At 44.0% G+C, this 57,671-nt stretch carries 56 protein-coding genes and 1 riboswitch (1 of these 57 only partly in view); of the genes, 27 read left to right on the forward strand and 29 right to left on the reverse strand.

Features of this window, described 5'->3' with window-relative positions:
• Positions 1 to 93 precede the first annotated feature (93 nt).
• From R7Q09_RS06095 to R7Q09_RS06155, 13 genes are all read right to left on the reverse strand, one after another.
• Positions 94 to 537 (reverse strand): DUF3429 domain-containing protein, encoded by a 444-nt coding sequence (locus tag R7Q09_RS06095; protein ID WP_017819861.1) that lies wholly within the window; start codon positions 535 to 537, stop codon positions 94 to 96.
• Between the two features lie 10 nt (positions 538 to 547).
• Entirely contained in the window at positions 548 to 1,093 is a 546-nt protein-coding gene (locus R7Q09_RS06100; RefSeq protein WP_318070610.1) for a glutathione peroxidase, read from the reverse strand.
• A gap of 104 nt (positions 1,094 to 1,197) precedes the next feature.
• Positions 1,198 to 1,854, reverse strand: a complete 657-nt coding sequence (gene ribB / locus R7Q09_RS06105; RefSeq protein ID WP_005373655.1) for a 3,4-dihydroxy-2-butanone-4-phosphate synthase — start codon at positions 1,852 to 1,854, stop codon at positions 1,198 to 1,200.
• Between the two features lie 113 nt (positions 1,855 to 1,967).
• A riboswitch (FMN riboswitch) is annotated at positions 1,968 to 2,108 on the reverse strand.
• A 104-nt stretch (positions 2,109 to 2,212) separates the two neighbouring features.
• On the reverse strand, positions 2,213 to 2,830 hold the full coding sequence (locus R7Q09_RS06110) for a hypothetical protein (protein WP_005373653.1): 618 nt from the start codon (positions 2,828 to 2,830) through the stop codon (positions 2,213 to 2,215).
• A 117-nt stretch (positions 2,831 to 2,947) separates the two neighbouring features.
• Complete coding sequence (locus tag R7Q09_RS06115) at positions 2,948 to 4,801, reverse strand: MFS transporter (RefSeq protein ID WP_222712050.1); 1,854 nt, start codon at positions 4,799 to 4,801, stop codon at positions 2,948 to 2,950.
• A gap of 146 nt (positions 4,802 to 4,947) precedes the next feature.
• Positions 4,948 to 5,706, reverse strand: a complete 759-nt coding sequence (locus R7Q09_RS06120) for a helix-turn-helix domain-containing protein (protein WP_262601920.1) — start codon at positions 5,704 to 5,706, stop codon at positions 4,948 to 4,950.
• Entirely contained in the window at positions 5,707 to 6,345 is a 639-nt protein-coding gene (locus R7Q09_RS06125) for an HD domain-containing protein (protein ID WP_017819864.1), read from the reverse strand. It abuts the gene before it with no gap.
• Between the two features lie 248 nt (positions 6,346 to 6,593).
• Positions 6,594 to 7,871, reverse strand: coding sequence for a cytosine deaminase (locus tag R7Q09_RS06130; RefSeq protein ID WP_025767946.1), 1,278 nt, complete (start codon positions 7,869 to 7,871; stop codon positions 6,594 to 6,596).
• A 9-nt stretch (positions 7,872 to 7,880) separates the two neighbouring features.
• A complete protein-coding gene (gene codB, locus R7Q09_RS06135; RefSeq protein ID WP_213911869.1) occupies positions 7,881 to 9,119 on the reverse strand; it encodes a cytosine permease in 1,239 nt (412 codons plus the stop codon).
• Between the two features lie 805 nt (positions 9,120 to 9,924).
• Entirely contained in the window at positions 9,925 to 11,271 is a 1,347-nt protein-coding gene (locus R7Q09_RS06140) for a magnesium transporter (RefSeq protein ID WP_005373641.1), read from the reverse strand.
• 112 nt (positions 11,272 to 11,383) lie between these two features.
• Positions 11,384 to 12,706, reverse strand: a complete 1,323-nt coding sequence (locus tag R7Q09_RS06145) for an ABC1 kinase family protein (protein WP_005373639.1) — start codon at positions 12,704 to 12,706, stop codon at positions 11,384 to 11,386.
• Between the two features lie 101 nt (positions 12,707 to 12,807).
• Entirely contained in the window at positions 12,808 to 14,031 is a 1,224-nt protein-coding gene (locus R7Q09_RS06150) for an HlyD family secretion protein (protein ID WP_005373637.1), read from the reverse strand.
• A complete protein-coding gene (locus R7Q09_RS06155) occupies positions 14,031 to 14,357 on the reverse strand; it encodes an MFS transporter (protein WP_017635162.1) in 327 nt (108 codons plus the stop codon). Before R7Q09_RS06155 ends, R7Q09_RS06150 begins: the two co-directional genes overlap by 1 nt.
• 107 nt (positions 14,358 to 14,464) lie before the next feature.
• Here R7Q09_RS06155 and R7Q09_RS06160 point away from each other — a divergent pair, with 107 nt between their 5' ends.
• A complete protein-coding gene (locus tag R7Q09_RS06160; protein WP_085569155.1) occupies positions 14,465 to 15,466 on the forward strand; it encodes an AraC family transcriptional regulator in 1,002 nt (333 codons plus the stop codon).
• Positions 15,467 to 15,557: 91 nt separating this feature from the next.
• On the opposite strand, the gene R7Q09_RS06165 is transcribed toward R7Q09_RS06160, so the two are convergent.
• Complete coding sequence (locus R7Q09_RS06165) at positions 15,558 to 16,247, reverse strand: hypothetical protein (protein ID WP_080276951.1); 690 nt, start codon at positions 16,245 to 16,247, stop codon at positions 15,558 to 15,560.
• Positions 16,248 to 16,259: 12 nt separating this feature from the next.
• On the reverse strand, positions 16,260 to 17,801 hold the full coding sequence (locus R7Q09_RS06170) for a hypothetical protein (RefSeq protein ID WP_318070611.1): 1,542 nt from the start codon (positions 17,799 to 17,801) through the stop codon (positions 16,260 to 16,262).
• 366 nt (positions 17,802 to 18,167) lie between these two features.
• Between R7Q09_RS06170 and R7Q09_RS06175 the strand changes: the two genes are divergently transcribed.
• Together R7Q09_RS06175 and R7Q09_RS06180 are read left to right on the forward strand one after the other, a co-directional pair.
• The gene (locus R7Q09_RS06175; RefSeq protein ID WP_005373624.1) at positions 18,168 to 18,860 is read left to right on the forward strand and encodes a response regulator transcription factor; all 693 of its coding nucleotides are present in this window, start codon (positions 18,168 to 18,170) and stop codon (positions 18,858 to 18,860) included.
• Between the two features lie 3 nt (positions 18,861 to 18,863).
• Complete coding sequence (locus R7Q09_RS06180; RefSeq protein ID WP_005373622.1) at positions 18,864 to 20,186, forward strand: ATP-binding protein; 1,323 nt, start codon at positions 18,864 to 18,866, stop codon at positions 20,184 to 20,186.
• On the opposite strand, the gene R7Q09_RS06185 is transcribed toward R7Q09_RS06180, so the two are convergent.
• Positions 20,167 to 20,823: a pyridoxamine 5'-phosphate oxidase family protein gene (locus tag R7Q09_RS06185; protein ID WP_005385609.1), complete on the reverse strand. Its 657-nt coding sequence runs from the start codon at positions 20,821 to 20,823 to the stop codon at positions 20,167 to 20,169. The two genes, R7Q09_RS06180 and R7Q09_RS06185, sit on opposite strands and share 20 nt — an antisense overlap.
• Before the next feature lie 100 nt (positions 20,824 to 20,923).
• Here R7Q09_RS06185 and R7Q09_RS06190 point away from each other — a divergent pair, with 100 nt between their 5' ends.
• Complete coding sequence (locus tag R7Q09_RS06190; RefSeq protein WP_318070612.1) at positions 20,924 to 22,369, forward strand: PLP-dependent aminotransferase family protein; 1,446 nt, start codon at positions 20,924 to 20,926, stop codon at positions 22,367 to 22,369.
• Here R7Q09_RS06190 and yjeH read toward each other — a convergent pair whose 3' ends face one another.
• Positions 22,370 to 23,632, reverse strand: a complete 1,263-nt coding sequence (gene yjeH, locus R7Q09_RS06195; RefSeq protein ID WP_017635168.1) for an L-methionine/branched-chain amino acid transporter — start codon at positions 23,630 to 23,632, stop codon at positions 22,370 to 22,372.
• A 327-nt stretch (positions 23,633 to 23,959) separates the two neighbouring features.
• On the opposite strand from yjeH, the gene R7Q09_RS06200 reads away from it, so the two are divergent.
• The 4 genes from R7Q09_RS06200 to R7Q09_RS06215 all read left to right on the forward strand — a co-directional run bounded on the left by R7Q09_RS06200 (position 23,960) and on the right by R7Q09_RS06215 (position 26,753).
• Positions 23,960 to 24,415, forward strand: a complete 456-nt coding sequence (locus R7Q09_RS06200; RefSeq protein ID WP_005373615.1) for an Lrp/AsnC family transcriptional regulator — start codon at positions 23,960 to 23,962, stop codon at positions 24,413 to 24,415.
• Positions 24,416 to 24,455: 40 nt separating this feature from the next.
• On the forward strand, positions 24,456 to 25,370 hold the full coding sequence (locus R7Q09_RS06205; RefSeq protein ID WP_017819875.1) for a LysR family transcriptional regulator: 915 nt from the start codon (positions 24,456 to 24,458) through the stop codon (positions 25,368 to 25,370).
• A gap of 109 nt (positions 25,371 to 25,479) precedes the next feature.
• Positions 25,480 to 26,094, forward strand: coding sequence for a LysE family translocator (locus tag R7Q09_RS06210; protein ID WP_005373611.1), 615 nt, complete (start codon positions 25,480 to 25,482; stop codon positions 26,092 to 26,094).
• A 329-nt stretch (positions 26,095 to 26,423) separates the two neighbouring features.
• A complete protein-coding gene (locus tag R7Q09_RS06215; protein ID WP_005373609.1) occupies positions 26,424 to 26,753 on the forward strand; it encodes a hypothetical protein in 330 nt (109 codons plus the stop codon).
• 125 nt (positions 26,754 to 26,878) lie between these two features.
• Here the strand turns inward: R7Q09_RS06215 and R7Q09_RS06220 are convergent, their stop codons facing one another.
• Entirely contained in the window at positions 26,879 to 27,100 is a 222-nt protein-coding gene (locus R7Q09_RS06220; protein WP_005373607.1) for a hypothetical protein, read from the reverse strand.
• A 240-nt stretch (positions 27,101 to 27,340) separates the two neighbouring features.
• Positions 27,341 to 28,774: a glyceraldehyde-3-phosphate dehydrogenase gene (locus R7Q09_RS06225; RefSeq protein WP_025767937.1), complete on the reverse strand. Its 1,434-nt coding sequence runs from the start codon at positions 28,772 to 28,774 to the stop codon at positions 27,341 to 27,343.
• A gap of 615 nt (positions 28,775 to 29,389) precedes the next feature.
• Between R7Q09_RS06225 and R7Q09_RS06230 the strand changes: the two genes are divergently transcribed.
• On the forward strand, positions 29,390 to 32,026 hold the full coding sequence (locus R7Q09_RS06230) for an ATP-binding protein (RefSeq protein WP_086047506.1): 2,637 nt from the start codon (positions 29,390 to 29,392) through the stop codon (positions 32,024 to 32,026).
• A gap of 68 nt (positions 32,027 to 32,094) precedes the next feature.
• Here the strand turns inward: R7Q09_RS06230 and R7Q09_RS06235 are convergent, their stop codons facing one another.
• Positions 32,095 to 33,438 carry an MATE family efflux transporter gene (locus tag R7Q09_RS06235; RefSeq protein ID WP_025767935.1) on the reverse strand — a complete coding sequence of 448 codons (1,344 nt, stop codon included), beginning with the start codon at positions 33,436 to 33,438 and terminating at the stop codon, positions 32,095 to 32,097.
• A gap of 121 nt (positions 33,439 to 33,559) precedes the next feature.
• Positions 33,560 to 33,874 carry a DUF496 family protein gene (locus R7Q09_RS06240; RefSeq protein WP_005373603.1) on the reverse strand — a complete coding sequence of 105 codons (315 nt, stop codon included), beginning with the start codon at positions 33,872 to 33,874 and terminating at the stop codon, positions 33,560 to 33,562.
• 220 nt (positions 33,875 to 34,094) lie between these two features.
• On the opposite strand from R7Q09_RS06240, the gene R7Q09_RS06245 reads away from it, so the two are divergent.
• The 8 genes from R7Q09_RS06245 to R7Q09_RS06280 all read left to right on the forward strand — a co-directional run bounded on the left by R7Q09_RS06245 (position 34,095) and on the right by R7Q09_RS06280 (position 42,348).
• Positions 34,095 to 34,319: a hypothetical protein gene (locus R7Q09_RS06245; RefSeq protein WP_005385630.1), complete on the forward strand. Its 225-nt coding sequence runs from the start codon at positions 34,095 to 34,097 to the stop codon at positions 34,317 to 34,319.
• A 165-nt stretch (positions 34,320 to 34,484) separates the two neighbouring features.
• On the forward strand, positions 34,485 to 35,135 hold the full coding sequence (locus tag R7Q09_RS06250; protein WP_005373594.1) for a YceH family protein: 651 nt from the start codon (positions 34,485 to 34,487) through the stop codon (positions 35,133 to 35,135).
• On the forward strand, positions 35,132 to 35,449 hold the full coding sequence (locus R7Q09_RS06255) for a GIY-YIG nuclease family protein (protein ID WP_005373593.1): 318 nt from the start codon (positions 35,132 to 35,134) through the stop codon (positions 35,447 to 35,449). Before R7Q09_RS06250 ends, R7Q09_RS06255 begins: the two co-directional genes overlap by 4 nt.
• Positions 35,450 to 35,779: 330 nt before the next feature.
• Positions 35,780 to 36,877: an autoinducer 2-binding periplasmic protein LuxP gene (locus R7Q09_RS06260; RefSeq protein WP_005385634.1), complete on the forward strand. Its 1,098-nt coding sequence runs from the start codon at positions 35,780 to 35,782 to the stop codon at positions 36,875 to 36,877.
• On the forward strand, positions 36,877 to 39,453 hold the full coding sequence (luxQ, locus tag R7Q09_RS06265; protein ID WP_017635176.1) for a quorum-sensing autoinducer 2 sensor kinase/phosphatase LuxQ: 2,577 nt from the start codon (positions 36,877 to 36,879) through the stop codon (positions 39,451 to 39,453). Before R7Q09_RS06260 ends, luxQ begins: the two co-directional genes overlap by 1 nt.
• Before the next feature lie 295 nt (positions 39,454 to 39,748).
• Positions 39,749 to 40,204 carry a transcriptional regulator SlyA gene (gene slyA / locus R7Q09_RS06270; protein ID WP_017635177.1) on the forward strand — a complete coding sequence of 152 codons (456 nt, stop codon included), beginning with the start codon at positions 39,749 to 39,751 and terminating at the stop codon, positions 40,202 to 40,204.
• 35 nt (positions 40,205 to 40,239) lie between these two features.
• Entirely contained in the window at positions 40,240 to 41,298 is a 1,059-nt protein-coding gene (locus R7Q09_RS06275) for an HlyD family secretion protein (RefSeq protein ID WP_005373588.1), read from the forward strand.
• A gap of 12 nt (positions 41,299 to 41,310) precedes the next feature.
• Positions 41,311 to 42,348, forward strand: coding sequence for a DUF2955 domain-containing protein (locus R7Q09_RS06280; protein WP_017635179.1), 1,038 nt, complete (start codon positions 41,311 to 41,313; stop codon positions 42,346 to 42,348).
• 2 nt (positions 42,349 to 42,350) lie between these two features.
• Here the strand turns inward: R7Q09_RS06280 and R7Q09_RS06285 are convergent, their stop codons facing one another.
• The gene (locus R7Q09_RS06285) at positions 42,351 to 43,013 is read right to left on the reverse strand and encodes a flagellar brake protein (RefSeq protein WP_054576118.1); all 663 of its coding nucleotides are present in this window, start codon (positions 43,011 to 43,013) and stop codon (positions 42,351 to 42,353) included.
• A gap of 94 nt (positions 43,014 to 43,107) precedes the next feature.
• Positions 43,108 to 44,034, reverse strand: a complete 927-nt coding sequence (locus tag R7Q09_RS06290) for a DMT family transporter (protein WP_017635181.1) — start codon at positions 44,032 to 44,034, stop codon at positions 43,108 to 43,110.
• A gap of 148 nt (positions 44,035 to 44,182) precedes the next feature.
• Here R7Q09_RS06290 and R7Q09_RS06295 point away from each other — a divergent pair, with 148 nt between their 5' ends.
• Together R7Q09_RS06295 and R7Q09_RS06300 are read left to right on the forward strand one after the other, a co-directional pair.
• Positions 44,183 to 44,638, forward strand: a complete 456-nt coding sequence (locus tag R7Q09_RS06295; protein WP_005373581.1) for an Lrp/AsnC family transcriptional regulator — start codon at positions 44,183 to 44,185, stop codon at positions 44,636 to 44,638.
• A 5-nt stretch (positions 44,639 to 44,643) separates the two neighbouring features.
• Positions 44,644 to 45,267, forward strand: coding sequence for a class I SAM-dependent methyltransferase (locus tag R7Q09_RS06300; protein ID WP_225496404.1), 624 nt, complete (start codon positions 44,644 to 44,646; stop codon positions 45,265 to 45,267).
• Between the two features lie 526 nt (positions 45,268 to 45,793).
• Here the strand turns inward: R7Q09_RS06300 and R7Q09_RS06310 are convergent.
• On the reverse strand, positions 45,794 to 46,342 hold the full coding sequence (locus tag R7Q09_RS06310; RefSeq protein ID WP_318070613.1) for an ATPase: 549 nt from the start codon (positions 46,340 to 46,342) through the stop codon (positions 45,794 to 45,796).
• 103 nt (positions 46,343 to 46,445) lie between these two features.
• Between R7Q09_RS06310 and R7Q09_RS06315 the strand changes: the two genes are divergently transcribed.
• The 4 genes from R7Q09_RS06315 (at position 46,446) to secF (ending at position 50,670) form a co-directional block, all read left to right on the forward strand.
• Positions 46,446 to 47,114 carry an SH3 domain-containing protein gene (locus R7Q09_RS06315; RefSeq protein WP_053304530.1) on the forward strand — a complete coding sequence of 223 codons (669 nt, stop codon included), beginning with the start codon at positions 46,446 to 46,448 and terminating at the stop codon, positions 47,112 to 47,114.
• 168 nt (positions 47,115 to 47,282) lie between these two features.
• Positions 47,283 to 47,762, forward strand: coding sequence for a hypothetical protein (locus R7Q09_RS06320; protein ID WP_005373572.1), 480 nt, complete (start codon positions 47,283 to 47,285; stop codon positions 47,760 to 47,762).
• Positions 47,763 to 47,926: 164 nt separating this feature from the next.
• Entirely contained in the window at positions 47,927 to 49,765 is a 1,839-nt protein-coding gene (gene secD, locus R7Q09_RS06325) for a protein translocase subunit SecD (protein WP_318070614.1), read from the forward strand.
• A 2-nt stretch (positions 49,766 to 49,767) separates the two neighbouring features.
• Positions 49,768 to 50,670 (forward strand): protein translocase subunit SecF, encoded by a 903-nt coding sequence (gene secF, locus R7Q09_RS06330; protein ID WP_005373567.1) that lies wholly within the window; start codon positions 49,768 to 49,770, stop codon positions 50,668 to 50,670.
• 60 nt (positions 50,671 to 50,730) lie between these two features.
• Here the strand turns inward: secF and R7Q09_RS06335 are convergent, their stop codons facing one another.
• Positions 50,731 to 50,997, reverse strand: a complete 267-nt coding sequence (locus tag R7Q09_RS06335; protein ID WP_167416147.1) for a hypothetical protein — start codon at positions 50,995 to 50,997, stop codon at positions 50,731 to 50,733.
• 15 nt (positions 50,998 to 51,012) lie between these two features.
• Entirely contained in the window at positions 51,013 to 51,633 is a 621-nt protein-coding gene (locus R7Q09_RS06340) for a LysE family translocator (RefSeq protein WP_021035942.1), read from the reverse strand.
• A 739-nt stretch (positions 51,634 to 52,372) separates the two neighbouring features.
• Here R7Q09_RS06340 and R7Q09_RS06345 point away from each other — a divergent pair.
• The 4 genes from R7Q09_RS06345 to phaC all read left to right on the forward strand — a co-directional run bounded on the left by R7Q09_RS06345 (position 52,373) and on the right by phaC (position 56,568).
• Entirely contained in the window at positions 52,373 to 53,113 is a 741-nt protein-coding gene (locus R7Q09_RS06345) for an SDR family oxidoreductase (RefSeq protein ID WP_005373555.1), read from the forward strand.
• A 12-nt stretch (positions 53,114 to 53,125) separates the two neighbouring features.
• Entirely contained in the window at positions 53,126 to 54,334 is a 1,209-nt protein-coding gene (locus tag R7Q09_RS06350; RefSeq protein WP_031777157.1) for an acetyl-CoA C-acetyltransferase, read from the forward strand.
• Positions 54,335 to 54,378: 44 nt separating this feature from the next.
• The gene (locus tag R7Q09_RS06355) at positions 54,379 to 54,726 is read left to right on the forward strand and encodes a phasin family protein (RefSeq protein WP_318070615.1); all 348 of its coding nucleotides are present in this window, start codon (positions 54,379 to 54,381) and stop codon (positions 54,724 to 54,726) included.
• Between the two features lie 66 nt (positions 54,727 to 54,792).
• A complete protein-coding gene (gene phaC, locus R7Q09_RS06360; protein WP_318070616.1) occupies positions 54,793 to 56,568 on the forward strand; it encodes a class I poly(R)-hydroxyalkanoic acid synthase in 1,776 nt (591 codons plus the stop codon).
• A gap of 169 nt (positions 56,569 to 56,737) precedes the next feature.
• Here phaC and R7Q09_RS06365 read toward each other — a convergent pair whose 3' ends face one another.
• The 3 genes in view from R7Q09_RS06365 to R7Q09_RS06375 are tightly spaced (at most 28 nt apart) and all read right to left on the reverse strand, a layout consistent with a single transcriptional unit that may run on beyond the window.
• Positions 56,738 to 56,872 (reverse strand): TIGR02808 family protein, encoded by a 135-nt coding sequence (locus R7Q09_RS06365; RefSeq protein ID WP_005373546.1) that lies wholly within the window; start codon positions 56,870 to 56,872, stop codon positions 56,738 to 56,740.
• 11 nt (positions 56,873 to 56,883) lie between these two features.
• On the reverse strand, positions 56,884 to 57,462 hold the full coding sequence (locus R7Q09_RS06370; RefSeq protein ID WP_005373542.1) for a NapC/NirT family cytochrome c: 579 nt from the start codon (positions 57,460 to 57,462) through the stop codon (positions 56,884 to 56,886).
• Positions 57,463 to 57,490: 28 nt separating this feature from the next.
• Positions 57,491 to 57,671, reverse strand: the 3' portion of a protein-coding gene (locus tag R7Q09_RS06375) for a nitrate reductase cytochrome c-type subunit (RefSeq protein WP_005389061.1). It continues 275 nt past the right edge of the window; the window shows 181 of its 456 coding nt (coding positions 276-456); its start codon lies beyond the right edge, outside the window; the stop codon is at positions 57,491 to 57,493.

Below are 57,671 nucleotides of genomic sequence, written 5' to 3' on the forward strand. Positions count from 1 at the left end.
CAAAACAGTGTTCAAAATATGTGTGCATTCACGAAATGAACATTGTTTTATAAAAAGACGTTTTTTTGTGATCTTAGTACTGGACAGACCAGGTTATGAAACTAAAGCCAATCCGTGCATTACGATTACGCCGAAGGTCAGTTTGCTCCTCATTCCTTGATATCCCTTGGGCTCGGCGTCTTGTTCGACTTTCCTCACGAGCTTTTCTGCATACCAAACAGCAAGATACCCAATTGCTAAGAGTAGGGTAGCGACCGCGTAATGTTTGTGGCCCTGCAGTAATGCGCCCCAAGCCAGTAAGACAAAAAGGTTGCTGAGAATTAATACATTTCGGCTAAGGCGGTGGTAGTAATGCTCAATGCCATTACCCCAAAGGATGCCAGATAAAAAACTTAATATAACGGCGCTATATGCGATGAAAAATTGCTGACCACTTAAATTGAAGAGTGAGATGTCAGTGAAAATCAGCCCTAAACTAAACACAAATGGAACCAGGCCTAAGTAACCGAGTTGTAGCATGGTTGAGCGTGTTGTCATGGTCGTCACCTTATAATTGTTGCTCTATCATATTGGTAAGCGTAGTACTTGTCGGTGATGTGGAGCTTGGAAAAGTAGCAATAACTTTACCTTCAGAGCTAATTAGAAACTTGTAGAAGTTCCATTTTGGTTTTATGCCTGCTTGGTTAGTAATCTGGTTGAAGACTGGGTTCGCATCTACACCTAATACTGAAGAGCGAGCCATCATTGGAAAGGTTACCCCGTAATCGAGATAACAGACTTTCGCTGTGTTTGTTTCGCTTCCTCTATCTTGTCGAAAGTCATTGCTCGGGAAACCGATAACGGTGAAGTTTTGGTCTTTGTAAGTTTGATAGAGGGTTTCTAACTGTTCGAACTGAGGAGTGAAGCCGCACTGGCTTGCTGTATTGACGATTAGTAGTGTCTTTCCCTTAAAGCTTTCGCATAGATCGACTTCTTCCGTTGAGTTTAACAACCTTTGCTTACCTTGAAGAATATCAGCGCACTCAGATGCAAGAGCAAGCGAATTCATGGAGAGAAAGCTAACGAGAGCGGCGAAGTTCAGTAATCCTTTCATGGTGTTGTTCCCCTTGTTTTCAATAAGTATAACTACTTAAGTGCAAAGAGGATCGATCAAAAAAGCCGCACAAATGCGCGGCTTTTTCAAGAGCTGAGATCTGACTATGCCAGTTTCAACTCGAACTGGTTCAGGTACATTACCATATCTTCAATCGTCAGTACCGGCATGTTGTGCAGGCGACCGAATGCTACGATCTCCGGTGCCTTTGCCATCGTGCCATCTGGATTGGTCACTTCACACAGTACGCCAGCGGGTTGAAGCCCTGCCATTTGCATCAGATCAATCGTACCTTCTGTGTGACCACGGCGAGTCATTACACCACCTGGACGTGCGCGCAGAGGGAATACGTGACCCGGGCGAGCAAGATCTTCCGGTTTTGCGTGCGGGTTTGCCGCCGTTTTAATGGTCGTTACGCGGTCTGCTGCTGAAACACCCGTTGTTACACCAACTTTCGCTTCAATAGAAACCGTAAATGCGGTTTGGTTTGCGCTGTTGTTGTTTACCACCATTGGAGGCAGTTCCAGTTTGTCTGCTTGAGCATCTGTTAAGCACAAACAAACGATGCCGCTACATTCGCGGATCATCAATGCCATTTGCTCGTTAGTGAGGTGCTCGACTGAATAAATGATATCGCCTTCGTTTTCGCGATCTTCATCATCAAGAAGCAGTACGCCACGGCCTTCTTTTAAAGCGATAAGTGCGTTTTCAACGCGAGTAATTGGGTCGCCGAATTCGGCAAGTAGTGATGACTGATTCATGGTTAACTCCTAAATTTCACCAGAATCAGGGCGGTATGAGAGATCGCCGTAAAATACGATCAAAAAGAAGTGCACCAGCATTCTTAGCGATCTGACTCGCTATGCTGGTGTATTCTTATTCTCTTTCATCCGGACTATAACCGTCGGCTCTGGCATCTCACCAGATCTGCTGACCTCGACGAATCGAGCGCTCGCGGGCTCACTTGAAAAAGTATACCGCCGGTGGGGAATTTCGCCCCGCCCTGAGAACAATTAAAAATGTACCACTTCATCCAAGTTGTGAAGAAGTGGAGCTAGGATAGTACTGCGAACTGAATAGCTTGGAAAGTCGATTCCATCTGTATGATGGAAAAGTGTGCTATCGACGGAAATAATCTGTGCGAATAAAGTGATCAATCTGCTGCGGCACGAAGGTGTTGTAAATCAGGCTCGTATGCGTTTGCTTCACTTCGATATGATCTTGCATACCGTCCAGTCTTGTCTCTTCTACGGTAACGGTACCGTCCGACATGGTGTTGTCATTACGGATCAACAATGGGCGAGCGCCAATCGGCATCGTTCCTGCGATACTGCCGAGTTTTTGAGGGAAATCCCAGGCGTCATCATGTTTGTTTAATCCGTGGTGTGGCGAATTGCCTAAAATTGCACCCAATCCGAGATCTTGAATTCGACCTACAATGGACGCGCCTTTAAGAGGCGAACCGATAGCGACAACATGAGAGATTAAGTTAGTGCTCGGTTTTCTGTTGGCGAGATAGCGCTTAATCATCAAGCCTCCCAAGCTGTGTCCCACGAGCACGTTTGTGGTCAGTGGATTAAGCGAATGATCAATAGAATCAAACAGTGAAGACTCATCGATAGCAACAGTGTTATAGCTGAGTACTTGCGTTTCGTATCCGAGTTTTCTCAGCTTTTGGCTAAGAGGCTGCATGACCAGCCCATGCATATAAAGACCATGTAAGATGATGATTTTCATAATACCTCCTAGATTTATGACGTCGTAGATATCCTACTCTAATTGACAAGAAACTACTTGTGCTTTGTGGTGCATATTTACGTTTTGCTGCAAAGTTTGACTGCTGTAGCAAGCGACTCAGCCCAGTAAATCCTGTACTTGTTGTTGCAATTGATGACGATTTAAAGACGCAGGACTTAACACTTCACCGATAACAACATCCACTTTTGACCAAAAACGAGTCGGTCGTTTTGTGAGAGCATGTCCGCCTTTGTGGCTGAAAAAAGAACCCCAAAGCCCTTTTAACGCCATAGGGATGACAGGAACAGGGTTACGTTCAAGGATTTTTTCTACACCAGGGCGAAACTCACCCAATTGACCGTTAGACGTTAAACGACCCTCAGGGAAGATACAGACAACCTCATCGTCGTTAAGTGCTTGTTCAATCTGTTCAAATGCTCGTCGGTAAGTGTCGGCACACTTACGTGGAGAACAGATCGGGATAACACCGGCATGACGGAATACATATTTAAGAACAGGTAGCTCGCTGATGGACTTGTCCATCACAAAACGAACCGGGCGAGTAGAGGTTCCCATCAAAATCAATGCATCGACATAGCTAACATGGTTAGCCACGATTAACGCAGCACCTTGTTCAGGAATATGTTGGCGCCCCTTTACGGACACACGATACATACAATGGCTGAGTAAATAACTGATAAAGCGTTGTGTAAATTCCGGTACTTGGCGATATACATAGATCGCCACGAAAAAGTTACCTATTGCCATCATGGCAAACAGTTCCACAATAGAAAGCTCTAGTACGCTGAGTACAACGATCGAAACCAAAGCAGACACCACCATAAACAACGCATTCATGATGTTGTTAGCAGCAATGGCACGTGCACACTCCCCTTTGTTTGAACGCGATTGGATGAACGCATAAAGAGGAACAATAAAGACACCGCCGCTTACACCAACAAGGAACAGGTCAATCATGACGCGCAGATGTTTTGATTCAGCAACGAAGCTTTGCACATCATAAAAGTGCACCGGAAGTGATGGATAACTTGGGACTGCCCATAGCAAGTCGACGCCAAAGACTGTCAGACCAAGGATACCGAATGGCAAAATACCAAGCTCAACGTGGTTGAAAGAAAGTTTTTCACACAACCAAGAGCCTGTCGCGATACCAATCGAAAACAATGCCAACAGTAAAGAAACGACAGTGCTATCTGCGAACAAATGTTCGCGTGCGAAGTTAGGGAATTGAGTTAGGTAAGTCGCACCCATGAACCAGAACCAACTGATGGCAAGAATAGACATCCAGATGCCTCTCTGTTTTTTTGCCACTTTTAACGTGTTCTTTAAACCAGAAATCGGTTCAAATTTCGCTTTGTCATTCGATTGGCTAGGCATCGTTGGAATATTCACGCTGCTCATGAACCCAAGCAAAGACAAGGCAATCACGGTACAAGAAGCAATCAAGGTACCATTAGGAATGGCTAGCAGCAGGCCTGCGCTAAGCGTACCTATAAGAATCGAAAGAAACGTGCCCATTTCAACCCAAGCATTTCCTTTAACAAGCTCATTTGGTTTGAGCGCTTGTGGTAACAAGGCGTATTTCACGGGACCAAAATAGGCCGATTGAGTGCCTGTCATAAACAGCAATACCAGCATCAGCATGGCACTTTGGGTGGCAATAGCGGTTGCTGCGCAAGACATGATAGCTAGTTCGATGAGCTTTAGACGTCGGATTAATTTGGCTTTGTCCATGCTGTCAGCGACGGCACCAGCATGCGCTGAGAATAGAAAGAAAGGTAGGATGAATAAGCCTGCCGCCAAATTAACGAATAGATTGACGGATATTGGTAGGTTATCAATTTGGCTGTATGTCACCATCAATAACAGAACGTTTTTGTAGATGTTGTCATTGAGTGCGCCAAGGCATTGCGTCACAAAGTAAGGAAAAAAGCGTTTTGAGAAAAACATACGGGCCCCGATTAAACAAAGTCGAATGAGATGGGAGCACTTTATGCTCAATGAACGATTAAACCAGCTTTCTCTTTCAAGTGACGTTGTACGCCACCAAAAGTAACGAAATTCGTTACTTTTATTTCCATTTATTTATTGAGTTACTAATTGCGAGACTTATTGGGGAGTTTTCTTTCCCATGGTTCAAACAAAGGGAACGTCCAGCGACGCATCGCAATAATCAGAGAGGTGCCGTGTTTTTCGTCCATATCGAGAGAGCTATCACTTTGGCAAGCCTGATAAAACTCATCGATGACCTTTTGCAGTTTCTGTTGTAGCTTCTTGTTGGTTGGTACACTCATCAATCCTGTTGCCATGGAGAACTTTTCATCTTCACCAGAAAAGTAGCTTTGGAAAAAGGCGTCTTGAACTTGCTGTTGGAAGAACCGTTGAATAGGGCCGCCCATCTGCCACTTAAATGTCGGAGATATACGCAAACGAATTTTGTTATTTGGCTGCAAGTCGATGATGTTCAGCCGATCCAAATGAGCAAGCTTTTGCACCAGTTCCAACTCATTGAAGGTATATTGCTGAACGATTTGTTCAAACTGATAGCCATTTACAACACAGATCGCCACGAGCAGCAGGGCTTTATCGTCAACCAGCTGCTTTTCTTGCTCTAACGTTAGCGACTCTAGACCTTTATTGTGCGCAGCCGCGAGCTTAAATAGTTCCGCCATTTCTAAATCAATCAATTGGCAAATTCGTTCTAAGCGCTCAAGGCTAATGTGCTGACCTTCAGCGAGTAAACGTTTGACGCTTCCTTCACTTAAATTAAGGTGTTGTGCAACATCCGCATAATGCAGCCCAGCTAACTTTAGTTGGCGTTTAAGCTCTTTAATTAACGTATAGCTTTCTGACATTTACGCTGTTACCTCGTCGTGTAACTGCTCTAGGTACGTTTGCATAAAGGTTTTGCGTTTTTGCGCTTCGCGTCTCGCTGACTCCGTGTTCATGGTTTCAGCGATTTTGAATAACTTGGTTTGAAAGTGATCCAGAGTGAATTGTTTATCGTTAAGTTCACGTTCTTCGGCAAATATATCGCTGTCGTTGTAAAGTTGCGCGTTAAATTGAGTGCTGACTTGAATGCATCGCGTCACGCCAATTGCGCCTAAAGCGTCCAGACGGTCGGCATCTTGGACGATTTTGGCTTCTAACGTATTTGGCCTGATGTTGGCGCTAAAGCTGTGTGCCTCTATCGCATGAGCAATGGCATCATGATATTGCTGCGGATAATCGATACTCTCTAAAAATGCGACCGCTTTTTTGGCTGCGATGATTGAGCTCTCTTTGCGATTTGGGTGATCTTTCGGGTAAGTAAAGCAATCATGCAAATAGGCAGCCGGTAATACAATCGCGATGTCTGCATTTTCTTCTTTGCAGAGCTGTTTCGCTGTTTTGACCACGCGTTTTACGTGTTTAAGATCATGAGCTGCATCTACTTGCATCTCTTGCTGCATAAATTCCAAAAATTGCGGTTCTATCTGGCTTAATGACGTCATGGTTCATATCTACAACTAAAATGAAGTCAGAAGTATGCCCAACGCTTAGAATAATTTCCAAGTGCGATGGTGTAATTGAGATTCAGCCACCAGAACCTTGTGCAACGTTTGGTACTGAGCCGTTTTATATGGCCTTTCAATGTGTTCAGCGGTTTATGAGACAAGAATAGACAGAGCGAGCAGTGATGTTTACCAGTAGAAAAAAGGCCTGACGATGTCGTCAGGCCTTGCTCGTTTCGCCGATCTTTTTAGCGTTTGAACGTTACTTGCTCTGCTTGTTCAAGATGAATATGAGTCGTCGCAGGCTGTGTTTCTGCAATCACTTTACCGTGACGAACAGAGTAGCGAACCGGCACTTGGCGACGTACTGCGTCAAAACCATTTTCTGCGGGAAGAATCAGTAAACTACCTGGTTTGCCTTCTTCAATGCCGTGCTTGTCTTGAATGTTCAGTGTACGTGCTGAATTGGTGCTGATCAGATCCAGTGAGTTGTTGATTTGGTCGTAACCCATCACCTGACACACGTGCAGACCCATATGCAGCACTTGCAGCATGTTTGCAGTGCCTAGTGGGTACCAAGGGTCAAATACATCATCGTGTCCAAAGCAGACGTTGATGTTGGCATTCAGCATCTCTTTCACTCGTGTTACGCCGCGACGTTTTGGGTAATCATCAAAACGGCCTTGTAAGTGAATGTTCACCAATGGATTTGCCACGAAGTTGATACCGGACATGCGTAATAAACGGAACAGGCGAGATGCGTATGCACCGTTGTAGGAACCCATCGCTGTGGTGTGACTGGCCGTGACTTTATTCCCCATATCAAACTTGTGCGCTAATGCTGCCAGTGTTTCAACGAAGCGAGATTGCTCGTCATCGATTTCATCACAATGCACGTCGATCAGGCGGTCGTATTTTTGCGCTAACTCGAATACGTAGTGCAGCGATTCAATGCCATATTCGCGTGTGAATTCAAAGTGTGGAATCGCGCCAATCACGTCCGCACCTAATTTGACGGCTTCTTCTAGCAGCTCTTTGCCATTTGGGTAAGAGAGAATTCCTTCCTGCGGGAAGGCGACGATTTGGATATCTACCCATTCTTTCATCTCTTCACGCACTTCTACCATCGCTTTTAGGGCAATTAGGGTAGGGTCTGAAACATCGACGTGGGTACGAACGTGTTGTACGCCGTTTGCTATCTGCCATTTTAAGGTTTGTTTTGCGCGCGCTTTCACGTCTTCAATCGACAGCATTTCTTTGCGCTCAGCCCAACGTTCAATACCCTCAAACAATGTGCCAGAGATGTTCCAGCTTGGCTCACCTGCGGTTTGAGTTGTATCTAAGTGAATGTGTGGCTCGCAGAAAGGCGCAACCGCCATACCGCCTTCAGCATCGATGATGTCACCGTTATGACTAAGCTCCACATCGTTGCTTTCAATGCGCTTGAATTGACCATCTTCAATCAAAATTTGCTGCAGACCTTCTTGTCCTTTTAGCGTTACGTTTTTGATCAGTAGTGTTGTCATGATGGTTCCTTACGCTGGCTGTGTTGCCAGTGCTTTTTTGTTGAGAATAGGATTAAGAATCAGGAAGCTAATTGCACCGCCAAGTACAGCGTTAATCGGCACTACGCCAGGAAGGAAGTGTCCTGCACCAACGCCAATCGCTACAGCGATAATGCCAGCCCAGTTTACGCTTTGGAACTGGGTGGCTTCAAAGTTTGCGTAGCGTTTACGGTTCGTGAAGAAGTCAGCGATGATCACGCCGCCAATCGGTGGAATTGCCAAAGATAAGAAGGTCAGCCAGCCAACAAAGTTATTGTAGAGCCAGAGAGCGCAAAGTGTGCCAACAAGACCGTTCGCCATTGAGATATATTTACTTGGTAAGCCTGTGATGTTGGAAAATCCAAGACCCGATGCGTAGAGCGCGTTGTCGTTGGTCGTCCAGATGTTCAAGCCAAGAACGATGATAGCTGGAATAAGAAGACCTTGCGCGATCATCACTTCAGAAATGTCTGATTGACCCGTCACCGACGCACCTGCCGCGCCAAAGATAAACATTAACGAGTTACCGATGAAAAACGCCACCATGGTGATCATCACGGCGCTGCGCGGCTTTCTACCAAAGCGTACGAAATCCGCCGTTAATGTACCAGCACTGACAAAAGAGCCGACAACCATCGCGAGAGCTATTGAAAAATCGAGTGGCTCGGTTGGTTGAACCTGTTGTAGTTCGCTTATACCGCCAACACTATTTACTGCCTCGATGACAGAGTAGCCGCCAAGTAGCGCAATGGCAGGAACGGCAATTGCTGACAACACCATCAGTGCGGAGATGCCAAAGTAAACGGTCGCGGTCATGAGCAAACCGGAGACGAGGATCAAAGTATTGGTATCGATGCCCGTTGCTTTGTGCACCGGAATCGCAAACATCGCGACACCAACTCCAAACCACCCAACTTGAGTACCGCCAAGAAGAGCAGAAGGAAGCCAAGAGCCTTTAGAACCAAAAGAGAAACGAGCAAGAAGGTGAGTAGAGAGACCAGTAGAAGCGCCGATGTAACCGAGGAAAGAAGTGTAAATACCGAGGATTAGGTTACCGATGAGAACAGCGAGGAAAAAATCATTAAAGGAGAGCCCAGTACCGAGAGAACCCCCAGTCCACATACTTGCGGAGAAAAAAGTGAGTCCTAACATCACCATTGTAAGTGACGCCACGCCTTTTCTGGCCGTGTTAGGAACTGGTCCAAGACTGTAGTTATTGTCTCCAGCCATTATTACCTCCGCACATTGAAATATTAAATTATAGCACCTGATTTTCAGGCAAACGGCGCGTATTATCGTGATGTAAATTTAATAGTCAATGATAAAATTGCAATTTAAACGTTTGCTTTGTTTTTGATGTTTATTTTTTCTTTTAATAACAATGGTTTGATTTTTAAATTCTAAAGGTGGAAATTTTGATTTTACGTATTTTCTATGATTTATAGACAGGTTTTCTATGTGAAATGAATGTTTTGAATTGCTATTTGTTTTTATGGATTAAATTTATCTATAACTCTGGATTGTTCAGTCGATTTCTATGAAAAGAAAACGATTTCATGATGAGGTTTTTGGTTTGGACGTTATTTGTTCTTTTCTTGGGTGTGTTTTCTTGGTTTTATTTTATGTAGGTGATTTATTTTTGTTGAAGCTGGCATTTCTAATGGTTTAGTGGGCGAATATTTGAATTTTATAAACAGTAAACAATCTGTTGTGGGTAAGAAAAGTACAACCGAGCTCGGTCAGAGGATAAGAGGGCAATAGCCACATAAAAAAATAGCCAACCGCAAAGAGTGCGATTGGCTTATATACATGTGAACAAAATCAAGTTCACTAACAACGTCAGTTGGCTAGGTGACCCTCGGCTTAAGAAGGGTCGATTTATATAATGCAGTTACTGTGCCAACTTTAATATGCCCTAAAATATGTAGTTTCTGTGACATGCGTTGCTTAAAGTTTGAGTGTGTTTGCAATTTGCAACTGCGTTATGCAATTTGACTCTATTATGCTAATGATTGATTAATAAACAATGAACCTTTTAAAGCATGACTAAACTCGCCGTTCCTAAAAAGGCGAAAAAACCAACTACATCTGTCACTGTTGTTAGAATCACCGAGCCAGCCAAAGCGGGGTCCAATTTAAACTTATCCAGAATGATGGGAATCAGCACACCAAATAAAGCTGCGGTAATAATATTGACGATAATGGCCAGCGCGATGGTCCCACCTAGAACCGGAGATTGAAACCACAATCCGGCGAGCCCGCCGATGATTAACGCCCAAGCAATGCCGTTCAGAGAGCCAATACCCAACTCATTTTTCAATAGCTTGAAACGGTTACCTGGGGTGATCTGATTAAGCGCCATCGCACGAATCATTAGAGTGAGCGTTTGGCTGCCAGCAATGCCCCCCATGGATGCAACAATTGGCATGAGCACCGCCAAAGCCACCACCTGCGCAATTACATCTTCAAATAGTCCGATAGTGACAGACGCCAAAATCGCAGTAAGCAAATTGATGCCTAACCAAACACCGCGCTTTTGCGAGCTTTTTAATACTGGCGCAAACAAGTCATCGCCTTCATCCATACCTGTACCGGCCATCAAACGTGCTTCGTAGATTTCACGCTGTGTACTCAATGCAAACTGCCAATCGACTTCACCGATCAGTGTTTGGTCTGCATCAGTTACAGGGAGAGCGGGCAGTGTGCTGTGTTCTAATGCCTCTACCGCTTCAGGAAGCATCATTTTACTGTCTAGAACCGTCACAGCCTCAATAACGAGTGTTTTTAAGCGAGTATCGGGGTCACCACGTAAGATATCGAAGTAGTTGACCGTTCCACGATACTGTTTATTACGATTAATCAGATACACCTGTTGAGGCGTGTCGTAGCTATAGCGCTCCATTAACTGCTTAGCTGTCCCAATCGTAATGTTGAAGGGCAGGGTGATGATCTTACGTTCAGCCCAGTGGCCGAGTTCTTCATCAGCATACTCGTTTGCTTGATCGTAAAGTTCCAACTCATCTTTTTCTATCAACGAGAGCGCTTCGTTGATGATCGACTCTGGCAACGAATCGGCCCATTCGATGAGCGACAAGTTGTCGAGTTTAGCGAGAGTGAGCTTTAGCTCGACTTCAGATAACGCATTGATGATAGAGAAACGTACGTCCGCACGCATTTCCGTTAACACGTCGATATGTAGCTCTAGTGGTAAAGCTCGCCATAAGCGAACACGATCGTCGATTGGAAATGCTTCTAGAATCAGGGCAACCGCGCCGGGCTCGAGGCCCGCTTCAATAGATTCATTGAGCGTTGCGACTTGATCCGCTTCTTCGGCTTGGCCAATTTGCTGGATTAGAGTGGAGAGATCTTGAAACTTGCTCACCGAGTACCCCGATAGTTAATTCGTTTTATGGAAGTATGGCATGTTATTGAGATGCACAACTATGCATCTTAACCTTGCTCAAGGTACTTGAAAGTAACAGAAAAACAATAGGCTATTTGCTGTTGATGGTGAGATATGGCTGTACCAATTGGCGAATGTTCACTTTTGCGCCAATACGGGCTGCCAGCAAGTACATTCCGCCTATTTTTCTGTGCAAAAATAGGGCATCTGCTGGTGGAGTATGCCAGTATTCTTGTTCCATGCTTAAAATAGTGCCAGCTTCGCGAAGCTTTTGTGCTAAGCCACTGGCTTTAAAGTCATAAGGCTCATCAACTAACATCGGTTCACATGCCATTTTCACTAGATCGAGAATCGCTTGGCGCTGGTCTGGAAGGATGGTTTGGCTGAAGAAGCCTATTTGTTCAAGCGCATCATTTAAGCCTTGTTCGTCATTATTCACGACAGACGCAAAAGCTTGGCGATAGCCGGTACTGAACCGTTCGCTGTATTCGCGGGTCGCCCCGAAATCTAGCAAGCCGATTTGACGAGTGTTTTCGATATATAAGTAGTTGGCGAAGTTTGGGTCGGTTTGTACCATCTTAAATTCGAACAGCTCTCGAAACAGTAATTCGAGTAGGCTGTGCATGACAAAATCCCGTGTACTCTGATCATAATGTTCGATTTGCTCAATCGGGCTACCATCAATGAATTCCATCGCGAGAACGGAGTCTGAGCAACTTTCAGTATGAATCTTCGGTACGACAAAATGAGGGTGCTCCTTCAAAGCGTCATGATAACGAATGGCAAATTGTGCCTCTCGTGCGTAATCGGCCTCGTCATGTAGCTGCTTTTTCGCTTCTTCGAGCAATCCTTTGTAGTCGACAGACTCGGGAATCAACCCAACGACCTTGAGCAGTGTACCGACATTATCGACGTCGCTATCGATACTTTTCCGTATGCCCGGATATTGCACTTTGACGGCTAGGTTATCTCCCGCATCGCTGTAAGCTTGGTGCACTTGTCCTATTGATGCACTGGCGATTGGTTTGAAGTTAAATGACAGAAACTCAGCTTTCCAATTCGTTCCTAGCGAACTTTCCATTACTGCGTTGAGTTGTTTTGCAGGCATTGGGTCTGCGTTGGAACGAAGACGGGAAAGAATATCGGCAAGTTCAGGTTCTAAAACATCACCAGCATCCATTGACAGCATTTGACCAAGCTTCATTGCAGCGCCACGTAGGTGAGCAAGTTGGTCAGTTAAACGCGCGATGTTCTGTGGCGTCAGCAAGAGGTCTTTCGCTTTTGGTTTGTTGCCTTTGGCTATCTGCTTCGTGCCTTCTGTAATCACATTGCCTGCGACACGGGTAGCAAGTGAAGCGAACTTGCTGAATCTTGAGATGCGATGGGTAGGTAGGCTTCTTTCCTTTGCCGACATGAATCTTCTCCGCTATTTACTAACTAATTGTTATACGGGAAAAGGATATGTTTGGATACAAATGAAAAGAAAACCGCCAGCGTAACTGGCGGTTTGCGAGTTTAGATAGAGTAGAAGAAGTACAGTTGAGACTTCATTCGGATGATGATCCCGCGAATCACATCTAAGAAGGCCATGAAGCCTATCGGTTTTTCACCGCTGACCCATGCCAGGCCAACAGAGCCAACTGGGATATCGTAGCCTTCTGGCTCATCAATCTTAAGACGAACAAAGTGGTGTTTGTTCTGTAAGTTCTTTCCAGTGGTGACACGTACGGAATCATCGAAACCCAGTAGATTACCTTGTGACTCACCTGTTGCTTCAACAATGCCTTCGACGGTCGCTGAGAAGATCTTACCTGGGTAAACGGACGAAGAGAATTCCGCTGGCTGACCCGGTTTGATGTTACGAATCGCCTGGTGGTTGACTCGCATCAGCACGTACTTCTCGTTAGTGTACATGTTGATACGCGGCATCATCGATACACGCTGACCTTCACGCAGGATAAAGTTGGTGACGAAGCCATCTGTTGGGGCATGAACTTTTGTGCTATTCAAATCCCATTGCGCTTTTGCAATTTGCTCTTCAGCTTGGCGCAGTTCGGCTTGTTTAGTTTCAACTGCAAGTTCCGCTTTATGAATCGCCAGTTTTGCACGGGAAATATCGACTTGTTTCTTCTTGATTTGAGACTCAAGAGTTAACACGTTGTGACGTGCCATATCAACCGCACTCGATTGTTTGTCGATATCGCTTTCCGTGATGGTGTTGTGCACCACTCGGTTTTGCTCAACATAACGATCTAGCATTTTTTTCTGCAATTTGTAGTCAACTTTCGCCGCTTCCAACTGGCTCTTGGATGTTTCTAGATCTTGCACTAGCGCCTCGTGGTTAGCTTCTTCAATCTCGATGTCGCCTTTTGCCGTAGCTAATGCAACGCGAGCAGAATCAGCGGATACGTTCGCTTGATTTAATGCGATTTTGTATTGCGTTGGGTCAAGTTCATAAATGAGCTGACCTTCTTTAACTTTCTGATTCGGCTCAATGTAAATGTGGTCAACTTTACCTTTTACATTGGTTGAATCTGGACGCAATTGGATGTGTGGTGACTGCACGACAGAACCGCCGGATAAATCCATCGGGGTGAAGTTAATCAAACCTACCCAGACGAACATTAGCCAACCCAAGCCGCCAAGATAAGCGAACGATTTGGTTGCTTTGTTCCAAGGCATGCCAACCAAACGCAACAGATAGATGAAGAGTGCCCATACCGCTAAACCTTCTAACATTATGCTTCCTCTTTTGGCTGTGTTTCTGTTTGCGGTTTACTTTTCCATGTATCACGCAGATTGATGATGGCTTTTTCCATATCAACGAATGCAAAGATCACGGCTAGCACCCAAACCCAGTGCCAGACAAACCCTATCCAGGTCAGCGCAGTGATGAGCCCTATCTGATGATGGTCTTTGCTGTGTGCTTTATTGATAGGCAATTCATGGATTTTCCAAAAGCCGTAACACGCGCCCGCGACACTCGCAATTAAAACGACAGCAGCGACAACATGTAACGCCGTATCTGCGCCTGTACCGACAAACGGGACACTCAGTAAACTCATTAAACACTCCTCTATCAAACTGTTGGCGTATTGTGATCTGAATTTGATTTGCGGCTTTCTTTGTGACAGATTCAATCACTACAGGATTAAATTTGATGTGATTGGTTATGAAAACGGTTCGGTTTATTCGCGCGATGGGCATTCTAAACATGCATAACCTCGCGTTATCTAAATACAATTTGGACTCGGATGAGTTAGGGATCCCAGCATCGGTGTTTCGTAACCCAATGACACTGATCCCGCTAAAAGCCGTTGCGGAATGGTACCGTTGTGTTGAACAAGCCAGTGGTGACCCGGATGTGGTGTTGAGTCTCAGCCGAGGTATTGAACTGCAAAAGCTAGGGCCAGTGGGACGCTGGTTATTCTCCGGCAATGATTTAGCCAGTACCATTCGGCGAGTGAATTATGGTGTGAGCAACCTACAATCAGGGGCGTTTTTTGCTGGCGAACAGTCGGGTAAAATCATCAAATGGACTTACCACAACCCGTTTATAGAAACGTCAGTAAAGGTGCACGATAGTATCCGCTGTGCGGTATTTATGATTAAGGTGTTACGCGAATTTCTTGGCAAAGATTACCAGCCTTTACGTGTCAAGGTTTCAGGCTCGAGAAAAAATACTAAGCGATACCGGGAATATTTCGGCTGCGAGGTGGAATGGAGTCAGCCAAAAACAGAGATATGGATCCCGGGAGATGACCGATTAGCCTCCCGCCAAGTGAGCCATCGAGAAGACAACCGTCTAGCGATGAGTTTTTCCGATTTGGATGATTTGCTTAATATGCCCGATCCAGAAGACGAGTTGAAAGTGATTTATGAAGTGGTGAATTACAGCAGCCATTATGGATTGCCAACGTTAGAGCGCGTGTCTTCTCTGCTTGATTTATCTGAACAGCAGTTTCAACGTCGTTTGCATAAATTAGGGCTCAATTTTTCGACGGTTTCTGGCTATGTATTGAGTAATATTGCAGCTGGTTTGTTGAGTAAGCGCGTGAGTATTGATGACATTGCCACGCGCCTTGGTTACACCAATGTGGCGAGCTTCAATCGTATGTTTAAGAAACATCGTGGATTAACGCCCAAGCAGTATACGGGAAGATTAGAGAAGTAGTGCTCCACTTATCTCTATGAGTACAAGCAATAAAAGCCCTCAAAAAAGTAGAGGGCTTTGTTTTTTTGCGTGTTGTTGTTTTATGTAATGGCTATTTTTTAGGGCGCCAACTTAGTGCACTTGCAACAGCGCCGATGGCAATTACATCCTTTTTTTGTTCGCTAAGTTCAGGGAGCATCTGTACCGCAATGGTACCGTTCGTCTGCACTGCGGCAATTTCTTGTGTGCCCTCCTTAAAGCTATAACCCAATGGAATGTCTACCGCCATCATGGCGTCAGGACTAGTATGTACAGTTTCTACATTAAAGTGGGTGCTACCAATACGCACTACGCCTGTCTCTTTTTTCTCAAAGCTGATGTCGATGAGAGCCGATTTTGGCTCCATCGCAAACTCACCGACTTTTTTACCATCTTGAGTAATGTCACAGGTGTAAGGATCATTCCCACCAAAATCGACGCCCATGTAGTTAACCGACATACCGCCTCCAGTGCAGTTCAAAAGCCAAGTTTCCCCGCTGTCGATACGAGTCACTTCTGCGCCCATTGAACCTTCTTTGAAAGAGATACGGTTAAACCAACTTGAGTTAGAAGCACTGCGTGAATACTTGCCTTTGTACTTACCAGCAAAATCAAAATGGCCATCTGCACCGAATCCCCAAAAATCACCGTCGGTTTTGATCAGCATTTCTGGTTGTGCTTTTACGGCATCAGTACGATCCATGACGGCTAGGCCACCACAACCAACAAGGAGCAAGGGAGCGAATAGAATAAGTTTCTTCATGTTTTTCATTGTTTATAGCTTGGTTACATCTAGGGTTTGGTCGGTGAATTGGATGTTCTGAATGTCGTACAACTCGTCAGTGCCTGTACTCGGGCACTCAACAGAAACACTCTTTGCTTTGATAACAGTACATTCCGCCAGTTTGTGTGGCACGATATAGGTGTTGATACCGCCTTCACCATAAATGCTGTTGTCTTTGCTGTTGCCTTCAAAAGTATTGTTTTGATCATTACCGATCACATTCATCGCGTCGTCGCCAATGATCTTCACTTTTGTTAGCCACTGAGATTTGTAGGTGTACGCTTCTATCAAACCGTCTTTGTTGGGAGCCATACGGAAGGTAGGTACTGTGCCTGGATTTGTCTTTTCTGTGTAGAGCTTGACGCCCGCAGAGTCGATATTTGCGGTATATTGCAAGTATCCGTGGAATAAGCCACTGATCCAATCAACGGCTTGTGGATCTTGGGTTTGCATTTCTTCACGCGTTAACGCTTGGTAGCCATCTAAACCATGTCCGTTTGCTTTTGCTACACCCATGTAAGCTTCAAAAGCGGCAGCAAAATATTCGTGAGAATATGAAGGGCCCGTTTTTTTAACACTTTCAGGATCGAAGTCGTCCGATTTCCAATCGTCCCAGTCATACTGAGTAGGGCGCCACACCGTCGGTTTGCCCGATTGAATATCGTTATAGATGCTTAACGCATGAGCTTGAATGTCATTTTGCAGTGCCGCAGTCGCCGTGTTAGGTGCAATACCTTGCGCTTGGACCAAGTGTAAAATTTCTTCAAAAGCGGCGTCTCGTTCGGCTTTTTTGCCAAGATTGGCGCAGTAATCGGCAAAATTACTCATGTAATGGCAATCGCCTTCAACTGTCAGTTCTCGATACATTAAAGATTGGCTATTCCTTAGCCAGTTTGGTGTTTCTTTACTAGTTACTAATGTTGACGCGATAGATGTGACAAGTGTATCCATATCATCTTCGTTAAGTACCATCATGCTTACAACAAACTTTTCTAGAGAACTCGTATCAAAAGAGTGTGCTAAGCCCGAGTTTGTAACTGCGTCGTTCAGTTTGTCTTGGCGAATCAGTTCGTTGATAAAGATTTTGGTTAACATCTCATCATTCTGTTCGTCGTTTTCGGTCAGCATTAGTGTGGCATCACGCTCGGCTAATGTCTTAGCGATACGAGACTTGTCAGCACCGTACTTAGAGTCTGGTTGGTTTGTGAGAAGGTGTTGGATGATTTTGGCTGCACGAAAGATTTTTTCATTATTCGCACCGTCATCAACAGCCACAATGTGAAATGTATCGTTGTTGTTTGCTTCGGAAAGGGAGATTTTCACATAGTGGGTGAAGCCCGAATCAGCAGCCACTTTTAACTTGGCTGGAAACTTTGTAGAAACGACAGTTGGGATTGTGACAGTGCTCAATGTTGGCATTGGTGGTGTTGGAGGTGTCGTTGTCGATGGTTTCGAATTAGATTCACTGCCGCCACAAGCAGTTAGACTTATCGCGCAAAATATGGCTAAAGGTGTTAATTTGGAATATCTCATTTCATGTTACTCGTAGACTTTATTAGAGCAGGAAACTTAGAAGCAACATAAAGTCCTGTCTATATAAGCAAACTAAGTCATATATGTTGATATTATTTTTTGGTAAGACCTATTATTCGATATATTTAAAAATATAGTGGATTTTTATTCCGAATTTTATTTTCTATGTGAAGCTATATTCTGATAATGAATAAAACCTCAGGTTATTGCATGGCTTTAGGGGTATAGAATGATTAGGATTATCGTATATGTATGGTTTGTAAGCGTATGTAAGCCTGCGTTTTATTAAAATTATCATTTAAGTAGGTTGCGCAGTATAGGACGAGCGATATACTCCCTCCATCATATTGGTGGAGTAAATGATTCATGGTGGGTAATACAATCTTACTGGTAGAAGACGACTCAGAGATTGCTCGATTAACCAAAATGTACCTCGAAGCCGAAGGATATACGGTAACTGTCATCGATAACGGTCAAAATGCATTAGAAACGATTAAGGGGCTCAAGCCGGACCTAGTGCTGTTAGATTTGATGTTACCAGGAAAAAATGGCGCAGAAATATGCCAAGAGGCGCGTAAGTTTTATCATGGTATTATCATTGTTTTGACTGCGACCGATGATGAAATGAGCGAGGTGAGCTTATTTAAGTTTGGTGCTGATGATTACCTTACCAAACCGATAAAAGGCAATATCCTTCTCGCCCGTATTGAAGCAGCGTTGCGTCGCTATTGTCGTCAAGTTGATATCGTTGAAGAAGAAAAGCTGAGCCGATATGGCATTAGTCTTTGTCTTCGTCGCTCCCAGGCATTTTATTTGCAAAAAGATATTGGTTTAACGAGTTCTGAGTTTGAAATTTTAGAGCTCCTGATGCTGAATGTCGATAAGCCAGTATCTCGTGAATCATGTTGCCGTCTTGCCCGAGGCATTGAATACTGTATTACTGATCGTTCGATTGATATGCGTATATCCTCACTAAGGAAGAAATTCTCTAAGGCTCATATCCATACGGCTACCATTAAAACCATACGTCACCACGGCTACATGCTGACAGGTAAATGACGCATGTTTTCCCTGTTTACTCGTCTATATGTGGGGTTAGTAACTGGCCTTGCGCTGACTGTTGCTTTGTTTCTCTTTATGGGGGAAGAGTACATGCGCAAAACAGAAGTCGGTGTTTTTTTGAGTGACGGTGCTTATTTTGTCGATCAATACATTGAGCAACGAGGCACTCCGGATTCTCTCTACAAGAAGTTAACCGAAAACGGCAAGCAAGATTTCTTTATCTTTGATTTAACATTGGTTGAAAACTGGGACGGATCACCGCCTTGTCGAGATTGTAATCTGCTGTACCGTATGCAAGGGATACCTGTTTATCTTATTGATGGCAGTACCTATGCTGCGGTATTCCCTTTGCCTAACACTTCGAAGAGTTTAGTTTTCAAAGAAAAAACGGATTTCTTTAGCCCACACGTTGATTGGAATGAAGATTCTGAGATTGTATTTATACTTACTCTACTTTTGGTTGTTGTATGCAGTTTAGGCATTATGGTTTACATACCTGTAAGACGTCTTGACCGCCAAATTCGGCAACTAACGGCTGCGCAACAACAATTTGGTTCTGGTGAGTTGAATACGCGAGTCGAGCTAAAGCAATTTTCGCAACCCGTGAAAGAGCTCGCCCAAGGCTTCAACTGCATGTCTGAAGAGATTGAGAGACGAGTGCGCCAAACACACATCTTTACTCAAGCTATTCCTCATGAAGTGCGCACTCCGCTGAGTCGTATTCAGCTAGCGACGGATTTAGCTCGACGCACGAGTGGTGAAATGCAGGCAGAGTTACATGACGATATTGAACGATACGTTGATGTCGTGACGGATTTAACGTCCGACATTGTCATGCTGTCTCGCTTGAGTGTGAAAAACCACTCATGGATCGATTCTGTTGAAACCATGGAACTGCCACTTTGGTGTAAAAGCCGCATGAATTACCTAGGCTTAGAGTCCGCCATGTTGAGAGCAGAAAATAAACTCGCGAACCAATTGATTCACTTTCAGCCTACTTTGGGTAACCTCGTCCTCGATAATTTACTGCAAAACGCCAAGCGTTATGGTGAGTCCTGCGTTGAGGTGACGATTCGAACGGTAGCGGATTGCTGGAGCATCGATATTGAGGACGATGGTCCGGGCATCCCTGAGGCGATGCGAGAAGAAGTATTTATGCCATTTTCGCGCTTAGACAAAAGCCGCAACGCCGACATGAAAGGCTTTGGTTTAGGGCTTGCCATCGCTACCAGTGCTGCGCGGCAACTGGGGTGGGAGCTTTCTGTCGGCGAGAGTCACTTAGGCGGCGCACGTTTTACGGTGCTTATTCCTGCCAACGGTTAGAGTAGGCACTGCGGTAGTCTGGCTCTGCGATACCTTCATACAAATCGTCACAAGCTTGCAGTGGACCTACGACGGTTCGGTAGGGTAGGACACCTGCCCAAACAGGGATGTCCATGTCTTCCGCATCGTCGTTGACGCCAAAATTGCTGATTTTCACTGATGCCTCCGTGAGCGGGATACGCAGTAGCATGGTGGCTTTGAGTTCTTTTTCATTACTCAAACGGACTTGTTCTGTTCTCCCCGGAGCGATCTGTTCAATAAAGTGATTCAGCAACCTGTCTTTCTCTTGGTTATCTTCCACCACCTCAAACTGGCCAAAGACCACAGCACTGCGATAATGCGCACTGTGGTGAAACGCACTTCGAGCCAATACCCAACCATCAAACAAAGTAAAGGTTAAGCACGTTTGCACTCCTTGTTTGAGTGAGCGTAACAGTCGACTGTTGTTGGCACCATGGATATACACGTAATCATCGACACGCCATGCCAGCATAGGGATGACCACAGGGCCTGACTCGTTGGTTATCGCAATATGAGCGATTAGGCTTTCATCTATGATGGCGTGCAGTTTGCTAACATCAGAGACGGCTTTATGTGCGCCTTTCTTAATTTCCGTTCTATTGGTGTTGGATAGCATTTTCTCTCCTTGTTTGCTCACGATTACGAGCGATTGATCCTCATTCTTTGATTGCAATGTAGCGTTTAACTGGTAGCTTAAAGAGAGCCAGTTTTAACTAATGGATGGATCCAGTTTGTCTTTGATTGATATCGGTGACCTACATTTAAAAGACAGTGAAGGAACGCGTCAGCAAGCGTTGTTTTTGGCTATTCGCAAGAAAATTGTTCAAGGACTGTGGATGAAGAATGGGAAGCTGCCTTCTACGCGGAAGCTTTCACAAGAGCTTAATCTAAGTAGGAATACCGTGATTTCTGCCTACGAACAGTTAGTGGCGGAAGGGTACTTGAACAGCCAAAAAGGTTCTGGTTTTTATGTTGCCGTAGAACTGCCAGAGCAGTACTTGCCTGAACCTAGTTCAGTTCAGAGAGACTCATCACCGAAAGCTCACTTTGATATCAACCGCGCATTTGCACCGGGTGTACCGGATTTGGACGCATTTCCGATGGCGCAATGGCAAAAGTTACTCACTCGCCATATGTCTCGTACTTGCTTGTTGGGGAACCAAGATATTCAGGGCAGTTGGACATTACGCTGTGCTTTAGCTGACTACCTTGCATCTAGCCGTTCAGTGAATTGTTCTCCAGAGCGCATTATTATTACCTCTGGGGCGCAGCAAGCGTTGTCGATTGCGACGATGGTAGTGCTCAAACAAGGTGATAAGGTTCTGATGGAGCAACCAGGTTACGCGCAAATGCGGAAGTTGATTCAGTTCCAAAACTATCAATTTGAGCCTTTGTTCGTAACAGAGAAATTAGGTTTTGATGTGGAAGCGGTGACCTCAAGCGATGCCGATGCGCTGTATATTACACCAAGTAATCAATATCCGATGGGTACCACACTCAATACCGAGCAAAGAGGAAAGATCATCAACTGGGCGGTCGAACAATCAAGTTGGATCATCGAGGATGATTATGACAGCGAATTTCAGTTTGCTCATCGTCCCTATACCAGCTTACAGGGGCTAGCAGCTCAAATGGGTCGAGATGATCGTGTGTTGTATGTGGGTTCCTTCAGTAAAGTGATGTTTAACGGATTGCGGCTTGGCTACCTTGTAGTTCCTGAACGTTTAGTAGAGCAATGCTTAGTGGTTAAGGATGCGTTAAGTGGTGATTCGCCGACGCATACACAAGAAGCATTGGCAGACTTTATTACTGAAGGTGGGTTATTACGTCATATTCGAAAAATGCGTCGACTGTACAAAACTAAGCATGAACAGATGCATGTATCCATTCAACAGCATTTTGGCGACCGTGTTTGCGTCGTTAGCCAAGCGGCGGGGCTTCATGTTACGTTGAAATGGCAAGACGGTATGGATGAGCAGCGTTTTATAAAACTAGCAGAGCATGAAGGGATCATCTTGCGACCTTTGAGCTATTATGAACACCCAGATTTTCAAGCACGTCACTGGCATGGTGCCGTGCTTGGTTACGGCAATATCGCGTTAGAGAACATAGACGCTGGTATCCAACGTTTAGCTCACATATTTCGAAATGGGAAGCGATGACTATTCAACTACACGTGTTTGTCGCTTATGTCGCCACTGTTTCCAAGGCAGTAAAAGTAGAGTAAAAATGCCAAGTGCATAAAACATTGACCAGCCTAAACATATAAAAACACCGGTACAAAGCAGTAGGGACAGTCCCGCAAGTGTTTTACCAAATCCTCGAAGCAATTTAAAAGCGGCTAACATCGCCAACATGTAAACCAGAACGAATACACTGTTTGCGAGTTTTAGGAAAAACTCCAGATCGAGCTGTGATAGGGTTCCTATCACACAAGATATCAATAATATACCGCCAACTAATATGGTGGCTGAGAAAGGGACACCACGACGCGAAATCTTGGCTAGTGGACTAGAAGGACGATGTTCACGAGCTTGAGCCCAGACCATTCGCGCTAGGCTCTGTGTGTATAAGTTAACGCTCGCGAAACAAGCGGAGAAACCTATCAAGCTGATTATCCATTTGGCTCCATCGCCTAGTAGTTGGGCACTAAGCCAGGGGATGGATGCGTTATCAAATTGAGCGTTACCATACGCGCCAAATTTTAAAATAACGACAGAGCATGCCCAATAGGTAGCCCCTGCTACAAAACAACCGACCACAATGGCAATAGGGAAATCTCTTTGAGGGTTTTTGAACTCTTCCCCCATATGGGCAAAAGCCTCTATGCCAACAAAACACCAGAACATCACGCCTAACGCTGCGGTAATAGGCCAAATTGACTCTTGTGTGATGGCGGGCATCACAAGATCGGCGCTGTTAACGTCGCCTTTCCATAAAAATGCGCCAACAAGTGCGAAGACACTCAAAGCAATAAGAGTTTGTAAATGACCTGATGATTTTGTGCCCATCAAGTTGACGAACACAAGAAGTACTACCGTGAGAACTTGTGCAAACAGATTGTTGCTAATAGGCTCTGGCAATATTTGTTGTAGAAAGCCTGCGGCGAGTGCAATCGCGGCCGGAACCCCTACCGGAATGACACTAACAAATAGCCAAGCGACACTACTTTCCAGCTTGGCGTTAAAGGCTTTGCGTACAAAAAAGGCTGTTCCGCCCGCGTTGGGGTATCGTTTACCCAGTTGAGCAAAAGTCAGCGCAATAGGACAAATCGCGATGAACAATAAAATCCAAGCCCATAGTGAAAAATGGCCAGCTATACCTGCTGCGATAGCCGGGATCATAAACAGCCCCGTTCCCATTAATGTGGTGGATAACTGTGCGATACCTGATGTGAGTGAAATGTCTTTTTTGAGCTCTTCCATGCGAATTGATTCATCCAATGTTATGAGGGTTATTGCGAAAAAGCTTGTGGCTTCTGGTTATTTCGTTTTATGTGTTTAAGCGATGCTATTTATGTGCTGAGTACTTAAGGTGGGAATTTGATTTCAATGTGTTATCTATTTTCTGTTGAAATGGATAACAGCACTCATCTCATGCCCGCCAAATAGCATATCCAAAATGTTAATAACAAAATGATTTACTAAACCGTCAATATGACGGTTGTTTTAAATAATTCCAACAAAATGTTGGTTTCTTATGCAGTTAGAATCGGTATAGAATGAGAAAAATAAGGAAAGCTTGGTAACGGTATGGACAAGTTTGATCATAAGATTGTGGATCTGCTCAGGCACAACGCTCGGCTGTCGGTGACTGAAATTGCGGATAAAGTAAACCTTTCTCGTTCTGCGGTAACGGCCCGTATTCGTAAGCTAGAGCATGACAAAGTGATTCTAGGGTATCACGCTGAAATTGCGCCTTCGGGTGGGGATTCGATTTGCGCCTATTTTGCCTTAAAGTTCGATAAATCAACCTCTACGTATTATTGCGAATCATACGCGGACGAGTTATACAAAATTGATGGCGTAAAATGGTGTCATGCGATCAGCGGTGAGACGGACATGATGGTTTTTGTCGAAGTGCCTACGATGGCTCGCTTGAACGAAATCAGAGATCAAATTCAACGATATCCAGAGCTTCGAAACCTGATGACTCATACCGTCTTAGCTGAATTCTTTAACACGACTGGGAACCTGTTTGTGAAGTGACCATGAATGGATGCTATGTTGAAAACCCTTCTGAGCGAATATGTTAAACAACATTAATTTGAATCTACTTAGATCCTTGCATGTACTTTTAGAGGAGTGTCATGTCAGCCGGACCGCAGACCGTTTGCACATTACGCAGTCTGCCGTCAGTCGACAGCTTGCACAATTGCGCGATCTGTGTGGTGACCCACTGCTTATTCGTCAAGGTAATCAACTGATACCAACGCCACGAGCAATAGCGTTAAAATCAAAGCTTGATGCATTACTGGCTGAGTTTGACCATTTACTCGATGACCAACCTTTTGAGCCGCGGCAGTGGCAAGGTGAGCTTGTTATTGCTTCTAGTGACTACGTGGCGCAATACGTATTGCCCGATATTGCCTCTCACTTGGGTGAACAAGCGCCACAGCTAGATATGGCGTACCGACTGTGGCAACCCAACTTTCTTGATAAACTTCATGAGACGGGCATCCATATCGCGTCTTCTATGTATCCAGAAAAACCACAGAGTGTGTCGAGCGTTAAAATTGGTGAGGATTCATCAGTTTGTTTGATGAAATCTTCTCATCCGTTAGCAAAGCAGGACCAGATCAGTATTGAAGACTTGATTTCATATTCACACATCAAAGTGACTGGCGGCGGAGACAAAGATTCCTACACTGATTTAGCATTGAAAGAGCTAGGGCACACCCGCCACGTTACCTTTAAGGTTCCATTCTTCTCTGCTGCGATCAATCGCTTAGTTGCAAGCGAGCACCTGATGGTGGCTCCTGAACATATTGCCGTTAACCTCGCTAAGCATTGGGACTTAACCCATAAAGCATTACCACTCGAAACACCTATTCATCAATATTGGTTAATGTGGCATCCCAAATACGACACGGATCCTGCGCATAAATGGGTGCGAGAAGAGATTCGCTCAGTAATGCAAATCTCTGAATATTCCATTCGCTAATACGTACATCGTTTAGCTATGACTTGAAGTCATGATTAGTATGAATAACTTTGATTTCTAATTATACCTCTTCCGTTGATAGAGTGAGCTTCAAAGAGGGGAAATTCTTATGACACTAACAGTTTGGTTATCACTTTTTACCGTGTGTTTATTAGGGGCTATGTCACCAGGTCCCAGCTTAGCTATTGTCGCTAAGCACTCGTTGGCTGGTGGACGTATCAATGGATTAGCTACGGCTTGGGCTCATGCGTTTGGCATTGGTATATATGCGTTTATTACCTTGATTGGTCTCGCTGTTGTTTTGCAGCAAAGCCCGATGCTGTTCAAGACGATTAGCCTTGTGGGTGCGGCATATCTTGCGTATTTAGGGTTTAATGCTTTGCGTTCAAAAGGTGGTGTGGCTGCGAAGTTGGAGTCAGGTGAGGAGACAACGGTAATCCAGTCTGCGCGAGAAGGCTTTTTTATCTCGATTTTAAGTCCCAAAATTGCTTTGTTTTTTATCGCATTATTCAGTCAGTTTGTCGCACTCGGTAATGATTTGAGTAATCAGATGATCATTGTTGCCACGCCGTTTGTTGTGGATGGGCTTTGGTACACCTTTATTACCCTAGTGCTATCGAGCTCTAAAGTCGTTGACAGAATTCGCTCTAAGGCAGTGTTGATTGATCGTTTGTCAGGGGTAGTACTCATGCTGCTGGCTCTTAGAGTGGTCGTAACGGTATAGACAAGCTCGCAAGACAGAAATACTAAAAGCAGCCCGTGTGGCTGCTTTTTTGTCTACTCTCAGTAACCCTTACACAATTTACGTAATTCTGACGCTAAACGTTGCTAAAATTAATATTATCAATAGTGTTACTTTGGTTCATATTCTCATTTGCTGTGAAAGCTACTTTCCAACGCATTGTTATAATGAGAACGATAGCCACTTAACGTTAATACTAACAGTGTCGCATATTAAGTCGAGAGTGCTTTATTGGATAAAAACGGACTTTCCTCTTACTTACCCTATGAAAGGGGTAGAGACTTCATGACCGTTTAGAAGGTGAGAGCAATATGCAAAGAATAGTAGATTTAGCTCCAGTAGTAATTTTGACCAGTGTTTGCAGCGTTGCTTGGATATTCTTTTCAACAAAGAGCATTTGGGTGTTTTTTGAACTGTTTGTATTTACGATGCTTGGCTTTGGCCTTTTGTACGGGTTACTACAAAAGGCTGATCCTAAACACTTTGACTTTGTTTTAAATCACATCGATGAAATTAAGAAGGAAGGCAAAGATGCTTGCCTAAGCGGCGCTCCGAAAGAATCCAACCCATACTCTGGTGTCGATGGTGATTTATGGGAGGCTGGTTACACAGCCTCCTACAACAAAAAGATAAAGCAATAAACCGCTAGGTGCTTATTCAACATTGTGCTTTTCAAAAAAGCACCCTGCCATTTTAAGGACAGGGTGAAAGCAAGAAGTTTCTCAGGAGCGGTCGGGGGAGAGAAACTCATCTAAATCTTATTTACTTACCGGCGAACCTCTTCAAATTCACCTTCAATCGCATCTGCTTTACCTGTATTAAACTCATACTCTTCGTGCATTTCTCTCTGCATTTTCTTGACGCGCTTTTCAATACGCTTGCCGGTAATTAATGCTGCGATGGTCAACGGAATCGCAATGATCAAGCTAAATACTAACGTAAAAAAGCCGGTAATCAGTGCTAGTGCAGTTACAATAATCCGATTCATAATCATGACCTCTCTGTAATTTATGTGCTCAGATTAATGCTGTGAACATGAACAAAACATGAATGCTGACGTTCACTTTGTCCGGAGAGTGTCAAATGAATGAAACGAAAAAACGCCTGAGGGTGATCAGGCGTATAAACGGGGAAAAATATTAGTAATGCGCATGGCGCTTATTATTTAGAACAAATATGAGATATTGTCCGCTACGCTATGTGGTTAACGTTGTGGAGCAAAGTTCACCTATCGAGGGAATGTTTGGTAACGAACACCCATCATTTGTTCCATACAGTGCACAACTTGGCAGCTGTAACCGAATTCGTTGTCGTACCAGATGTAAAGTACACAACGCTTGTCTTGTGCGATAGTCGCTTGACCATCTACGACGCCTGCATGGCGAGAGCCAACTAAGTCAGTTGATACAATTTCTGTTGAATCGGTGTAGTCAATCTGTGCCGAAAGCTCAGAGTTCAACGCCATTTCACGCAAGTAATCGTTCAGTGAATCACGGTCTACGTCTTCACCTAAGTTTAGATTAGCGACTGCCATAGAAACGTTTGGTGTCGGTACGCGTATCGCGTTGCCTGTTAGCTTGCCTGCAAGCTCTGGCAATGCTTTAGCAACTGCTTTTGCCGCACCTGTTGAAGTCAGAACCATGTTTAGTGAAGCACTACGTCCGCGACGGTCACCAGAGTGGAAGTTGTCGATCAAATTTTGGTCGTTTGTGTATGAGTGCACGGTTTCAATATGGCCAGAAAGAACACCATATTTATCGTTCAGAGCCTTAAGGACTGGCGTGATTGCATTTGTTGTACAGCTTGCCGCAGAGATGATGGTGTCATCTTCTTTAATTACCGACTCATTTACACCGAAGACAACGTTTTTGATGTCACCTTTACCTGGTGCTGTTAGCAGTACTTTCTCTGCGCCTTTACACGCTAAGTGTTGGCTCAGGCCTTCAGAATCACGCCAAACACCTGTGTTATCAACAACTAGCGCGTTATTGATACCGAAAGCTGAGTAATCCACTTCGCTTGGGTTATTTGCGTAGATGATTTGGATGTAGTTGCCGTTAACGATCAGTGCTTTACGCTCTTCATCGATAACAATGCTACCGTTGAACTGACCGTGAACTGAGTCACGACGCAGCAAGCTAGCACGCTTCTCCAAATCGCCTTTTTTACCGCCACGAACCACAATCGCACGTAGTCTTAGTGGGTAACCTGGACCACTTTTCTCAATGAGAAGGCGAGTAAGTAGTCGACCAATGCGACCGAACCCGTAAAGAACCACATCACGCGCTTTCAATGAAGAATCTGCGTCGCGAGCGCCATCAAGTGCAGTGATAAGGAAATCGTTTAGAGAGCTTGTATCGTCATGTTCATTCCAGTACATAGTTGCCAATTGGCCAACATCGACACGGCATGAAGAAATGCTCATTTCACAAAGAGCTTGAATAATAGGCATCGTGTGCTCAAGCGAAAGTGGGTTACCGGTATAACGTCTTGCAACGCGATGAGTTTTGAGAATGTCTATAGTAGTAGCATTAATAAGCGTTTTACCAAACAGAACCACTTCGATTCCTTTTTGACGATATAGCTTACCAATTAGAGGGGAAATAGATTCAGCAATCGTTTGGCTAGTTTGCCAGTCTTGGAGATATTTCTCTGGACTCATTGTTGTATTAGACCTTTCACGTTTTGGGGGCTAACCATACTCTCTGTTGTTGCCTCTTCGGCAGCGTGCAAGAGTGTGGTGGGTTATGTAATCGGGTTGTAATAGTTATGTGTGCGGATTCTAAGGTCGGAGTCCTTATTCTGCTAGGAAAATTAAATCCAGTGTAAAACACTACTTAAGGGGACGTTAGTGGTGGATTAATGTGACTAAAGCAGTGGTTTTCACGTATTGACATTTAGAAAGTAACTTACTTTTTTTGCGATGATAACGTTTGCTTTCAAATTAGTTTTGTTGACAAAAATGGATATTTTGCATTTTTGTGTGATTTGACTCGATAAGGCAACTCAATAGGTAAACATACAATAGATGATTTCCTGAAAAGTGATGCGACTCTTAGTTGTGAGTGAAACTTTATTGTTTGCATCCAACTTTAAGATCAAAAAATATGACTTAAATCACAATTGCCACTTCATTAGCCGATGATAAAACACTCACAATAACCATAATCTAGGTAGGTGAATGTTGTTTGAAAGTAACAATGTCGTATATGCCTTTCAATGCGGGAAACTAGTCTAATATTAAATAAACGGATGAAATCAACCATTAGGCTGATGGATGTTGAGATTATCAATAAAAACACGCTTAGCACTCCTCGCACTATTACCCGCTGTGGTAATCGTGGTATTTGCAGTTCAGCAGTTTTCTGATAATGCGTTGCGCGTGAGCCGTCTCAATCAAACGGTTAGCAATATTCAAGGTTTCCAATTGATATCCAAGGCCTCCCACTTTATTTACTCCATAGAGAAAGTACGCCGACAGCCTGATCTTCAAGTCTCTGCAGCCATTAATATTGAAGAACAAGGTGAAGTTATTTCTTCTTTGCATCAAAAGTTTGTGAGTAACCCTAATACTGCTGAGTATGCTGATGAACTGAAAGAAGCCATGCTGGGGGTATTGTCAGGTAGATTGAGTGAGATGGACGACCTGGGTGATTGGGCATTTCAACAGCTCCAAAATATGTCGCGCTCTTTGTTGCAAAATCATCAATGGTATGGCAGTGACGATGGCATTCGCATGCAAAATTTTATTGCCTACCTTGCTCAGCTCTCTTTTTGGACACAGAAAGAAGCTTGGCTGACGAACCGTTTAGTCCAAGACCCTAAGAGTCGGCTAAGTCAAAGTATGTTTTATCAGGCGATTGACCGACAGCAGCAAAATTTGGATGCGTTTTTAAACTTAGGTGGGTCATACGAGCAAGTGGATAAATTGCTTGGCTTGTTTACTTCGCCGAGATATCAGAGAAACTTGGCGTCTCGCGGACAATTAATGTCAGGAGACATGTCACAAAGTGACTACGCCGCGTATTTAAAAGAACTCGATTTTCGTGTGCAGCGCTTACAAGTGCTCATCGATGGGTTCACCAAACAAACTGAGCAGTCGCTTCTCACGCAGGTTCATGAACAAAAGGCCAATATAGCCATGATCAGTTTTGGCGTTGCCTTAGTGGTTATCCTGCTTTGTTGGCTCGGATTTAGTACTTGGTTCCGCGTTAACAGCAAACTCGATGCGATCATTCATACTTTAAACGCGTTGATCAACTCCGAAGAGAAGCAAACAAAAGTCAAAGTTGATGGAAGTGATGAACTGACCATTTTTGCTCAGCAAGTGAATCGAGTGGTTGAAGAAATGCAGAGACAAACTGAAGAAATACTGCATGCAAAAGAGTCAGCAGTATCGGCTAATCGTGCAAAATCTGTGTTTCTTGCCAACATGTCACATGAAATCCGCACGCCCCTTAACGGGATCATGGGCATGACAGAAATACTCTCTCAAAGTGAGTTGTCTTCGCATCAACAAGAAGTTGTTGATGACATTGACTCCTCATCTCAAACGCTGCTTACTTTACTTAACGATATATTGGATCTCTCTAAAATCGAGTCTGGACGATTGGAGCTGTCACTAGTAGAAGCGGATATCCGAGAAGTCGTGTATCAGTCGATGATTTTATTCCAATCCAAAGCAACATCTAAACAGCTAAAGTTAGGTATTAATTTAGCTGAAAATATCCCCATTCGCGTGATGGTCGATGATCATCGTGTCAAACAGGTAGTTACGAATCTGGTATCGAATGCGGTTAAGTTTACCGAAAGTGGGCATGTATGCGTTGATGTTAGTTATGAGGAGTTACTTGAGAAAGAACGTGGAGTGCTGACGTTTAAAGTAGAAGATACCGGAATAGGCATTGATCAAGATAAGTTAACCACGATTTTTGAACCCTTTACTCAGGAAGATGAAGGAGTGTCGAGGCAATTTGGCGGTACAGGGTTGGGTTTGGCAATTTGTTGTCAGCTTGTGTCGATGATGGGGGGCAAGCTCGTAGCAACATCTACAAAAGGAGTGGGCACATGCTTTGAATTCTCGATTGAGGTTGAAGCAATTCCGGTGTTTGGCTGGCGTTCGGAGGTGATTAATAAAGGGCTTTTGATCTGCTCAAATTACGACTACGCCGACCAAGTATTAAAAGAGTGTCGCTTAGCGAAAATCAATCTCTTTGGTGTTAATAATGTGAATGAAGTGCAAGCGATAAATGATGACTTTGATGTCATATTTCTGTGCCACAGTAACGACGCTAATACCGATGAAATCTTGGATAATCTATCCTTTAATTACGATCTTCGCCGTGTGATTATTTGCCAGCATCATTTATCCACTCCCTACGAAAATGCAGAAAAAGTACATGCCGTACTCACATTACCTTTCCTTGGCAATCGATTTAAGCATGTCATTGATGATTTAGCTAAGGTTGAAAAGACTATATCAAGTGACAATGTCACCAATAATGTTGTCAGCTCTGAATATCGAGCGTCGCGCTCTCATCGGAGGATCTTAATTGCGGAGGATAATTTGATGAACCAGAAAATAGCGAGTTTTTTTCTGGATAAAGCAGGTTATGACTATTTGATAACAAGCAACGGTCAAGAAGCGTTAGAAGCCATCACAAAGGGAGAAGAATTCGATGCAATTTTAATGGACTGCATGATGCCCGTGATGGATGGACTGACCGCGACGAAAGAAATTCGTCGTTGGGAAAAGAAAGCAGGACGTGAAAAAACGATGATTATCGCACTCACTGCGAGTGTTTTGGAAGAAGACATCCACAACTGTTTTGCGGCAGGCATGGATGCTTATTTACCTAAGCCGTATAAATCGAACCAGTTATTTGAGCTCTTTAGTGAATTAAAACTCGCCTAGCTAACATTTCAACTTAGACAAGGCGTCAAAACGATAAAGCCCCACTTCAGGGGCTTAGTTCTGATTATTCATTGTTGTGCGTTGGCTTGCGCGCCTGCGAGTTTGCGTATGGTTTGGCGATAGGTTAGGTATGCGGAAACACCAGCTAACAGGTTGCCGATACAAGCGCCTAAGAGTAAACCTCGGATTCCATCCATTTGAGCGCCAACCCACAAGCACGGTAGGAAAAAGACAAACAAGCGCAGCGCTGAAATGGTGAGCGCGGTGTAAGATTTGCCTAATGCATTACAAAGAGAAACCATTAGCATACAAACCCCTAATGAACCCAAACTGATCGGCACTATCAGTAAATGCATTTCCAAGACTTGCTCCACTTGCACATCACTTGTCATCAATAATGCGAGTGGGTTTGCGACGGCAAATGTAATGGCAGCAATCAAAAGTTGGAAACCTAGAATGAATTTTACGGCAATACTGACGAGCCTTTGGATATCTTCATAGTTCTTTGCTCCAAGTAAGCGTCCAACCATTGGAGGCATAGACATTGTCAGCGCCAAGACCGAAACGATAGCAAAGAACTCATAGCGTGAACCAAGCGCCCAAGCGGCGACTGCTGCGGTTCCAAAGCTTGCCAATAATTTTGTTGCTAGCATGGAAGACAACGGTGGCAGCAGTTGGCTAATCATCGCGGGGCCCATAATGTTACCGATAGATGCAACACTTTTGGCTACGTTAAGATCTTGCCATTGTGTCGTTGCCCAGTGATTCTTCTTCACGCGAGGAGCGACGACTAAAATACCAAACCCAAAAGCGACGATGGTTGCTATTGCCGCTCCGTTAATACCCAAGTCAAACGTGAAAATAAATAGCGGATCGAGTACAAGGTTCACGCCGCTGGTTATCATCATCATTGTGCCAGGTAACATTGTATTGCCATTAGCTCGGCAGATACTGTAATAAAAATACAAAACCGCACCAGTCCATGAGCTTAATAACCACCAAGGCCAGTAACTGTCGATTATCGGCATAACAGATTCTGGAGCGCTTAATAGAGCTAAAATGGGGTAGCGCAAAAGCCAAATTAGCCCGCCAAAAATAGCGACACCAATTGAGCCGATCATCAATACTAATCCGCCAAGTTGTTTGGCATACCGACTTTCATTCGCTCCAAGAGCTTTAGAAATGACCGCTGTCGTTGCGATTCCTAGACCGACTTGAATGCCGATAATGACCATTTGCAAAGGCAGAGTGAAACCTTGAGCGGCTAACGGTAAAACGCCGAGCTGACCGATAAACGCGCTATCCACAAGCTGAAAGCTCATTAAAGACAGAACGCCAAAAAGCATTGGCCAGGTCATCGTAAATAATTGTTTTGCAAGCGTTGGTTGTGTACTTGTCGTAGTTGAAGACATAGAAAGCTGAATGCGTTAGAAATAAGAGTTAGATTGATTGTACACGGCGGTTAGTTTAGAGACAAAAATAAACCCCGAGGAAGATATTCTTGCTCGGGGTTCGAAAATCTAGCTTACGCGTTTATTTTTTGCCGCTAGTTTGCTTGTCTTCTTCAGTCAGCTCACGAATGCGACGGCTGATGTCACGACGTGCTTTAGAGATCTCAGCGCTTTTAATGATGTGGTCATCAACACGATCTTCATAGTCTGCTTTCATATTTTTGATGATTGCGACGATTTCATCGTGAGTCATTTCTGGTTTGATGTAGTCTAGAAGGTTTTCTAGAAGATCAACACGTTTACGGTTATCACGAACTTTCTTCTCGTTATCAAGAAGCTCACGTTTTAGTTTGTTTTTACGACGAGCTTGGTTAACGATTTCAAATACGCTACTCATAGTTCTCTTTCCTAATTTTATGAATATCTTCCTCGATTAAAGCACAACATCCAGTGGCATAACAGTCTTTAGATCAATAGCAATGCAGAGTTGAACATTTCTCAACCAATTGCGTTGTGTCCATATAATCGTGCTGCTTTCTTCGAGTTTTGGCCAACATTGTAGAATCCATCGATTCATTGTCATAACGTGGCCTTCACTATATTATCAACACCATTGAATGCAAAATGATGAACTTGATATGGACTCTGGTAACACTGCGGAGCAAGTAAATAGTCAAGATAATGAGCAAGTCACTCGCTCTGTGGCTGAAAAGTTAAAAACGGCGTATATCAACGCTCGCGAGCAACTCGAAATCATCGAAGTTGAGCTTAATCGTTCAAAAATAATGATGGTCGACCAAGATGGCAATTTGACGAGAGTGCCGATTCTCTCGGAGCATTGATACCTGACCCTATTCGTAAGGGGTGTCAGGTCTTACGCTATGCTTTAGCCTGACACCAACACCTGAACCGCTAACGCTTCTTGCACTGCTGTGTGAATTTATGGCGTATGATTTCGAAGCGATTTAGGTACAAAGTCAAATGCAAAAATAATAAGGAAATGCATTATGAAAGTTGAGCTAACGGCAATTGAAGCACGAGTTATTGGTTGCTTGATCGAAAAAGAAGTCACTACCCCAGATCTTTACCCCCTCAGCCTAAACGCATTAACCAACGCGTGTAATCAAAAAAGCAACCGTGATCCCGTGATGTCACTCTCTGAGTCAGACGTACTCGATGCCGTTGATGCTCTTATTGAGCGCAGGCTCGTCAGTGACGAAAGTGCGTTCAACAGCCGCGTCAGCAAGTATCAACACCGTTTCTGTAATACGGAATTTGGTGATTTAAAGCTGACAGAGCAGGAGAAGGGCATTGTATGCTGTATGCTTTTGCGCGGTGCTCAAACACCTGGGGAAATTCGTACTCGTACTAATCGTCTCGCGACATTTCATGATGTAAAAGAAGTGGAAACGGTCCTTGAGCATTTAGCAAGCGAAGAGAAAGGACCATTAGTGGTCAAATTACCACGTGAGGCTGGTAAGCGGGAGTCGCGTTATATGCATTTGTTCTGTGGTGATGTTGATGCGTCCGAACTTGCAGCGCCTGTGTCTGCTGCAAGCTCGAGCTCCGATCGAGTAAGTCAGCTAGAGCTCGAAGTCGCTCAGCTGAAAGAAGAGCTGGATGAATTAAAAGCTAAGGTTGAGTCACTGCTTTCATGATGGAAAATACAACGCAGCGTTGGAGTGTCTACCTGATACGAAATAACCGCAACGCGTTGTATTGTGGTGTTACCAATGATGTTGAACGAAGATTCAATCAGCACCAAACCGGAAAAGGAGCGAAAGCTTTGAAGGGAAAAGGCCCTTTGGTATTGGAATGGTCATCGGATTTTGACTCAAAGACGCTTGCCATGCGAGCAGAGTACTATATTAAGCAACTAACTAAAGCGAAAAAAGAGCTGCTCGTTATGTCAAAAGCAAATATTGTCGTCGACGAACATCAACAAATGATGTTAGAGATAGTGGCACTCTGATAAGCCCTTGCTACGCAAAGATACACGGAAACCGCCTATGTCACATTGGCGGTTTCTTTTTGTTTTTGGAGTACCATGTAGGAATAAACTGACGCATAATGGGCTGGTGTTCTGTTTAAAGGTCCTGAGTATGAAAAGCGCGAAATGTCTCTACGTCATCGAGACAAAGGAAGCGACTCAATGTACTTTATTTGCATCCACTCAGACCAAGAACCAATTTACTATTGAAACAGGCACTAAGAGGAAGGTAGATTACAAGAGTATAGGATGACTCGGCTAGGTAATGAATAGAGCTGAATTAGGCTCATAAAAAAGCTAAAAGAGCAGTAGATGAAAAAAGCGTTAGTATTCTCCCTGATTTCAATGGCCGCTTTTGCGCCGAATGTGCAGGCCACCCAAGTTCTTAATGGGTATTGGGCATATCAAGAGTTTTTAGACCAGTTTCCACAACAGAAGCAGCTAACTAGTGCGTTGGCTGAAGTGGTAAGAGAAACCCCTGTACCCGTAGCAAAAGACAAAAAGCGTCCACTGAAAATTTCTGTTGTTTATCCAGGGCAGCAGATCTCTGATTATTGGATTCGAAACATCGATGCGTTTGAAAAACGCCTAGATAAGCTTGATATCGACTATCAACTAAATCAAGTGTTTACTCGTCCTAATGCAGATATAAAGCAGCAAAGTTTGTCTTTAATGGAGGCGCTGAAAAGCAACTCCGATTACTTGATCTTTACTCTAGATACCACAAGACATCGTAAGTTTGTTGAGCATGTCTTAGATTCAAAGAAAACCAAGTTAATTTTACAAAATATCACCACACCTGTTAGGGATTGGGAACATCATCAGCCGTTTCTTTATGTTGGTTTCGACCACGCAGAAGGAAGTCGTGAATTGGCCGTTGAGTTTGGCAAGCGTTTCCCTAAACATAGCCACTATAGTGTTCTCTATTTCTCGGAGGGCTACATTAGTGACATCAGAGGCAACACTTTTATCAACCAAGTGAACCGCGATAACCAGTTTGAACTACAATCTGCTTACTACACCAAAGCAACAAAGCAATCTGGGTATGAAGCTGCAAAAGCCAGTTTGGAGAAGTATCCGGACGTTGATTTCATTTACGCGTGTTCTACCGATGTAGCATTAGGTGCTGTTGACGCTCTTAAAGAGTTAGGTCGTGACGATGTAATGATCAATGGTTGGGGCGGCGGTTCAGCAGAGTTAGAGGCGCTTTCTAAAGGGGAGTTAGACGTTACCGTTATGCGTATGAACGATGATACAGGTATTGCAATGGCTGAGGCCATTAAGTGGGATTTAGAAGGAAAGCCAGTTCCCACCGTTTACTCTGGTGATTTTGAAGTCGTTACCAAATCGGACTCTCCAGAAAGAATTGAAGCATTAAGAAAACGTGCATTTAGATACTCAGATAATTGATGACAACTACATCAAAAACAAGAAAGCGTCGCTCACTGTCGACGCTTATTACCAAAATAATTATTCTCGTACTTGCTCCGATCATTCTAGGCATCTTTGTTCAGAGTTATTACTTCTCGAAGCAGATTATTTGGCAGGAAGTCGACCGAACCAAGCAGCAGACCTCTGCCCTGATCCTGAACATTTTTGATAGCCATTTTGCAGCGATTCAGATTCATCACAACAGCAATTCGAAAAGTGATGTTGTATTGGATTTTTATACAGAACGTGATGAAGAGGCACTCAATTACTTTTTCATGAGTATTGACCAGAGTGATCCTTCCCATACACCAGAGTTTCGTTTCCTAACCGATCATCAAGGTATTATTTGGGACGATGGCAACGCGCATTTCTATGGCATCAACAATCTGATACTTAGCCGACTTGCCAGTCAGGTGACCTTTAGCAACAACTGGTATTATCTACCCTCACAGACCCCGATGGGAACTCGCCATCTGTTACTTCGTCGCGTACCCGTTTTACAACCTAAAACCGGTGAAGTGATGGGGTACTCTTACAATGTTGTTGTTTTAGATAATAACTTTGGGTTGATGGAAAGGTTAAAAAATGAAGGCAACGTCGACAATGTTGTGTTGGTCGCTAACAACACACCATTGGCAAGCTCATTAGTAGGAGATGAGGCTTATCAAATATTTGACGTACTCAAACGACGAGAGTCCCAGCACAAGCTTGACCAATTATTGATCATCAAAACCCCTATTGAGGTAAATGCCGCCGAGACTGACTTGTGCTTGCTTACTGTGCAAGACAATCAGAGCGTGGTGACATTGCAAATCCAACACCTGCTAGCAATGCTAGCCTCAGTTATCGGTATGGTCATGATTGCGCTGATGACTAAAGAATGGATCGAGAATCGAGTAGTTGAAGAGTTAGGATCCCTGATGGCATATACCCGCTCGGCTCGTGAAGAAAAAGGATTTGAGCGTTTTGAGGGGTCAGATATTGAGGAATTCGATCATATTGGTTCGACACTAGAAAACACTTTTGAAGAGCTTGAAGCACAAAAGCGGTCTTTCCGCGACCTGTTTAACTTTGCGTTATCACCTATTATGGTGTGGTCTGAATCGGGTGTACTTGTCCAAATCAATCCGGCAGCACGCAAAGAGTTAGTCATGGAAAACGATGTTGAAACCATGCACCCAGTGTTCAAAGGTTTCAAAGAAAAGTTGATGCCACACCTTCGCATGGCGGCTCAGGGAGCTACGTTGACAGGCGTTAATGTGCCAATTGGAGACAAAGTATATCGCTGGAACTTATCGCCGATTCGAGTTGATGGAGATATTAGCGGTATTATTGTTCAAGGTCAGGATATAACCACGCTAATTGAGGCGGAAAAACAGAGTAACTTGGCGCGCAAAGAAGCAGAGAAATCTGCTCAAGCCCGTGCCGACTTTCTGGCTAAAATGAGCCATGAGATCCGAACGCCAATCAATGGAATTTTAGGGGTTGCTCAATTGCTAAAAGACTCTGTGGAAACAGAAGAGCAGAATAACCAAATTGACGTACTTCGACATAGTGGTGAGCACTTACTTGCTGTTTTGAATGATATTTTGGACTTTTCGAAGATTGAGCAGGGTAAGTTTAATATCCAAAAGCACCCGTTTTCTTTCACTGATACAATTCGAACGTTAGAAAACATTTATCGTCCTATTTGTGAAAGTAAAGGCGTCAACCTTGTCATTGAAAACAAAATAGATCCCAATGTTGAAATCTTTACTGACCAAGTTCGTCTGAACCAAATTTTATTCAACCTAGTCAGTAATTCTGTGAAGTTTACGCCCTCGGGTAGCGTGCGCTTGCATGCTGAACTTGAGCAGTTCTATGGCGCTGACAATAGTGTGCTGGTCGTGGAAATTACGGATACAGGTATCGGCATCGAGTCTGACAAACTCGACCAAATGTTCGAACCTTTTGTTCAAGAAGAAGCAACAACGACTCGAGAATACGGTGGCAGTGGCTTAGGGCTGACCATTGTGAAGAGCCTTGTCGACATGCTGGAAGGTGATGTTCAAGTCCGCAGTCAGAAAGGTTTAGGAACGACTTTTGTCATTACAATGCCAGTGAAAGATCGTGAGCGAGTACTCACCCCTCTTGATTCGAGTTTGCGTGTTAAGCCAGGTGAACTATTTGCAGAGAGTCTCAAAGTGTTGTTGGTAGAGGATAACCATACTAACGCGTTCATTCTAAAAGCGTTTTGTAACAAGTACAAAATGCAGGTTGATTGGGCGAAAGATGGGTTAGAAGCAATGGAATTCTTAAAAGATCATACTTACGATTTGATACTGATGGACAACCAACTTCCGCATCTTGGTGGAATTGAAACGACCAAAGAGATCCGACAAAAGCTAAAACTAGGCACGCCAATTTATGCGTGTACTGCTGACACCGCGAAAGAAACCAGTGACGCCTTTATGGAATCGGGTGCGAATTACGTGCTTCTCAAGCCGATTAAAGAAAATGCGCTCCATGAAGCATTTGTGGATTTTAAGCAGCGGTTCTTAGTCGAGCGAACATGAATAATTGGCTCACTACGAGATAACCCAATTATTCATTATCTGAAAAGCACAACACCATGACAGTGGGTTGTGCTTTTTTGTATCTGACCCTTTTACTCTTATACAAATCAGACTTTATTGGTCTCGACGTTTGTTGTGTACATCGCTGCATTTCAAGTTCAAACATAGTGTTGTGTTACTTAGATTTCTGCCCCTTCACTGACACACCCAACGTGATTTCAATCACAAAAAGATATTTACTTAGCGTGCTAACTATTTTATATTACTTAGCACGCTAAGTAATTGGGTAGATCTTATGATTCAAGACATCAACAGTTTGCGAGACCTTTCTCTGGCTGAAAAATTATCTCGTGTTGCTCGTTTGTGGAAAATGGTTGCAGATCGCGAGTTAGAGCCTTTAAACCTAACGTATCCGCGTTGGACTGCGTTATGGAAGCTTTATCGAATGGGTGACAACATCAGTCAGAAGCATTTGGCTGAAGCGCTTGAGATCGAGTTAGCGTCGTTGATGCGAACATTAAAATTATTAGAAGAGCAATCTCTGATCGTTCGCCATTGCTGTGAACACGATAAGCGAGCACGTATTGTTAGCCTCACAGAAGAGGGGAAAACCCTACTAAAGCAAATGGAGGCTCGAATTCTTCAAGTTCGAAGCAAGCTCCTAACGGACATCAACGACCAGGAACTTCAGCAGCTTTCATTGATTCTTGATCAGATTGCTCACAATGCGCTTGATTCACTTAGCGAATAAGTCAGAAAACCGAATAAAAAGAGAAGTAAACGCCTATGACTCCAGATCAAAAATTCGCACGTTGGATCAAATATTCTTGCGTCGCGTTTGTCCTTGTCTTTGCCTATTTTCTAGTTGCAGATCTCGCCATGCCGTTGACGCCTCAGGCAATGGCAACGCGTGTGGTAACTAAAGTGGCCCCCCGTGTGAGTGGGCAGATTACGCATCTTTATGTTGCCAACAACCAAGAAATAAGCCAAGGCGATCTACTATTTCAGATTGATCCCCAGCCTTATCAGCTCGCCGTAGAAAAGGCTCAACTTAACCTTGAGCGTGTGATTCAAAACAACGAACAACTTGATGCTTCTATTGCTGCGGCAAAAGCAGACGTTGAAGCGAGCAAAATCGTGGCGGAACAAAAAGTTCGCGAAGCAAAACGTCTTAATACTCTGTTTCACCGTAATGGTACTTCGCAACAGCAGCGCGATGACGCACAGAGCAGTGCAACGGCAGCTAAAGCGAACTTACTGGCCGCACGTGCTCGTTTAAAAGAGTTGGAAGTAAACCGCGGTGATTTAGGCGCGACGAATGTGAATATCCGCGTAGCGCAAAACCAGCTAAAACAAGCGGAACTTAATCTGTCTTACACTCAAGTCTCGGCGGAACATGATGGCGTTGTCGCTAACTTGCAGCTGGAGACGGGGGCCTATGCGGCAGCTGGTACACCTCTTGTCGCTTTAGTCTCCGATGACGTGGATATCATTGCCGACTTTCGTGAAAAGAGTTTACGACACTTTAATCAGAACAGCCGTGCGTTAGTGGCTTTTGATAGCTTGCCTGGTGATGTATTTGAAGCTCGTATTACGAGTGTGGATGCTGGGGTCAGCTCGGGTCAGTTCGATGCGGATGGTCGCTTAGCAACACCAACTGACTCAAACCGTTGGGTGAGAGACGCGCAGCGCTTACGTTTACATTTAGCTATCGATGAGCCTCAGCAGCGTGCATTTCCAGCAGGGGCACGAGCAACCGTGCAGTTGCTGCCAGAAAACGCATTATCTGGCTGGTTAGCGAGATGCCAGATCCAATTCTTGAGTCTTCTTCATTATATTTATTAACGAGGAGGCGATATGAAGTTATGGGACCACCCCATGTCGGAAAACGACTTCCGTCAGTGTTTGCGCATTGCAACTGGTGCGACTATTGGTTTCACTTTATGTAAAGTATTTGGTTGGAACTATGGCGTATTCTTTACTGTAACCCCGATGTTGTTACTTGGAATGGTGCCAGTCATGAGTCTACATGCCGCACGACAACTGATTTTTTCAGCGGTTGTGTGTGGATTAGAAGTTGGTGTGCTTGGTGGGTTATTTGGTGGGCACCCAGGCATGATGACAATCATTGCATTCGGGTTGTTCCTATATAAATTCGCCTGTATGTCAAAAGGGAGCTTGTTCTTATTTGGAGCGAACAGCGTACTGAGCTTAAGCATCATGCTGCATTTTGCTAGTTATCCAACCACTGACTTAAATGACCTAATATTTAGCAACCTGCAAGCGAATGTTATTTCAGTGATCGTTGCTTATGTGGTGACATTTTTGATTCCCGATGCGGAACCTCGTCAGCCACCAGCGAAACCGTCGCAGCCTAAACAGAGTCATCGCATGCGTCATGAAGCCCTTATGGGGGCGAGTATCGCTACAATGTCTTTCCTTGTATTCCAGCTATTTGACCTCAGTGACTCTATGTCTGCTCAGGCGACAACCTTGCTTTTATTGTTTCCTATGCATTGGAACGGTGCTTTAGGGTATGCGCGAAAAAGAGCAATGGGGACCTTGATGGGGGTGACCTTTGGTATCGTCGGACAACTTGTATTATACGATTGGTCGGATACCTTATTGTTTATCGTCCCATTGCTTTGGATTGGGGCTATGATGTTCAGCTATATGCACGTGAAAGAGTCTAGCGGTTCGGGAGCCGGATTTGGCGGCTTAACCACATTAGGCATTTTGTTCGGCCAATATCTTACTCCGGATGGTGACTTAATGTTCAGTGCGCTGTATCGCGTGAGCAGTATTTTGTTTGCTATTGTTGCGACGCTGCTTGTGACCTATACGGTTCACAGAATACTCAACAGCTTTGAGGCGACGCGCTTTAGCGAGCAGTAAGTTCAGACGTTACTGGTTAGAAAGGATTGCTCCAGTAACTCTGTTTTTAGTTCGTGAGTCATCGCAATGGGACTGGCAAACTTAATTCCAACTACCCATCCCTTCACCAATTTCTTAATGTTGGCAATGACACATCGATTTTCTTCTCCGATATAGTGGCTTAACGGGCATTCGATGGTAACACTCTCACCCACGTTGAATTCGGGCTCAATCAAGGTTGATATACCAACACCTGCTAGAGAAAAATCGATAAGGCTACCGTCGTAGACATTCCCTGCATGAATAACGTTACAGTCCATTTGCAACTTGTAACGCTCATGTTCCCGAACTGGTTTGGTTGCAAATGTTCCTGGAATGCGGATAAACAAAAGGGGGGATGGTCGAACGGTCGTCGTCAGCACGCTGGACTTAAACGCAATGACATGGCCTAACTCCGTATCTGATACTCCACGCACGATGATATCGGCGTTGGGGAGTTTTCTCATCACTTGCTCTTCAAGCAAACGCATTGGTATATCAAGAATCAAATAAGCATTTTCTTTCATCCCAAGATAAGTGGTGGAATACGTATATTGATCCTTAGGCCCAAATTCGAAATTAGTAGAAAGTTTCATTCCCGGTTTGAGAAACCTATGCAGTTCATCTTTAGTATGAGTGGCTGGCATCACATTGGCGTTTTAATTTTTAGTTAAGCTGAGGCTATCAAAACGCCATTTTGTTATTCAAGATAGTAAGGCATAAGTTTTTGTAAAATCATCGCTATCTGTGAAGTGGTGGGCGATAAGTTTGGCTCATTCCACCTTTCATAAAGATTTGGCTTGCCACAATACTGCCGCATGTGACCAACATCAGCGCTAACCAAGTGAGAGAATCTGGTTGTTCACCAAAAATTGGAACGGCAAGAAGTGTCGCGACGACTGGAGTTAATGAACCAAAAGCTGCGCTGGCTTCGGCACCGATGATCCTAATTGCATAAATGAAAGTGAAAGAAGCGATTAAACCTGCGCCAACACCTTGTAGCATCGCGTGGCCAAATAACTCCTCCCATGGCCACTGGCTGAACGGTGTTACCACCAAATAACTGTCTACCCACCCGAAACCAACGGCGATGATGAGCAGAGCCAAAGACGCAATTGCAACGAATCCTGCACAAACGTGTGCATTAAGATTGGCGACACGAGCGCTGATGGTGAAAGCAGCCCACATGATGCTGCCAGTTAGAAACAGGATATGCCCTTGTAATTGAGACCAGTTGTACTCTGCGCCGCTATTAGAAAGAAGGAATACGAAAATCCCTAACAACACCGTAGAAAGCCCTATTAAGCGGTGAGCACTCAGCGACTGTTGATAACAAAGTACCGCGATAGCAGAAACAAACAATGGCAAAGTGCCAGGTACTAATGCACTGCCGTGCGCCACGGGAGCGAAATGCATAGCCGTTCCGACGACCAGAAGATAGGGAAGGCCGCTTCCAACCACAACACCAACCAGGTAGCGTTTAGGCACGACGCGCAGCGACTGTTTATGCTTAATCACAAATGGTAATAAAATTATACTTGGGATGAGAAAGCGAACTAACGCGATATCGGCTGGCTGCAAGGCAGAAATTGCGCCCCCTTTTAAAGAAATAAAGAAACCAGACCAAAGCAGTAAGGTCGTTAATATAGCTGCGTATCCCAAGATCATTATCGACATGTCCATTTGTAAATGATGTGTTAATTGTTGAATAAAACTCTTGCCAAAGGGAGGCAAAGTTTGACGTAATTAGGCTTGATGTTGGTGATAAATTGCGTATAAGTGTTAATTGTTGGTGATTAAAGGCATGGAAGAATAGATGGATAAAATTGACAGGCAACTTATCAACCTAATGCAGAAGGATGCCACTCTGACAACGGCAGAACTTGCTGACCAAGTAGGGCTATCGGCATCACCTTGTGCAAGACGCATTAAGCGTTTGGAGCAGGAAGGTGTAATAAGTGGTTATCGAGCTATTGTGTCCAGAGACACTGTAGGCATCGCGATGACTGTATTTGTTGAAGTGAGTTTAAATAACCACCAAGCTTCTTCGATTGATGAGTTTGAACATGCCGTTGTTGAGATGGATGAAGTGATCTCATGCCATGTCGTATCAGGGGCCTATGATTACCTGTTAGAGGTGGTCAGTAAAGATCTCGCTGGTTATGAAACATTTACTAGAAAGTTACAGCGATTAGAAAATGTGAAAGATATTCATACCCACCTGGCGATTAGACAAGTGAAAGGAAATGGCAGTTTGCCGATTTATGCATAAGAAAGATGAAATTTTTCGATAGACTTAAGATTGCCCGCTATCATCGAAAGCGATATAGACAGTTTGGTAAAGACAGAGCCCGAACTCTGGGATGGGCAGATAAGTATAGTCAGATCAGCCGTTTTGAGGCGTTGTGCCGAGGGTTAACGTTAGACGGTTCAAGTATTTTAGATATTGGGTGCGGCTACGGAGACTTGTTAGCGTTTATCGAACTTACGGGGGGGCTTCCTCAAAGCTATATTGGCATTGATCAGCAAAAACAGTTTATCTCTGAAGCCAGAAAACGAGATTTTCGTACGCAAAGTAAGTTTATATGTGGCGACTTTTCAACGTTGGTATTGCCTCGTTGCGACTTTGTTTTTGCTTCCGGATCATTGAACTATCAATCCACCAACCCAAATCATACCATTGAAATGATTGATAAAATGTACCGAGCGACAGAGAAAGGTTGTGTGTTTAACTTGTTGGATGAATCCAAACTACCCAGCATGAAAATGTTAGCGTCGCACAATAAAGAAGGTGTCTTTCGCTATTGTCGGTTGCTGTGTCCGAATACACGATTGATTGAGGGGTACTCCGAGCACGACTTTACGATTGCCATGATCAAAAAAGCGGGGTCCGTTTCCTGACTCCGCCTTATAAATTCTTAAGCCTTATTGGTTTTTGTATTGTGAGATTTCACAGTTACCTGTGTATCTATCAACCTTGAATGAGAAAGCGGCTGAATGGTATTCCCTCCCATCACTCCATATTGTTTCTCCGAAGATTTTACAAAGATCCAAATCACTGATTGAACCGAACTCTTTTACGTGCCTAACTACTGACAAAAACTTGGCTTTGGTAGCATTAGGACATTCCCTGTTACTTAATCGATTGATAACCATGTTTGTAGCATCATCTCCAGCCAAATGTGACTTTTTATTAAATTTTATTAATGGCTAAACTAACCAAAAAATGTCCATAAGTAAAGCATTAATGTGACGTATGTCTCTATAAATTGATTGTCTTGGTCATGGTTTAGTCAAGTTTGTCAAAGGGAACAATCCCATTATTTACATTTGATATCATTCACGACTAAGGAAAGATAAAAAGCACGAATAACGTCCAATATTGGAGTGAAAAACCAACATCGTCTATTCAAAACTGGCTCTGTTTTTACTTCGAAACATCTTGAGCGTATTGAAGCGCTCGGGCTTCTTTATCATAGACTTGTGACAGAGTTTGATATTGTGAAGAGAGGCGCTTGTAATCTTCAGCAAGTTCCAAAGCGTTGGTGTTATACCATTCCGCAGTTATTTGATTGGCTGTTTTGTTTGACTCGCGGCACTTCTGGGCCAGTATCTCCCACCCATTTGCTGACCATTGGGACTGTGTTCTCAATTTAAGCAGCTGATTCGCTTTAGTTGTGAGCTCTTCTTTGTATTGAATCGATGCTTTTAATTGCGCTTTGAACACATTTTGGTTCGACTTGGCACGCCAAAGTAGCACGAGCTCATGCAGTGAAAAGGTTTCGGACAATAACTGACGCTGTTTATGTTCGGTTAAAAGTGTATTGAATACCTCAACATGCTGATTGTAATTGGACTCTAAGCGATTGAATTGGGTAAGATTGTCATTCCACGACGATGGGTTACATTGAATATTGGCGTGCCCCGTTATCGGGAACAGAAGAAATAGTAGTATCCAATTGAGTCTGTTGATCATTATTGCTCGCGTTAGTTGACCTGCTCTTTTGAGTATATACCCAAATTTCTACGACATGCGTGCTGCTGGTGGGATAAGAATAAAGAATGAAAAGGAAAAGGGCATGAAGAAAATTCTCGTCGCATTGATTGTCATGCTGTTGCTCGGCGGAGCGGGGGCTGGATACTATTTCTTCTTTATGCAGAAAGATGAACCTGAAGCACCAAAGGCTACACAAGTCGAGCAATCGTCACTGCAAAAAGAAACATCCAAACCGATTCTGGATTTAGAAGCCGTTCCCCCGGAAGTTACCGAGTACTACGTTATTGAGCGTCGTGTCAATGTTTACAACAAGCCTAACCCTAATGCTTTAGTTGTCGATACGCTCTATAAGGGAGAAAAAGTATCGGTGTTAGAAAAAGTAGATGGGTGGTACCGAATCTCCGGTTATCTTGTCTATGAAGAGGGTGGAGAAGAAAAAGCCGAATGGTTGAATGCTGAAGGGTTATCGGATGCAGAGCCAGTTATTAAAGAGCAAGAGCGCTTAGAGATATTGGATGAATACCTACAGAAGTCGGATGATTTAAAAGTTCACTTGGATATTTTCCGTAAGAAAACACAGCAATTGTTAGACGATGAAACCTGTGATCCGAGTGATTTTGAGGAGCTCGGTGGTTGGGTGCGTTCTGTGACGTTCAAAAAGCGCAACGTTTACTTCATCTATTGTGGCGGTTTGGAGCAAGAGAATAAGATCTACTTAGATGTTGATAAGGGCGAGATTTTTTATCGATAGCTCACCACTAATTACACTCGTTCTCTAAAGACGTTTTGATAAAAGCAATAACGATGCAAACCTGAAATCAGAGATTTATAACTTTTTAGTTGTGAACCATAATCAATAGGAATACTATCATTAAGCCAAGTGACCTAACTTGGTTCTTTGTTTTTTTAGTGAGTTCCTATGCCTTGGATTTACCTTAGAAAATTGATTTTGCTGCTATTTGCAATGGTATTGCTACCAGTGCATGTATCTGCTGCGCAAATCGATCACAAGGCTCACGTACCGCACTTTTCTAAGCTACAACCTTTTGTAGCCGTAAGTGTATCGCCAAACTCTTCCGTCGATTTTTCTGAAGTTTCAGAAGAAAGCTCTCAATCTCCAGTATCTGAAGGTCATGCAAGTCTCGATTCCGTTGCTTTGTTTAACTCTCAGCGCTGGACGTCTTACTTACGGGAAGGGCTTGATGACGAGCACGTAGATTTTGTCGGCGATCTCACTACTCCGTTTTACGCTGATGCGGGTTACGCATACAGCTTGATGGACATTAACTGGCGTCACAACCAGTCCACATTTTATCATTTCACAAGCGATCATCGCATTTCTGGTTGGAAAGAGACCAATGCCATGTACGTCGCACTCAATAGTCAGTTTTCTGCCTAAACACCATCTATTTGCACCATTGTGCACTCTTAGCACGACGATTGTATTCGACAGGACGTGAGCGTTCTGAGCATTTCATACCCTGAATTTATTCTGGGAGCATCTGTCGTGTGTTAAGCCTTGTTATTAAAAGCTTCACTTCATTGTGAAGGGATGATGTTTACATGAAAAAAACACCAAAGCAGCAAAAGAACAGAAAGCTGATGAATCACTACTCAGCTTGGAAATATGTCGTATTAATCACGACAGTCATTATTTTAACCCTAAGTGCTATACCAACTTGGTTTGGTGAACAGCCTTCTATCCAGTTGACGTTTGCGGATCAAAACAACAGCGAAATGTCGGTTGTTCATCTGAATCAACTGCTAAAAACCAACCATATTTCAGCCGACAAAATTATCGAAAAAGACGGTAAAACAACCATTGTATTCGATGGTGAAGATGCGCAAAGTAAAGCTCGTGCGTTGTTAAATAAAGAGCTAAATAAAGACGACAGCATCACTTTCTCATACGTATCGGTTGCGCCAGAATGGTTGAATGAGATGGGCTTTAGCCCAATTAAGCTCGGTCTTGACCTTCGTGGTGGCGTTCAGTTTTTGTTGAATGTTGATGTGAATAAAGCGTTTGAAGAACAACGTGATGCGTTGATTGATGAAATCAAAGCGAATCTACGTGATCAACGTGTTCGTGGTGTGCAAGTTCGAGCAGAAAGTGGCAACCGAATTACGGTAAACAGTGACAGCGAGCAAGCATTGTCGGAAGTGAACAAGTTCTTGCGTCAAAACTACCCGGGCTGGATTTCAAAAAGTTCATCTCGTGGCTTTATGCTTGAACCGAGTGAACAAAATATCCAAGAATTTCAATCGTCGACTCTTCAACAAAACCTGAAGATCATGCGTGGTCGTATTGAAGAACTTGGTATCACAGAAGCACTAGTGCAACGCCAAGGTAAAGAGAGCATTCGAATTGAGCTCCCTGGTGTACAAGATCCTGCTCAAGCGAAAAACGTTATTGGTGCAACAGCAAGCTTGGCGTTTTATGAAGTGAAAGATGCGAGCCAAGCACACAGCAGCCAAGATCTTGTTCTTCAAGATAATGATGGTCGTACTGTGATTTTGTCAAAACGACCAGTTCTAACGGGCGAGCACATCGTGAACGCTCGTGCTGGTGTCGACAAAATGGGCATGTCAGAAGTCAATATTTCTCTTGACCACGCTGGTGGTAAGAAAATGAGTGACTTCTCAGCAACTCACATCGGCAAGCCAATGGCGACCGTTTACCGAGAGTACAAAACAAACGATCGCGGTGTAACTGAGCGTAGTGAGCGCGTTATCAGCGTCGCGACTATTCAATCTCAGCTTGGTAGCCAGTTTCGTATTACTGGGGCAGGTAGCATGGACGATGCGCAGCAGTTGGCGCTATTGCTTCGCGCGGGGTCACTGACCGCGCCGGTTACTATTGTGGAAGAGCGAACAATCGGCGCTTCTCTGGGTGCAGAAAACATTGAAAACGGTTTTGCAGCACTGGCTTTAGGTATGGGACTAACACTGACCTTTATGGCACTTTGGTACCGCCGCTTAGGTTGGGTAGCTAACGTGGCGCTTTGCGCCAACATGCTTTGTTTGCTTGGCTTAATCGCCTTGTTACCAGGAGCGGTTCTAACGCTTCCGGGTATTGCCGGTTTAGTGTTAACCGTCGGTATGGCAGTAGACACCAACGTTATTATCTTTGAACGTATTAAGGACAAAATGCGTGAAGGCCGCAGCTTCGCTCAAGCGATTGATCTTGGCTTTGACAGCGCATTCTCGACCATCCTTGATGCCAACATTACTACCATGATCACCGCCGTGATTTTGTACGCCATCGGTAATGGCCCAATCCAAGGCTTTGCCTTAACACTCGGATTAGGTTTGTTAACCAGTATGTTTACAGGCGTATTTGCCTCTCGAGCAATGATCAATTTAATTTGGGGCCGCGATGCCCGTCGTGATGTGAGGGTTTAATCATGGTCGAAATGCTAAAACAAAATATTCGTAAAATTCGCTACTTTACTACGCTAGTTTCCATCATTTTAACGGTGATCGCGATCGTCGCTCTAGGCTTTAAAGGGTTAAACCTAGGTTTGGACTTCACTGGCGGTATGGTGACAGAAGTAAAGGTAGATAAGCAGCTAACTAACCATGATCTGCTTGACGTTCTGCAACCAAAGCTTGGTGAATCTGCGTCAGTGACACGCTCTGGTGAAGATGGCCGTTGGGTGATCCGTTACTCTGCGCCGGAAGATGGACAAACGTTGCCAAGTGTAGAAGAGGTGTTGAAGCCAATCTCTCACCAAGTTGATGTTGTCAGCAACAGTATAGTTGGCGCTCAAGTTGGCCAAGACTTGTTTGAACAAGGTGGCTTAGCATTGTTGATTTGTGTGTTGAGTATTCTCGGTTACTTGTGTTTCCGTTTTGAGTGGCGTTTGGCAAGCGGTTCACTGTTTGCTTTGGCTCATGATGTGATCTTAGTGCTTGGTTTCTTTGCAATTACTCAAATGGAGTTCAACTTAACCGTTTTTGCTGCTGTGCTGGCGATTTTAGGTTACTCATTGAATGACTCGATCATCATTGCAGACCGAATCCGTGAGCTGTTGATTGCGAAGCAGAGTTGGAAAACAGAAGACATCAATGACCAAGCTGTTATTGCGACGTTTTCACGCACTATGGTGACATCTGGTACGACATTGATCACTGTTGGTGCATTATGGATTATGGGAGGAGCGCCTTTGGCTGGTTTCTCAACCGCCATGTTTATTGGCGTTCTGTCGGGTACATGGTCTTCGATTTCGATTGGTACTGTGCTGCCTGAGTGGTTGAAACTGGAGCCGAAACATTATCTGCCTGTTGAGATCGACGCTGCGCCATAGCATCGTTCTTTTAAGGTAAAAGTGCTTGCGCCACTCATCTTGAGTGGCGCTTTTTTGTGCTTATTTCACGCGCATCAAGCGATGTTTCACAAGTCCCAAGTCGAACTCTAAGACTTGTGAGCGCTTCATTGCTTCGACTTTATTCAACATTGGCTCTTGGTAGCCTTTCTTCTTCATCCACTGAAGAGGTACAGAGAAAGCATCTTCATTAACGACATAAGACTCGCCTTTATGCTCACCGGTATAGACGTTCACAACCCAAACTCGGGCTTGAAAGTCCAATACTTCACCCATGACTTTAGCGATTTTATTCAGAATATTTTTCATTGTTTCCAGTTTGCCTTAGCTTAGTAGCAACCAGACACCAACTCCCATCATTAAAGTGCCTGCGATACGGTTCATTAGACGTACATTCTTAGACTGACCTAATACGTGTTTCAATCCTTTACCACCAGTAGCGTACAGAGACATGCAAATGAACTCAAACAGTAAAATAATGGAGACAAGTATGATCAGTTGCGGTGCAAGCGCTGCGTTTTGGTCTATAAAAGGCGGTAAAAGAGAAATCATAAATGCCCAGCCTTTTGGGTTTGCGATTGCGGTAACGAAGCCTTGCATGATCAGTGCGATATTGTCACTCTTTGGTGTTTCTAAGTTGTCGACATTAATCGCAAGTTTCCCTCGCGATCGCCACATTTCAACACCAAGATAGAGTAAATAACCGCCACCAATGAACTTTAACGCGATAAACATCCAAGGATAATTGAGCATAATCGCAGCGATACCTAACACCGCAGAGACTGACACCAGCGCAACACCGAGAAGCTCTCCTATCATCATCCATAACGTGCGACGATAACCGATACTCATACCTAACGTTAGGGCGAGAGTCATGCACATACCAGGCGTGATTGAGACAAAAAAGAAAGTAGGGATGAACATACTGAGCAATGCAAGATTCATATCTGTTGATGATTTAGTGATTAAAGAGAAGCCACAAAGATAGTGCAAAGTGGAAAAGGATGCTACTACAAAGCGAACGATTACTTTCACTAGTAGCTAGTTGATGTTCTTCGAATATATAAATTTAAAATGAAATTATATTTTAATCTATGCGTAATAATAGTGCGTATTGCACCAGTATGAGACAAGCTCTTATATCATTTTTAGATTAAATATATTTAATTTATTATATTTTATCGGTATTAATCATCACTGTATTAAAATAATCGAATTGATAACTAAATTATCATTAAATGCAGTAATTAAATGATATGTTTGATAATTATTTTTACTGATAATTGAATTATTATTCTAATCTGAAGTTTGTTGTAATCATATAGGCTTAAAATTCAGATCTTAAATCATGACATAATGTAACGTCTACCATTCTGTATGTAAGTGCATGATATTTAATAATTATGTTTCTATTTCTGTTGGTGTGGCTTTTGTGGAAGTGTGATTTAAAACAATGACTTATGTAAAGTTAACCATTTTATAACATTTCACGGATAGTGAGATCTAAATCAATCTTATGCAATTGGGTGAGTTTTTTATTTGAAATGTAATATTTCTAGGTTAACTTAAAATAAAGGCAGCACGGGATTGGTTGTCAAAAGAATAAATAAATACGTCAGTTGGTGAACTATTTCATCAGTGTATTAAGTTTGCTTTTTAAATGCCGTTAAGAATGGAGTCTTCAATGAAGAAAGTCGCTTTGATCACTGGATCAAAAGGCGGAATTGGTTCTGCTATTTCCTCTCAATTAGTTAATGATGGCTACCGTGTAATTGCTACATATTTCACAGGTAACTACGAATGTGCGCTGGAGTGGTTCAACAGCAAAGGGTTTACCAAAGATCAGGTTCGCCTTTTTGAGTTGGATGTAACAAACACGACAGAGTGTGCAGAGAAATTGGCGCAATTGCTTGGGGAGGAAGGAACCATTGATGTTGTTGTCAACAACGCAGGAATCACACGTGATGGCGTGTTTAAAAAGATGACTGCGCAAGCTTGGAATGATGTCATCAATACCAACCTCAATAGTTTATTCAACGTTACGCAACCCCTCTTTGCTGCAATGTGCGAAAAAGGCGGTGGTCGTGTCATCAATATCTCTTCAGTCAATGGTCTTAAAGGGCAGTTTGGTCAAGCAAACTACTCGGCGGCGAAAGCTGGGATGATCGGTTTCTCTAAAGCCTTAGCATACGAAGGTGCTCGCTCGGGTGTGACAGTTAATGTTATCGCTCCGGGTTACACGGGTACGCCAATGGTTGAGCAAATGAAGCCAGAAGTGCTGGAATCCATCACGAACCAAATTCCAATGAAACGTCTTGCGACACCAGAAGAAATTGCAGCATCAGTGAGCTTCTTGGTCAGCGATGCGGGCGCCTACATCACCGGAGAGACTTTGTCGGTGAACGGCGGCCTATACATGCACTAAGGAGAGAAGATGATGGAAAAAGTATTTATCGTAGCGGCGAAGCGTACTCCAATTGGTGCTTTTGGTGGCAGCCTGAAAAATACTTCTGCTGGCGATCTGGCAGCAGTAGCGATTAAAGGCGCGTTGGAAGCGGCAAAGTTGCCTGGCGACAAGGTTGACGAAGTGATTGTTGGCAACGTTGTTGGTGCAGGTCAAGGAATGGGTGTTGGCCGCCAAGCGGCACTGTTTGCGGGGATTCCTGAATCTGTTCCTGCATATGGCGTAAACATGGTTTGCGGTAGTGGCATGAAAACGGTCATGGATGCCGTGTCCCATATCCGTAGTGGCGATGCTGAGATCGTTGTTGCAGCGGGTGTTGAAGTCATGTCTCAGATTCCGTTTGCCGCACCAAGCAGCATTCGTGATGGCAACAAAATGGGCAATCTGGAGCTAAAAGATCTGCTCGTAGCGGACGGTTTAACCGATGTTTACAACCAATATCACATGGGTGTGACGGCAGAAAACGTAGCAAAACAAATCGGCTTAACTCGCCAGCAGCAAGACGAATACGCGCTGTCTAGCCAACAGAAAGCGGTAGCCGCTATCGAAGCTGGCAAATTTCAAGACGAAATTGTGCCAGTGGAAGTAAAGCAACGCCGTGAAACCGTGATGTTTGATACGGATGAATACCCAAAAGCGAACGCGACAATGGAAGCCTTAAGCAAGCTACGTCCTGCTTTTGACCGCGAAGGCACTGTGACTGCAGGTAATGCATCAGGCATTAACGATGGCGCGAGTGCGATTATCGTGGCGTCTGAAAGCGCAGTTAAAGCGCATGGATTAACGCCGCTTGCTGAGATCGTAAGCTATGCGCAATCGGGTCTTGATCCGAAGATCATGGGCCTAGGTCCTGTTGAGTCGGTCAATAAAGCACTCGAAAAAGCGGAACTCACAGTAAATGACATTGACGTTTACGAGTTAAACGAAGCATTTGCAGCGCAAGCACTTGGCGTGATTCATCAGTTGGCGGAAACAAACCAAGTTCCAGTTAACGCGATTCAAGATAAAGCGAACTTTAACGGTGGTGCTATCGCGCTAGGACACCCGCTTGGTGCATCTGGCAACCGAATCTTAGTCACGCTGGTTCACGAGCTTCATAAGCAAAATGGTCAATATGGCGTTGCTTCACTTTGTGTGGGCGGCGGCATGGGCACGGCTGTGGTTGTAAAGACAGTTAAGTAATTATTTAAACGGACATTTTTAATTCTTTCTCTAGGAGACAAACCATGTACACAGATTTCTTCAAAACATTTAGCGATCAAACTGAAAAAAATCTAGAACCTTACTTGAAGTTCAACAAGCTAGTGACAAAAAACGTAGAAGTGTTGACCGAGCTTCAATTGAACGCCATTCGCACATACAGTGAAGTGGGTCTAAACCAGATGAAAGCAGCGACAGAAATCAAAGACGTAACGTCATTGACTGTTTTCAACAGTCAGCAACTAAGCGTACTTACTAAACTTTCTCAACAAATGATGGATGACAGCAACAAGCTTCAAGCGATTGCAAAAGAGTTCAAAGAAGACGTTGAGAAAATGACTTCGGAAAATCTAAAGACTGTTACTCCAGCGTAATTTGTCCGATTCTCGCCGCCCCTAGATTTGGGCGGCGTTGTTTTTTCCGAATATAGGAGTAAGACTATGTTTCAACACTTCTTTTCGGACTATCTTGTGAAGCTTCAGGAAACCAATCATCAGTGGTGGCATGATTTCGAAGTGAACAAGGCAGTCGTGAACTCTCCTTTAAACAAGGCCATGCAAGAAGTGAACTTTGAGGATACTGCCAAACTGTTCGAACAAGCTGCGAATCAGCCTGCTGCGATTTTAAAGCTGCAAGCACAGTGGTGGGAACAGCAGCTGCAAATTTGGCAGAATGTTGCATTGGCAGGGAACCAAGCACAAATCGTCGAAGCTGAAAAAGGGGATAAGCGTTTCTCAAACGAAGCGTGGCAAAATGAAGCCATGTATAGCTTCATCAAACAATCCTACCTTTTATTTAGTAAGACCTATCTGGACACCATCGAGTCTTTGGAAGGCTTAGATGAAAAGACGAAAGAACGTATTATTTTTTTCTCTCGCCAAGCCATTAACGCCCTTTCTCCTTCCAACTTCATCGCCACTAACCCAGAGCTTTTGAAGCTGACACTTGAGCAAAACGGTCAAAACTTACTGGCAGGCTTAGAGCAGTTGAAAGAAGACGTTGAGTCGAGCGCAGACATTTTAAAAATTCGTATGACGAATAACAATGCATTCCGTGTGGGCGATGACGTTGCGACGACACAGGGCAATGTGGTTTTTCAAAACGAATTGTTTGAGTTGATTCAATATCGACCTCTAACAGAGAAAGTGAATGCGACGCCGCTGCTCATCGTCCCACCTTTCATCAATAAATACTACATCCTTGATTTAACGGCAAAGAACTCAATGGTTCGATGGTTGTTAGAGCAGGGGCACAGTGTATTTATGATGTCTTGGCGCAATCCAGGCAAGGCACAAGCGCACATAGAGTTTGGTGACTACGTGACAGAAGGCGTAGTGAAAGCCGTCGCTGTAATTGAAGATATAACAGGACAAGAGCAAATCAATGCTGCTGGTTATTGTATTGGTGGTACTGTTTTAGCAAGCACGGTTGCGTACTACGCTGCAAAACGTATGAAGAAGCGCATTAAGTCTGCCACTTTCTTCACCACGTTGCTCGACTTCTCTCAACCAGGTGAAGTCGGCGCGTATATCAATGACACCATTGTTAGTGCAATTGAAGCGCAAAATAACGCAAAAGGGTATATGGACGGCCGTTCCTTAAGCGTGACGTTTAGTTTACTGCGTGAAAACAGCTTGTACTGGAACTACTACGTCGACAATTACTTGAAGGGTAACAGTCCGGTTGATTTCGACTTGTTGTACTGGAATAGCGATAGCACCAACGTCAGCGCTGCATCTCACAATTTCTTGCTTCGCGAGCTCTATTTAGAGAACAAGCTGGTGCAAGATAAAGGCGTCAAAATTGGTGGAGTATGGATTGATCTAAATAAGATCAAAATTCCTAGCTATTTTGTGTCAACGAAAGAAGACCACATTGCGTTATGGCAGGGAACTTACCGTGGTGCGCTGAACACGGGTGGTAACAAAACGTTTGTCCTCGGTGAGTCTGGTCATATTGCGGGCATCGTGAACCCTCCAGCTAAAAATAAGTATGGTTATTGGTTGAACGATAATTTGGATGACTCTGCTGATGAGTGGTTGAATAACGCGGAACACAGAGAGGGATCGTGGTGGACACACTGGAACGAGTGGTTACTCCAATTCAACCCTAAAGAGCAAGTTGAGCCTTTCCCTATTGGCTCAGAAAACCATCCGGTTATTGATGAAGCGCCAGGACAATACGTCAAACAGGTTCTGCCAGTAAAAGAATCTTAAACAACTCCCTATAGCAGTAAATCTTAGCGGCCTTTATGGTCGCTTTTTTATGTATGATTGCTTGTTTATTGTTGGCAAGTACCATTGAGCAATAAATAAAAAGCGCCGAGCATTTGCTCGGCGCTCAGTGTCAACAAATAGGCTAGTTGACGAGTAGAGATGCGTTACGTTACACCTCTTTATCCTTACCAAATGACAGCAGCCAGAGAGAGATTGCTGCTACCGCCACAAAGCCGGAAAGAATAATCACTGGCATAGCACTGTAGCCAAGGATATGCCAAATTACAGATTCTAATGTACTCATGGTAAGTCTCCTTAGTGCCAGCCTTCAACGCCGCTCATGTCTGGTAGTTTGTGCGCAATACCTTTGTGACAGTCTACACATGTTTTCTCGCCTGAGGCTAGAGCGGTGGAGTGCTGTTCTGCCGCACGTGATCCTTGCTGAGAGTAATCCATGAAATCAAACTCATGACAGTTACGACATTCAAGAGAGTCATTCTTTTTCATACGTGCCCACTCTCGCTCTGCGAGGTGTCCACGACGCTCTTGGAACTTCTCTGGCGTATCGATCGTCTTCGTTACGAAGTGTGCAAATAGCTCTTTAGATGCCTGTACTTTACGAACGATCTTATCCGTCCATTCATGAGGAACGTGACAGTCTGAACAAATCGCACGAACACCAGATCGGTTGGAGTAGTGAATTGTTTCTTGAATTTCAGCAACGATCGGCGCGTGACAGCCAGAACAGAATTCTTCTGTGTTGGTTGCTTCCATACCTGTGTTGAATGCGCCCCAAAATAGAAGGCCACCAGCGAAGCCTAGAAATAAAACCACACCAGCGGCAGCTTTACTCGGGCTCGACAGTCTCTTCCAAAACGCTTTAAGTATTTTCATAAGTAACCTCTTAGTACTCGCGTTTCAATTACTGAAGCGAATCGACTGCCTTAAACTCGTTTTCCACTAGTGGTTTTGCATCCGTTTGTGGAACGTGACATTGCAAACAGAAGTAACGACGAGGAGACATATCTGCCAGTACCGCATCTTCTCTGTTTACATAGTGCGTTACGCTAATTTTAGTCGCACCTGACTCTTTTGCATTTTTC

The sequence above is a fragment of the Vibrio sp. 2130-1 genome (assembly GCF_033339515.1).

Coding starts and splice junctions, on each gene's coding strand:
- R7Q09_RS06245 (WP_005385630.1), top strand. CDS start 34,095: ATGCAAAATGATGAACTTGATATGGACTCTGGTAACACTGCGGAGCAA.
- R7Q09_RS06370 (WP_005373542.1), bottom strand. CDS start 57,462: ATGAAAATACTTAAAGCGTTTTGGAAGAGACTGTCGAGCCCGAGTAAA.
- R7Q09_RS06200 (WP_005373615.1), top strand. CDS start 23,960: ATGGACAAGTTTGATCATAAGATTGTGGATCTGCTCAGGCACAACGCT.
- R7Q09_RS06340 (WP_021035942.1), bottom strand. CDS start 51,633: ATGAATCTTGCATTGCTCAGTATGTTCATCCCTACTTTCTTTTTTGTC.
- R7Q09_RS06175 (WP_005373624.1), top strand. CDS start 18,168: ATGGTGGGTAATACAATCTTACTGGTAGAAGACGACTCAGAGATTGCT.
- R7Q09_RS06100 (WP_318070610.1), bottom strand. CDS start 1,093: ATGAAAGGATTACTGAACTTCGCCGCTCTCGTTAGCTTTCTCTCCATG.
- R7Q09_RS06145 (WP_005373639.1), bottom strand. CDS start 12,706: ATGTCGGCAAAGGAAAGAAGCCTACCTACCCATCGCATCTCAAGATTC.
- R7Q09_RS06095 (WP_017819861.1), bottom strand. CDS start 537: ATGACAACACGCTCAACCATGCTACAACTCGGTTACTTAGGCCTGGTT.
- R7Q09_RS06320 (WP_005373572.1), top strand. CDS start 47,283: ATGCCTTGGATTTACCTTAGAAAATTGATTTTGCTGCTATTTGCAATG.
- R7Q09_RS06355 (WP_318070615.1), top strand. CDS start 54,379: ATGTACACAGATTTCTTCAAAACATTTAGCGATCAAACTGAAAAAAAT.
- R7Q09_RS06315 (WP_053304530.1), top strand. CDS start 46,446: ATGAAGAAAATTCTCGTCGCATTGATTGTCATGCTGTTGCTCGGCGGA.
- R7Q09_RS06115 (WP_222712050.1), bottom strand. CDS start 4,801: ATGTTTTTCTCAAAACGCTTTTTTCCTTACTTTGTGACGCAATGCCTT.
- R7Q09_RS06150 (WP_005373637.1), bottom strand. CDS start 14,031: ATGTTAGAAGGTTTAGCGGTATGGGCACTCTTCATCTATCTGTTGCGT.
- secD (WP_318070614.1), top strand. CDS start 47,927: ATGAAAAAAACACCAAAGCAGCAAAAGAACAGAAAGCTGATGAATCAC.
- R7Q09_RS06125 (WP_017819864.1), bottom strand. CDS start 6,345: ATGACGTCATTAAGCCAGATAGAACCGCAATTTTTGGAATTTATGCAG.
- R7Q09_RS06210 (WP_005373611.1), top strand. CDS start 25,480: ATGACACTAACAGTTTGGTTATCACTTTTTACCGTGTGTTTATTAGGG.
- R7Q09_RS06205 (WP_017819875.1), top strand. CDS start 24,456: ATGTTAAACAACATTAATTTGAATCTACTTAGATCCTTGCATGTACTT.
- codB (WP_213911869.1), bottom strand. CDS start 9,119: ATGGCTGGAGACAATAACTACAGTCTTGGACCAGTTCCTAACACGGCC.
- R7Q09_RS06240 (WP_005373603.1), bottom strand. CDS start 33,874: ATGAGTAGCGTATTTGAAATCGTTAACCAAGCTCGTCGTAAAAACAAA.
- R7Q09_RS06300 (WP_225496404.1), top strand. CDS start 44,644: ATGAAATTTTTCGATAGACTTAAGATTGCCCGCTATCATCGAAAGCGA.
- ribB (WP_005373655.1), bottom strand. CDS start 1,854: ATGAATCAGTCATCACTACTTGCCGAATTCGGCGACCCAATTACTCGC.
- R7Q09_RS06220 (WP_005373607.1), bottom strand. CDS start 27,100: ATGAATCGGATTATTGTAACTGCACTAGCACTGATTACCGGCTTTTTT.
- R7Q09_RS06350 (WP_031777157.1), top strand. CDS start 53,126: ATGGAAAAAGTATTTATCGTAGCGGCGAAGCGTACTCCAATTGGTGCT.
- R7Q09_RS06310 (WP_318070613.1), bottom strand. CDS start 46,342: ATGATCAACAGACTCAATTGGATACTACTATTTCTTCTGTTCCCGATA.
- R7Q09_RS06190 (WP_318070612.1), top strand. CDS start 20,924: ATGGATGGATCCAGTTTGTCTTTGATTGATATCGGTGACCTACATTTA.
- R7Q09_RS06185 (WP_005385609.1), bottom strand. CDS start 20,823: ATGCTATCCAACACCAATAGAACGGAAATTAAGAAAGGCGCACATAAA.
- R7Q09_RS06230 (WP_086047506.1), top strand. CDS start 29,390: ATGTTGAGATTATCAATAAAAACACGCTTAGCACTCCTCGCACTATTA.
- yjeH (WP_017635168.1), bottom strand. CDS start 23,632: ATGGAAGAGCTCAAAAAAGACATTTCACTCACATCAGGTATCGCACAG.
- R7Q09_RS06250 (WP_005373594.1), top strand. CDS start 34,485: ATGAAAGTTGAGCTAACGGCAATTGAAGCACGAGTTATTGGTTGCTTG.
- R7Q09_RS06275 (WP_005373588.1), top strand. CDS start 40,240: ATGACTCCAGATCAAAAATTCGCACGTTGGATCAAATATTCTTGCGTC.
- R7Q09_RS06295 (WP_005373581.1), top strand. CDS start 44,183: ATGGATAAAATTGACAGGCAACTTATCAACCTAATGCAGAAGGATGCC.
- R7Q09_RS06155 (WP_017635162.1), bottom strand. CDS start 14,357: ATGAGTTTACTGAGTGTCCCGTTTGTCGGTACAGGCGCAGATACGGCG.
- R7Q09_RS06280 (WP_017635179.1), top strand. CDS start 41,311: ATGAAGTTATGGGACCACCCCATGTCGGAAAACGACTTCCGTCAGTGT.
- slyA (WP_017635177.1), top strand. CDS start 39,749: ATGATTCAAGACATCAACAGTTTGCGAGACCTTTCTCTGGCTGAAAAA.
- R7Q09_RS06335 (WP_167416147.1), bottom strand. CDS start 50,997: ATGAAAAATATTCTGAATAAAATCGCTAAAGTCATGGGTGAAGTATTG.
- R7Q09_RS06110 (WP_005373653.1), bottom strand. CDS start 2,830: ATGAAAATCATCATCTTACATGGTCTTTATATGCATGGGCTGGTCATG.
- secF (WP_005373567.1), top strand. CDS start 49,768: ATGGTCGAAATGCTAAAACAAAATATTCGTAAAATTCGCTACTTTACT.
- R7Q09_RS06160 (WP_085569155.1), top strand. CDS start 14,465: ATGAAAACGGTTCGGTTTATTCGCGCGATGGGCATTCTAAACATGCAT.
- R7Q09_RS06235 (WP_025767935.1), bottom strand. CDS start 33,438: ATGTCTTCAACTACGACAAGTACACAACCAACGCTTGCAAAACAATTA.
- R7Q09_RS06260 (WP_005385634.1), top strand. CDS start 35,780: ATGAAAAAAGCGTTAGTATTCTCCCTGATTTCAATGGCCGCTTTTGCG.
- R7Q09_RS06365 (WP_005373546.1), bottom strand. CDS start 56,872: ATGAGTACATTAGAATCTGTAATTTGGCATATCCTTGGCTACAGTGCT.
- R7Q09_RS06285 (WP_054576118.1), bottom strand. CDS start 43,013: ATGCCAGCCACTCATACTAAAGATGAACTGCATAGGTTTCTCAAACCG.
- R7Q09_RS06130 (WP_025767946.1), bottom strand. CDS start 7,871: ATGACAACACTACTGATCAAAAACGTAACGCTAAAAGGACAAGAAGGT.
- R7Q09_RS06170 (WP_318070611.1), bottom strand. CDS start 17,801: ATGAGATATTCCAAATTAACACCTTTAGCCATATTTTGCGCGATAAGT.
- R7Q09_RS06120 (WP_262601920.1), bottom strand. CDS start 5,706: ATGTCAGAAAGCTATACGTTAATTAAAGAGCTTAAACGCCAACTAAAG.
- R7Q09_RS06225 (WP_025767937.1), bottom strand. CDS start 28,774: ATGAGTCCAGAGAAATATCTCCAAGACTGGCAAACTAGCCAAACGATT.
- luxQ (WP_017635176.1), top strand. CDS start 36,877: ATGACAACTACATCAAAAACAAGAAAGCGTCGCTCACTGTCGACGCTT.
- phaC (WP_318070616.1), top strand. CDS start 54,793: ATGTTTCAACACTTCTTTTCGGACTATCTTGTGAAGCTTCAGGAAACC.
- R7Q09_RS06290 (WP_017635181.1), bottom strand. CDS start 44,034: ATGATCTTGGGATACGCAGCTATATTAACGACCTTACTGCTTTGGTCT.
- R7Q09_RS06345 (WP_005373555.1), top strand. CDS start 52,373: ATGAAGAAAGTCGCTTTGATCACTGGATCAAAAGGCGGAATTGGTTCT.
- R7Q09_RS06180 (WP_005373622.1), top strand. CDS start 18,864: ATGTTTTCCCTGTTTACTCGTCTATATGTGGGGTTAGTAACTGGCCTT.
- R7Q09_RS06165 (WP_080276951.1), bottom strand. CDS start 16,247: ATGAAGAAACTTATTCTATTCGCTCCCTTGCTCCTTGTTGGTTGTGGT.
- R7Q09_RS06255 (WP_005373593.1), top strand. CDS start 35,132: ATGATGGAAAATACAACGCAGCGTTGGAGTGTCTACCTGATACGAAAT.
- R7Q09_RS06215 (WP_005373609.1), top strand. CDS start 26,424: ATGCAAAGAATAGTAGATTTAGCTCCAGTAGTAATTTTGACCAGTGTT.